Below are 57,671 nucleotides of genomic sequence, written 5' to 3'. Positions count from 1 at the left end.
CTGCCATTGAACAAGGTGAGCTGCTCCCCGGCAAACGGCTGCCCGCCAGCCGGGTGTATGCCCAGGAACTTGGCGTGTCGCGGGCGACAGTGGAATCGGCCTACGGTGAGCTTGTCGCCCAGGGTTGGCTGGAGCGCCAGGGGCAGAAGGGCACTTTCGTCAGCGCCGGTGTCGTTCGTGGGCCAACCGCGCCAGAACCGACGTGGTTTGGTGGCGAACAGCCAGAGCCGCAGCCCTTCCAGATGGGCTTGCCCGCCTTAGATCTTTTTCCTCGGGCAGTCTGGGCGCGGGTGATGGGGCGACGCTTAAGGACGCAAACGCGTTTTGATCTCGCGCTCGGCGATGTGTGCGGTGAAATGAACTTACGCAACGCCATCGTGGAGTATCTGCGTTTTTCCCGCAGCATTGACTGCATGCCTGAGCAGGTTTTTGTGACCACGGGCTATGCGGCTTCGATGACGCTCATCCTGCAAACACTCAGCCAACCCGGCGACCAAATCTGGCTGGAAGATCCTGGCTTTCCCTTGATTCGCCCGTTGATCAGCAGCCAACGACTGGAACTGTGCCCTGTGCCGGTGGACGATGATGGCATGCAGATTGAAGAGGGAATGCGGCTTGCGCCTGATGCTCGTTTTGCCTTGCTCACGCCAGCACATCAAAGCCCGCTGGGCGTGGCGCTCTCCCTGCCTCGTCGCCACCAATTGTTAGACTGGGCGGCTCATCGGGAAGCGTGGATCATTGAGGATGATTACGACAGTGAATTTCGCTATCAGGGCAAACCGCTCCCGCCGATCAAAAGTCTGGATGCGCCGCAGCGCGTGATTTACGCCGGAACGTTTAGCAAATCGCTGTTCCCGGCGCTGCGCTGTGCCTGGCTGGTGGTTCCCGCGCCGCGGGTGGCGCAATTCCGGCAGCAGGCCTCGTATGCCGCCTGCGGGGTGCCGCTGCTCTGGCAACAAACGTTGGCCGATTTCATCCACGAAGGGCATTTCTGGCGGCATCTCAAGAAAATGCGTCAACACTATGCACAGCGTCGGCAATGGCTGGAGCAGGCGCTGGCCGCGCACGGTTTTCAGGTGGTGCCGCAGCAGGGCGGAATTCAACTGGTGATGTCGGTGGAGGGTGACGACCGGGAACTGGCTGTACGTGGCCGCCGGGCCGGGCTTGCGGTGCAAGCGCTGAGCGACTGGCGAATCAACAGCGAGGGAGCCAATGGATTGCTGATGAGCTTTACCAATATCTCCAGTCCGGCCATGGCGCAACAGCAGGCCAAAATGCTTCAACTGGCCATCAAATAAATATCGAGCTATCAAGCGGCCTGTAGCGCCGCCCGGCAATCAAGCAAATAAAAGCCCCGGCAGGTCAGAAACCTGTCGGGGCAGACGCGTATTTATTATCAGCATGACAGCGTCATTATCGGCGCAAACTCAATAATGCGCCAATAAAGATCCCAACGGCTGCCGCAGCGCCCACGCTGTGCCAGGGTTTGTCCCGCACGAAACTGTCCGCGTAACCTACCGCATCGCGAGCGGCTTGCTGAACGCGAGTGCGGCCATACATTCTGGCTCGGGTTTCGCGAAGCAGGGACTGCGCTTTACGCCGCGCGGCATCCGCTTCGTCTTTGGCATCGCTGCCCCAGGATTTCAACACGTCTTCCAGCGAGTCGGCCAGTTGACTGACATCGTTCTGAATATCCTGAACGCCTTCATCCACCTCGTTACGATTGGGTCTGTTAAACATGGGTTCCTCCCCTGAGTGACGGTGAAATTAAGTTTAGGACAAATTGAAGTGAATCACGCCTTATTCGCCCGTTTATGGATTTTTCTGAAAGCGATGCTATTGCTGAATACTGTAAGGTGGCGTGGCTGTTGAGGACAACGAGGATAAAATATGTATTTACGACCTGATGAGGTGGCGCGCGTTCTTGAAAAAGTCGGCTTTACGATGGACGAAGTGACGCAAAAAATTTACGGTTACCGCCGTGGCGATAATTATGTTTATGTGAATCGCGAAGCCAGGATGGGCAGAACCTCGCTTATCATTCATCCAGCCCTGAAAGAGCGCAGTTATTTGCTGGCCGATCCGGCTTCTGAAATCAAAACCTGCGATCATTATCAGCAGTTTCCGCTTTATTTAGGCGGGGATGCGCAAGAGCATTATGGCATTCCGCACGGCTTCAGCTCGCGCATTGCTCTTGAGCGTTTTTTGACGGGATTATTTGGCGAAGGGAAATAAGCGAACGACTGGCACGCGGCCAGTCGTGTCAGGCTGAGCGTCAGGCATACTGGCTGACGCGAAACAGACGACGGCAGTAATCAAGGAAATCGCCGTACACGGCGCCCACCATCAACGTCTGATTAATGATTATTTTGTGGTGGGTAATCATGCGATAAAACTGACTGGTTATACGCCAGGGTAATGCCATGACGAAATCTATTTTAAATAACATTAAAATGAAGCGGTGTTTCTTGCTCTGCGGGTGGAAAAAACGGTCTGGATATAATAAACTTAATCTCGAAGCGCCATTTTAATTCGTTGCAAAGGATATTTTAAAATATATGCCTGGTATGTTACAGAAATTTAATAATATTCGTACATTGCGCACCATGTCGCGTGAATTCTCCATTGACGTTCTTGAAGAGATGCTGGAAAAATTCAGGGTTGTGACGGAAGAAAAACGCTCTGAAGAAGCCAGCCTGCAAGAAACCATGGCTGAGAAGCGTGAAAAAATTAATGCCTGGCTTAAAATGATGCAGGTTGATGGCATTTCTCCTGACGAGCTTCTTGGTGAGTCTGCGCCAGCAAAATCCAACAGAAAACGTGCCGTTCGTCCGGCAAAATACCGCTACACCGACCTGGACGGTGAACAGAAAACCTGGACAGGCCAGGGGCGTACACCAAAGCCGATTGCGAAAGCACTGGCCGAAGGCAAATCATTGGATGATTTCCTGATCTAATAAAAAACGGTGAGTGATTATTCCTCACCGTTTTTTATTAGCACACACCAAAAAGTGTTTCTCAGGATAAAGCATCGTGCAAAAATCCGTAAAAGGTAAAAGAGGGTAAACCTGATAGAGGAAAATGGCAGCGCAGGTGACAATGGCTATGCTTAGCATTAATACTTTTTATCAATTGCCTGGTTGCATGGAGTTTGTATGGGTTTCTGGCGTATTGTCTTTACTATTCTGATCCCGCCGCTTGGGGTTTTACTGGGTAAAGGGTTCGGTTGGGCTTTTATCATCAATATTGTGCTGACGTTGCTCGGTTATATTCCGGGCTTGATCCACGCGTTCTGGGTTCAAACCCGAGATTAATGTGTAAAAAGGGTCGCCTCGGCGACTCTTTTAACGAATAACCGACTTTAAACAACGAAGCACGGCGCGTGGGCTTCCTCGGCTTCTGTATAACAGCGTTGGGCTCACCAGATTGATTCGAATCCCACGTGGCAACTCACAATCACGAAACCGGCCAATGCGGTGTTAACTGCTGTGGCTTCCACCCACATAAGTGCGGAAATAAAAAGAGATGATAAAGAAGATCTTAGTCGAGGGCGCCTGAATACGACAACCGGGGCAATAACCTATAGCTGAGAGCGGGCAGGGTACCGTTGCGCCGGTCTGTAAAACGCGGCATATTGCGTTCGAATCGGTGAAAAGGACGTCTGGCACGATGAGAATTACCCTGTTTTGCGCTGTGCTGCTGGCACTGTTCCTGGCTGCCAGTCTCTTTTATTTTCAGTCTGTTGTGGCCTGGTTACTGCTGATTAATATCCTTACGTGGCTGGTTTATGGTTTCGACAAACACGCGGCACGCAAAAGCTGGCAGCGTGTGCCGGAAAAAACGCTGCTGCTGTTAGGCGTGGTGGGCGGTTGGGTGGGCGCTTTAGTGGCGCAGGAAGTGTTTCGGCATAAAACGCAGAAACAGCCGTTCCGCACCTGGTTTATGCTCAGCGTTATTCTCAACGTGGCGGTGCTGGTGGGGGTAGGATACTGGCGCGTCAGTGGTTAATTACAGGGAGCGGCAATACCGCTCCCTTTTTAGATCAGGCTTTCGGGAAGATCCAAAGATGGTTTTCCGGTAACGCCAGATGGCAATGCTGCGGATCGCGAACCTCTGCGCCGTACGCTCGAATCACAAAATCATCGCCCGACGTGCGGAACAGGTATTCCCAACGATCGCCGAGATACATGCTGGTCAGCAGCGGCAGTTCAAGCTGATTTTCGCCTGGCCCTTCAACCAGCGTCACGCGTTCCACACGAATAACCGCCGTGCCTTCCTGACCGCTTTGCACGCCTTCCGCTGCTTTGCCCCACAGTGACCAACCGCTGCCTTCAATGCGCGCTTTGCCGTCTCTCACTTCCGTAATTTTGCCGTGCAGACGGTTGTTGCTGCCCATGAACTCGGCGGTGAACAACGTTTTTGGCGAGCCGTACATTTCCTGCGGTGTGCCCTGTTGCTCAATTTTGCCGTTGTTGAGCAGCAAAATGCGGTCGGAAATCGCCATCGCTTCGTTCTGATCGTGCGTCACCATCAGCGCCGATAACCCTAGCTTGATGATCAGCTCGCGCAGGAACACGCGGGCTTCTTCACGCAGCTTGGCGTCAAGGTTCGACAACGGCTCATCCAGCAAAATCACCGGCGGGTTATAAACCAGCGCCCGGCCAATCGCCACACGCTGTTGCTGCCCACCGGAAAGCTGGTGCGGATGGCGTTTGCCCAGATGCCCCAATCCCAGCTGATCCAGCACATCCTGTACGCGCTGGGTAATTTCTTTCGCAGGCACTTTGCGCAGCTTCAGCGGATAGGCCACGTTTTCAAACACGGTTTTGTGCGGCCACAGGGCGTAGGACTGAAACACCAGCCCGAGGTTACGTTCTTCGGCAGGCACTTCACTGCGCGGCGTGCCGTCGTACACTTTGTTCTTACCGATGACAATCGACCCTTGCGTCGGTTTTTCCAGCCCGGCTACGGCGCGCAGCAGCGTGGTCTTGCCGCTGCCCGAGGGCCCCAGCAGCGACACCACTTCACCGCGCTTCAGGTTCATGGACACGCCCTTTAACACCGGATTGTCGCCGTAGGTTAAATGCAGGTTATCGACCGTTAATTCAATCATTTAATTTGACTCCAAAACGAAGGGCAATACCCAGACCTACTACCACCAGCAGGATATTAATAAAGGAGAGCGCCGCCACGATATCAATCGCGCCTGCCGCCCACAGGGAAACCAGCATCGAGCCGATGGTTTCCGTACCCGGCGAAAGCAGGTACACGCCTGTTGAATATTCACGTTCGAAAATCAGGAACATCAGCAGCCATGAGCCAATCAGGCCGTAGCGGGATAACGGAATAGTGACGTGGCGGGTAATTTGCCCGCGCGTGGCCCCGGAGGTGCGTGCTGCTTCTTCCAGTTCCGGCCCCACCTGCAACAGCGTGGAGGAAATCAGCCGCAGGCCGTAAGCCATCCACACCACGGTGTAAGCCAGCCAGACGCTGAAGATGGTGCTGCGAAGCCCGCGCAGCCAGACAATCAGGTTATCGCGCAGCCACTGTGACCACGGCATGCCAGAAAGCCAGCCGGATTTCAGGGCGTTGTCCAGCCACATCGGCAGGAACAGGAACACCCACAGGAACGCCAGTCCGGCGAGCAGGCCAGGCACCGCGCGCGGCACCAGTACGCTGTAATCAAGGAAGCGGGTGGTGTTGTCCGGTTTACGGTGCATGGCGATGCCGATAAACAGATAGCAGCCCACCGCCAGCGCGCCACCCAGCACGCCAATAGACATCGAGTTGACGATAGCGCGCAGCAGGTTTGGTTGTTGCCAGATGGTGCGGAAAGTATTGAGCGACAGCTCATCCCAAATGGACACCCCCACGCCCCAGTTAGAGATAAACGCGCGCAGCATCACGCCCAGCAGCGGAACGCCAATCGTCACGGTCAGCCAGAATGCCACCACTGCGCCCGCGACCCAGCGCCATTTACCCAGCGGTAACGCACGCGCCTGCGACGCTTTGCCTTTCATGGTGACAAAGCGGTTGGCGGTACGCATCAGGCGGCGTTGCAACATCACCAGCGGGATGGTGATACAAATCAGCACCACGGCCACGGCGGCCATCAGGTGGTAAGACGGCGTACCGAGTTTGTTGGTCAACTGGTACAGGTATGTCGCCAGCACCATGTTGCCTTCCGGATCGCCCAAAACCAGCATCAGGCCGAACACTTCCAGCCCGAGGAAAAACAGCAGCACGATGGCGTACAGAATAGAAGGGCGCACCATCGGCAGGCTGACGGCGGTCATCACCTGCAACGGCGAAGCGCCCGAGATGCGAGCGGCCTCTTCCACATCCGACCCGACGCTACGCAGCGCCGAGGAGATATAAAGATAAGCGTGCGGCACGTGCGTCAGGCCAGCAATCACCACGATGCTCGACATGTCGTAGATATTCCACGGCACGAAGCCAATCAGCGATTGCGCCCACAGCGACAGGAACCCGACCGGGCCTGCCGCCACCACGTAACCAAAGCCAAGGACCATCGGTGAAACGAAGATCGGCACGAGGATCAGCGGCTCAATCAGGCGGCGACCCGGCAGGTCGGTTCGCACCATCAAAAAGGCCAGCACGCCACCCAGTGGAATCGCGATAACCACCAGGCCGAAAGCGAGAATAAAGCCGCTCTTCAGCGCCTTATAAAAATCAGGATCGGTGAAAATAAAGCCAAAGGATTCCAGGCTCCACTCTTTGGACGGGGCAAAGAACGGCGCGGATAAAAAGCTCTGTATCACAATGAACGACAGAGGAATGTAGATAACCAGCGCGGTTAATAACACGACTATGCCGCGTGGCAGGCTTTGCCACTTTCTGCTTAATGCGTTCATAGAAAATCCCTGGTCTGGCTGGGAAACACTGATATTGCTGTTTTTGTACGCCCGGAAAGCGCGAGCGCCACCGGGCATTTATTGCCGGATGCGCTGCGCTTATCCGGCCTGCAACCATCAATACATTTTGCCGTGAAGGTTATTTGGCGGCGGCTTCACGCCACTGTTTGATGTAATCCAGACGTTTTTTCGGTTGCAGGTATTCCAGCAGGCTTTCATCGACCGGGATCGGCTTCAGCGCTTTGCCCAGCATTTTGGTCATGCCGTCGATGTCGTTTTTGCCTTCGATATCGTTACGGATGGACGGGATATCCGCCTGGTTTGCCAGGATGCTCTGGCCTTTTTCAGACAGCACATAGTCCAGCCACAGTTTGGCGGCATTGCTGTTTTGCGCCTGCTGGCTGATGAACGACACGCGAGACAGCACCAGGGTGTAATCCTTCGGATAGGAGATGCCCAGCGAAGGGTCAGTTTTGGCGCGGGCTTCAGCGTAAGAACCGAGGATGTTAAAGCCAATCAGGTTTTCGCCCGAAGACACCCTTTCCATCATGGTACCGGTGGAAGACTGCACGGCTAAACCGCCTTTGGCGACGTCAGCCAGGGTTTTGAAATAGTTCGGATCGGCTTTGGAATCCTGCACCGAGAGCATAAAGCCGAGGCCCGATTTCTCGATATCGTAGGTGGTGACTTTGCTCCTGAATTTATCGGCCTGGCTGGCGATCAGTTTTGCCAGCGCGGAGTGGGAATCCGGCACTTCATTCGCCGGGATCAGGCGTTTGTTATAGATAAACACCACCGGCTCATAGGTGGTGCCGTAGGCTTTGTTGTTCCAGATGGCCCATTTCGGCAACTGGCCTTGTTCCGGTGATTGGTATTCCTGCGCGTAGTCGGTCGCGAGCTTCAGGGCGGTGTCCATGGAGGAGCTCCAGACCACGTCGCCGCTGCCGCCGCCAGCCGCCTGTTCGCTGATAAAGCGGTTGTACAGTTCGGTGCTGTTCATGTCGTTGTATTCGACTTTGATGCCCGGGTAAGTGGCCTCGAAGCCCTGAATCAACGGCCCGGCCGCTTTGGTGTCGGTGGTGGAATAAATCACCACTTTGCCTTCTTTGGTGGCGGCATCGACCACCTTTTGGTAGTCCGCCGGATAGCCTTGCGGCAGAGCCGACAGCGCAGACACAGAGAAAAGCACAGTAGCAGTAAGCACAGAGAGACGGAGTGTTGTGTTCGACATTGCAGTTAACCTTTCAGTTACATTTTATTATTCAAAACTCAACATAGCGGATGGCGATAATCAGACAATAGGGGGCGACAGGCGACGTGACTGAAGTGTGATTGCTGGCCTTTTTTAAGCAATTAACACCATAAAAACCACGAAAATAGCGCTGTGTTTATTTGCGCAGATCCCATAAATAGAGTGTTTTTTGAACAGATGTAACGCTGTTTGGCTTAGGTCAAATAACGGCACCGATCTTTGTTAATCAGTAGAAAAATAAGGGTTTATTTAACTGTTTGATTTTAATTGATTATAATAGGGGGCAACGGATTGCATTAACAATAGCCGTGGGCCATATATAAATAGCGCAGTAACTAAATTATAATTCTTTAACATCCGGTTGATAGACGAGGTCAGAATGCGATTCATGGTCATGCTGTTAAGCTTTGTGCTCTCCACACAAGTCTGGGCGGGTGAATTTTCCAAACCTGCCGGTAAAGCTCTTTTAACGATTTCAGGTCATATCGAAAATACCAATGACGGTGGCAAAGCCGTTTTTGATCTCGCAAGTCTTGAGAAACTGGGGATGGTCAGCTTCCAGACCACTTCTCCCTGGTATAATGGCCGCACAACTTTTACGGGTATTTCGCTGCAAAAGTTGATGGATTATGTCGGGGCGAAAGGGACTGTGGTGAAGGTCACTGCGCTCAATGACTACACCACCGAAATCCCCCTCAGTGATTTCAAAAAATACAACGTTATCCTTGCGTTAAAAGTTAACGGAGAATATATGCGTGTCCGTGATAAGGGCCCGTTGTTTGTGGTTTACCCATATGACAGCCTCCCTGAACTGAATAATCAGATTTATTATTCCAGGTCAGCCTGGCAGGTCAGCAGAATGAGTATTGAGTAAGGGGTCAGACGACCAACATGAACAGAATTCTGGCTGGCATCATTTGTTTCCTTTTTATCTCTACCGGATATATCTCTTTCCTTGTGCATGAAAGGCAGCAAGAGTTACAGAAACTGACGCACTATGCCGCTTCGTGGTCAGTGGCGCAGGTGGTTTCAGAGTATTACCGGTTTGAATCGTTACTGGGGCTTTACGCTGTCGATGAGATGATGACGCTGGATGATGTGCGCATGCGCCTCGACATTATGCTCAGCCAGAGTGATTTGATGAAGCAGGGCGACCTGAGTAGTTACATTGAAAGCAGCAAAGCCCATCATGCGCTGGCTGTGCAGCTTGAGCAGACACTGGATTATCTGGACGGTCATCTTGAGAAAATGAACCGCCCACAGCTTCAGGCTTACCTCGAAACCATGCACGCGCTTGATGCACCGCTGGGGCGTTTGTCGTCCAGCGCGTTAGACAAAGACATCAACGCGATAAATGATGCCAACGTTAACATTAACACCCTGTACTATATTTACTCCGCGACGTCGGCCTTGCTGATCATCATGAGTGCGATATTGGGTGGGCTGATCTTTGTTCAAAACAGAAATATTTTGAAGGCACACCTTCAGGTAAAAAGCCTGGCTGAAGCATTGCAGGAATCGAAAGAACAACTGCAGGTCCAGAATGCCAAACTGGAGTATGACGTCTACCATGACTCCCTGACCGAAATGAATAACCGTCATTTCTTCTGGGAGAATTTAAATGAAACCATCGAGGCGGCAGTCAAAAGCAACAGCAACAGCAACAGCAACAGCAACAGCAACAGCAACAGCAACAGCAACAGCAACAGCTCTGTCAGTGTGATGTTGTTTGATTTAGACCGGTTCAAAGAGGTCAATGATACCTATGGGCATGATGTCGGTGACATGTTATTACGCCAGATATCACACCGTCTTATTTCGAGGGGCCTGACGTCCGATTCGCTTTATCGCTTAGGCGGGGATGAGTTTGCGTTTCTCTCAAGCGGCCTGACGGAAAGCAGTGCCGTGTCGCAAGCCCAAAAAATATGCGATGCGATTAATCACCCTTACACGATTAATAATACGATTATTAATATCACCACCTGCGTCGGGATTGTTATTTCAGACACAGAACGCCGCTCCGACTACCTGTATAAATTTGCCGATCTGGCGCTTTATGAAGCCAAAAAAGAAGGCGCGGGGAAGATAAAAGTCTTCCGGCAGTGGATGTTAGATAAGCTACAAGAAAGCCGAACCCTTGAGCATGACATGGCCACGGCGTTGGTGAATAAAGAATTCGTGGTTTACTACCAGCCGATTGTCGACTCTTTCAGCCAGCAAATTTACAGCTACGAAGCGCTTATTCGTTGGCTGCATCCTCTGAAGGGTCTCCTGTCGCCAGACAGCTTTATTCCTGTGGCTGAAAAAACAGGTATGATTAACGAGATGGGGAAGTCGGTGCTTGAAATCGCCTGCCGGGAAGCCGCCTGCTGGGCCGTTCCCGCTAAAATTTCAGTCAACGTTTCCCCTGTGCAGCTCAGCAGCAAAGCCTTTGCCAGCATGGTGCTGTCCATTCTGAACGACACCGGTCTTCCCGCTGATCGCCTTGAACTGGAAGTGACGGAATCCACTCTCTTTACTGAGAGCAGCATGCCGATGACTACGCTTAACAAGCTGCGGGCGATGGGGGTGAATATCTCCATTGATGATTTTGGTACCGGTTATTCTTCTCTTTCGCGCCTCAGCAGTCTTGCTTTCGATAAAATCAAAATCGATAAATCCTTTGTGCGTGCCCTGTCGACGCAGCAAGATGCCCTTAATATTATCAGGCTGATCACCGGGATGGCGAAATCCCTCAACATGAAAGCCGTGGCGGAAGGGGTTGAAACGCAGGAGCAGCTGGAAAGCCTTCAGGCACTTGGCTGTGATTTCGTACAAGGGTATTTGTTTGGAAAACCTCAGCCTTCTATCGATGCAAAAATCAAACACGGTTAAAGGGAAATCTTCTTCCTGAAATGAGGTCTTCAGGACCTCAGGTGTCGAGCTCCTTTGACATGTTCTTTAGATCATCGCACATCTCTTGCAACTCATTGAACAGTCTCGCCAAATGGAAGCCGTCGCACACGGCGTGATGCACCTGCGCGGCGAGGGGCAACAAGACTTTCCCCTCCTGAGGAGAGTATTTCCCAAACGTAAACATGGGGGCAAAAAAGTTCTGCATGTTGGCCACGTTGACATTAAAACTGGTAAAACTTACCCAAGGGATCGCAGAGACGAAAAATATATTTTCCCGGGATTCTTCTTTCGGCCAATAAGAGAGATTATCACCGTAGCGTGCAGTGTCTTCTGAATACACTTGCTGGAAGTGCTGAATATTGCCGTCGAAGTGACTCCATAAAGAAGAGAAAGTCTCCGTTTCTTTATGGAAAATAGTATAGCTTGGATGAACCTCATTCCAGGTGACCAACTCATTATTCTTGATGGCCATCCGGAATTCCGGATGACGGTTTACGATGACAGCAAGCAGGGAAATAATCGTTGGGTAAAACTTCCAGCCTACTTCCTTTATATGTTTTAGCAGTGCAGTAATATCGACCAATACCGTTTGGTTAATGGTGCTTTGAGCAAAGGACTGAAACACCTCAAAATGCTCTTTTCTGGCCCAGCGAGATAAGTCAACAGGCGTATATTCTGCAGGTGTTTTTATCATTTTTTAACCTTTGAAAGAAAATGAGCGAGCAGAGATCAGTGTAAAATTTTTTATGCATTAAGCAAACAGCCGCCAGCCACCCCGTTTTGGTAGCTGGCGCGTTATTTTGCGTCGGGCCGCTTGCGGTAAAGCCTGCGCGGATGGCCGATACTGCCGTACTGAAGTTCTGCGCCAATAAACCCCGTTTCCACGCAATATTCGAGGTAGCGCCGACAGGTGGTTTTGCTGATACCGGTTTGTTCCACCACCTGTTCCACAGACCAGCTTCTGTCCGGATCTTCCGTGAAAGCCTGCTTCACTCGTTCGAGGGTATTCGGTTCAATGCCTTTGGTTGACGGCACGGCAGACGTTTCGGCGGCGGGCAGGTTAAACAGCTTATCCAGCGCGTGCTGATCGACTACTTTCTGTTGGCGCAGGGTGTGCACCAGCAGCATAAAGCGTTCCAGAGAAGCCCGCAGGCGCTGGAAAAAGACCGGTTTAATCAGGTAGTCAAAAGCCCCGCTACGCATCGCGTGGCTGCAGGTCTGCATATCGCTGGCGGCGGTGATAAAAATCACCGAGCACTCGAAGCTTTTCAGTAGCGGGCTGTCGATTAACTCCACGCCTTGTCCGTCTGGCAGAGAGTTATCGAGCAGAATCAGCCGCGGCTGGTGGCGTTGCAGCAGCGTGCGAGCTTGTTCCAGCGTGCTCGCAATTCCCACTATGCGCAGATGGAAATTCTGTTCGATATATTCGCGATGCAGTTCGGCCAGATGCGGCTCATCTTCCACAATGACGACATCAAGCGGCTGGCTGTGAGTCATGAAGCTCTCCTGTCTCAAAAGGGATGAACACGGAAAACAGCGTGCCCTGCGGCGTGTTGTCCGTTACCTCAATGCTGCCCCCGGCATTATCGACATAGCCTGCCACCAGATAGAGACCAATACCGTGCTCTGCTCCGGCAATCTCATCGCCAGCCTGCGGTTTGCTGGTCACACCCTGTTCAAACAGGTGCGGCTTCAGGGCATCTTCCACGCCGCAGCCCTGATCGGCGATTTCGATCAGCAGCTCCTGATTACGATCGGAGATATAGAGTTCAACCGGTGCGTGGGGCAGGGGCGTTTTCAGCGTGGCATCCACGGCGTTATCCAGCAGATTACCCACCACTGACATCAGCGCTGTTTCGGTGATCCCCTGCGGAATGCGCATCAACTGGCACGCCGGATCGAATTGCAGCTCAATGCCTTTTTCCCGCGCACTGACGTATTTCCCCAGCAGCAGCCCGCACAGCGCCGGAGAGGTAAAGCGCGAGGAGACAAAATCCAGCACCTTCTGTGCGCCTTCCGACTGGGCCTGAATGTAGCGGATCGCATCGTCATAGCGCTGCATTTGCAGCAGGCCGACCAGCGTGGCCGTCCAGTTAAGCTGTTCGTGGCGCATGATGCGCAGGTTGTCGGCGTAACGTCTCACCTGGCTTAACTGGCTGCTCAAGGTGTTGATGTCGTTTTTATCGCGGAAGCTGAACACCCAGCCGTTGGCCTCATTCGGCTCAAGCGCAATCGCCACGCGGTTGACGATCATCTGCTTCTGATTAAGCACCATAATCTGGTCGTGTTGCGCCAGGCTGCTATCGGCGAAAAACGCCGGGGGAAGGTGCACCACCTGATCCAGCGGTTTGCCAATCAGCTTGTCTTCCGTCTGGGGTAAATCGAGCAGCTCGCGGGCCGCCCGATTGATCAGCAGGAGTTGCCGTTCGGCATTGACCGCAAAAACTCCTTCGTACATCGCTTCCAGCAGAGCTTTTTGTTGCCGCACCAGCAAGGCGATCTCTTTCGGCTCCAGCCAGAACATCTGCTTTTTCACGTTGCGGGTGAACATCCACGAAAAGAGAAACAGCAACAACAGCAGCGCCATGCCATAAAACGCCGCCTGCCACAGTAAACGCGCGTTAATGTTGGCGATGTAAGAGGTGAGATAGCCGACGGAAACAATGCCGATCACCCGATGCTGGGCATCGAAAATGGGCGCTTTGCTGCGCAGTGAAACGCCAATGCCGCCTTTGCGCATCGAGATAATGGTTTTGCCGCGCAGCACCTCGGCGTTGTCGCCGCCAATCATCGGCAGGTTCAGGCGCTCCGGCGTTTCGGAGTGATACAGATGCTGCTCGTTAACGTCTCCGATAACGATATAGCTGGCATCACTTTGCGCACGCAGCGGCTGGATCAGATTCGCAATGCCTTTTGTATCCCGCGCTTCGACTTTCTCCGCCAGCCCCGGCATCAGGGCTATTTCACTGGCTTGCACTCGCGCGCGTTGCCCTAAATCGTGGTGCAACTGCTTGTCGATGACGTGATAAAGCACCCCGCCCAGAATCGCCAGCAGCAGGCAGGAAAACAGCACCAGTGACAGAAAAAGCTTCACCTGGAAAGGGAGTCTGGATTTCATGCGACCTGCAACGGAGAGGGCCAGAGACATGCTCGCAGCCTAGCATGCGGGCAGAAGCGCCGGAATCGGGATGTTGCAGAGTTGTGAACTGGTTTGCGTCTTAGGAAGAGATGTCAGTTGCGCGAAGGGGGAGGCCACTTCGCGCAACAGGGGGGCTCAGGCTTTGAAACCGCTATCGCCAATTTGCGCCATCGCAGACCAGCGCAGCAGTTCGGCGGTGCCGGGTTCGCCTTCAGCCGGAGACCAGGCGGCAAAATCTTCTTCAGCAACCGGCTGATAGCCGCCGTGTTTGACTTCAAAAATCACGCCGCCTTTGTCCAAAGACAGCACCGAGTGCCAGGTGCCTGCGTCCATCTCAACCACTTTGCAGTCTTCGCCCAGCACCACGCGATGTATGACTTTGCCCTGATCATCAAAGTTCAGCACCAGGAAACGGCCACTCAGCGCAAACAGCAATTCAAAGGTGTGCGGATGACGGTGAGGACGGACGTAGGTGCCCGGCTCCATAGCAATCGCCAGACGCTGTACCGGGTCGCTTAATTCAGGGTGAAGATTACGGTGAGCGCGTAAACGGGGGGATTTGGCCGCCGCGTCGCTCTGCTGATGCATGTCACTGAGGGTGATCGTTTTCATTTGAGTTGCCTGACATTTTGCTGACGAGCACGAAGCTCCGGGGCTAAAGAGTAGCAGTAGCCCGTCACGCAGAAAAGTGGGCTACTGTAACAAGTGACTCAGGCGGCTAAAACGCAGGCGTGACCGCTGACCGCCACGTTGACCGGCGCGCCTTTCTGCCAGTGCTGCTGGCTGAGCGTTTTAACCTGCAACGCCATCGGCCAGCCGGGAGAAGTTAACGTCAGCGTCGAAAGATGGCCGGTAAAATCCACCTCGCTGATGATGGCGGTTGGCTGCTGGTGGGCCGCGGTAATCATCAGCTGTTCCGGGCGCAGCATAATGCGTCTCTCGCCCGTATGCTGAGGATTGCTCACCGAAATATCACCCAGACAGCAACGCGCCACGCCGCCGTTTACTTGCGCAGGGAAGATCAGCGCATCGCCAAGGAACAGCGCGGTTTCTTCATCCACAGGCTGGGAATAAACGTCGACAGGGGAGCCCACTTGCGTGAAACGGCCATGACGAATCACCGCAATCTGGCTGGCAAACGAGAGCGCTTCTTGCTGATCGTGAGTCACCAGAATAGAGGCCACGCCAGCCTGTTCGAGCAAATCAGCCGTGGCTTTGCGCGTGGCGGCACGAAGGCCGGTATCGAGCGCGGAGAACGGTTCATCCAGCAGCATCAATGCCGGTTTTTGAGCGAGCGCGCGAGCCAGCGCCACGCGCTGTTGTTGCCCGCCGGATATCTCGTGCGGCCAGTGCGAGGCAAGGCGAGTATCGAGCGACACCAGCTCCATCAGTTCCGCCACGCGCAGGCGATTTTCCTCTTTCGACCCTTTCAGGCCGTAAGCGATGTTGTCGCCAACTTTCATGTGCGGGAACAGCGCGCCTTCCTGCGGCACAAACCCAATTCCGCGTTCGTGGGCAGGAATAAACGTGTTCGGGTCGAACAGCACTTTATCGCCCAGTGTGATGTGCCCGCCATCCGGAATTTCAAACCCGGCAAGAATTCGCAGCAGCGTGGTTTTGCCAGAACCGGACGGCCCGACAATCGCCGTTCGACTTGCGGCTTTTACCTTCAGGTTGATGTCGTCCAGCACCGTCGTCTGGCCAAATGTCTTCGAAATACCCGATAACTCAATCATCTTACAACCCTGCCAGTTTTTGTGACTGCACGTAAAGAATGCCGGTGAGCGGCAGCGAAATAAGGATCATCAGCAGGGCATAAGGCGCTGCGGCAACATAATCAATTTCGCTGGTCAGCGCCCAGAACCCGGTCGACAGCGTGCGGGTGCCGAGCGGTGAGAGCAATAGCGTGGCGGTTAACTCATTGCAGATCCCAAGGAACACCAGCGCAGCCCCGGCAGCGGCACCCGGAGCGGCAAGGCGCAGCGTGACGCTCCATAGCGCGACGGCGGGTGTTTTCCCTAAGCTGCGAGCCACGTTTTCCAGTTCGACAGGTGCCTGAGCGATGCCCGCGCGCAGGTTAATCAATCCGCGTGGGGCGAACATCAGCAAATAGGCCAGGAACAGCGTGATTTCGGTCTGATAGATAGGGCGCGCGTAATGAATCGTGACCGTCACCAGCGCCAGCGCGACCACAATGCCGGGCAGCGAACTGGTGAAGTAATTACAGCCTTCCAGCACCCGGAACAGCGGGCGAGGATGGCGAACCGACAGCCACGCAATCGGCACGCCAGCCAGCAGCGTTAATGTCGCGCCGCTGCCCGCAAGCACCAGCGTTTGCTGGAGTGACGTCCACAGATTGGCCTGATTCCAGTTTTCGATGCCGCCAAGCCACAGCCAGCGGCAAAGCACCGCCAATGGCACCGCAAAGGCCAACAGAATAACGATGAAAACGAAGAGCTGCCCGAAGCACTGGAAAGCCGCATTCAACTGCCAGCGCGTTTGTTCGCGAGGCGCTCCAGCGCCCACTCGCGCATAGCGTGCTTTGCCTCGCGTGGCACCTTCCAGCGCCAGGATTACCAGGCAGCAAAGCGCCAGCACGCCCGCCAGCATATTGGCCGCCGGGCCGCTAAACGTGGACTGGAACTGGTCGTAAATGGCGGTGGTAAAGGTGTCGAAGCGGATCATCGCATACAGCCCGTATTCCGCCAGCAGATGCAGCGCCACAAGCAGCGCACCGCCCCAAACCGGTAAGCGTAATTGCGGCAGAACAATGCGGTAAAAGACGCGCAGCGGCGGTGTGCCTAATGAAGCGGCAACGTCTTCGAGCGTGGGATCAAGACGGCGCAGCACGGCGGCGACGGGCAGATAAATAAAGGGATAGTAAGCGAGCACGGAAAGAAAAACGCCAGCGCCCAGGCCGTGAATCGAGGGCACGGCGCTGACCCAGGCATAACTTTGCACGAACGCCGGAATGGCGAGCGGCGCAACTGCCAGCATCGACCAAAGCCGTCTGCCAGCAAGCGTTGTTCGTTCTGTCAGCCAGGCGAGCAGCACGCCGACAAACACACTCAGCGGAACGGTCACCAGCACTAACAGCAGCGTGTTGCTGAGAAGCTCAGCAACACGCGGGCGAAAGATGAGTGCTTTAACGGTCTCCCAACCGGTATCAAAGCCAATGTAAACCACAAAGGCAGGCGGGAGAAGCGCCAGCAGCGAGACCATCACTGCCAGCATCACCATCACAGGCGCGGGGCGATGTGACAGCACCGGGCGTGGCGCGAGAGATTTCTCGCTAACATTCACAACGGACATTAAGCACTCACCACAGTCAGTTCAATCAGAGCAGGCCAGCCTGAGTCATCAGGTCGATAACCTTCTTGCTGTTCAGCGTAGAAGCTTCGACTTTAGGTGCATCCAGCTCTTTCAGTGGAACCAGTTTCGGGTTGGACGCGGCGTTCACACCCACCGCATATTCAAAGGCGTCGTTGGTACGCAGAGATGCCTGGCCTGCTTTACCGGTGATCCACTTGATAAAGGCCTGAGCCTGCTGCTGGTGTTTGCTGGAAGCCAGCACGCCGCCACCAGAGATGCTGACGAATGCGCCCGGGTCCTGATGTTTAAAGTAGTAGAGTTTGGTGTTTTTGCTGTTCTCGCCGGTTTTCGCCTGGTCAACAAAACGGTAGTAGTGATAGATAACGCCGCCATCAATCTGGCCTGCGTTCACCGCTTTCATCACTGTGCTGTTGCCTTTGTAGGCCACGAAGTTGGTTTTCATCGCTTTCAGCCATTCCAGGGTGGCTTTCTCGCCTTTCAGCGCCAGCATCGCGCTGACGATAGCCTGGAAATCAGCACCGGACGGAGAAGCAGCCCAGCGGCCTTTCCACTCAGGTTTCGCCAGATCCATCAGAGAATGCGGCAATTGGGATTCAGACAGTTTCACCGGGTTGTAAACGAACACGGTGCTGCGGGCGGCAATGCCAATCCAGCGGCCATGTTCAGGACGGTAAGCCGGAGCCACCTGAGCAAGCGTGGCGGCATCCAGCGGCGCAAACAATTTGGCGTTATCGACCAGCACCATCGCCGGGGAGTTTTCGGTCAGGAACACATCGGCAGGGGACGCGCTGCCTTCCTGCACCAGTTGGTTGCCCAGCTCGCTGTCGCCGCCGTTACGCAGCGTCACTTTAATGCCGGTTTCTTTGGTGAAGCCATCCACCCACGCCTGAACCAGGTTCTCATGCTGCGCGTTGTACACCACGATACCTTCGTTGTTATCCGCCGCCTGTGCCAGAGGCGAAAGCAGCAGCGAGGAAGTCATCATCACGAGAGAGCACAAAGACGATACGCCAAATTTCATAAGTTAATCCTTCATAAAAGTGAGTCATAAACACCAGAAAGCATAACGAGGCGAATTAAAACACAATACACATCGAATGATAATGAAAGTGATTCTCATTAGAGAATAAAGAAGGGAAATCGGGGGAATGGCGCTTTTCGCGGAACAAAAAACCAGTTCAGCAGGTAGGGCAGAAGGAAAGCTTAAAAAAAGCTTAATACCGATAAAATCTTTGGTTTTTTATGGCGGTGAGTTCGCTACTGTAAGTCATCGCGGTGGTGACTTTTTGCGTTTTCCCAAAAGCGCCATAGCCATTGTCTTCATCATTTGGATGAGCTGGTGGAATGGGCCATATTTTCATAGTAAGTGATACGTTCGACTTTTGGCCCGGAACGACCGGCTTCAAATTCAGCATCAAGCCAGGTATCAACCAGCGTTAATGCCAGTTCGCTCCCAATAACGCGTGCACCGATCGTCATGATTTGCGCATTGTTACTTTTGCGAGCCCGCGAGGCAGAGTATACGTCGTGGCACTGGGCTGCGCGGATCCCCTGGACTTTATTCGCAACAATGGCCATGCCGATTCCGGTGCCGCACAGCAGAATACCGCGTTCAAACGTTCCTTTACGAATTTCGGTCGCGAGGTTAAAAGCAATATCCGGGTACATTTGATCGTTACCCGTCATGTCATGGCTAAAATCAACAACCTCAACCCCGCGGTTAAGCAGATGATCTTTGACCCGATTTTTGAGTTCGGTTGCGGCGTCATCGGCGCCAATGGCAACTTTTAACATGTTGATTTCCTGTATGGCTATTGCATCAGTACGTGTAGCTTCCCCTCGACCATGTTCTGTATCGGGAGCCGTTGTGTGGCTATTTTTTGTTTCTAATGATCATTTGGTGATCATATGTTCATTCATTATTAGCGGCAATTCAGGAAATTAAAAAGGGTGGCTTTCAGATTTTACGGACGAACTGGTGAGGTTATGAGAGCGATCACACTTCCTCTCGCCGATTGTTTAGTGCGCTCAATTGAACTGATAGTGTTCATTTGTTTGTGGTGCGGGTTATTATCGAAGGCGCGTCATAGCAACGGCAGAAACAAAGAGGCGATGTGGAGAGGGCACCATGTCTGAAAAGGTAATCGTTGGTATTAGTCATAAAACCTATTTTGGTTATCACCAGATGCTGAACTGGTGTCGGGATGTGGCCGATATGCTGCGACAGCCGGGTGTGTGTAACGCAGGGATAGAGCTTTTTACCTTCCCTGAAATGCCAACAATTCCGTTGGCGTTGCAGATCTTTAACGGTACCGCGATGGCAACCGGCGCACAGAATGTGTGTGCTGAACCTGCGGGGGCATGGACGGGAGAGACCAGCGCCAGTCTTCTACAGGAGATGGGATGTCGCTATGTCGAGATTGGGCATGCGGAACGGCGCCGCCATTTCAGTGAAACCGTTCCGATCGTTAATCAAAAAATGGATATGGCCTTTGCCTGCGAGCTGACCCCTGTGATATGCATCGGGGAAGCTGACCGTATGAGTGCGAAAGCGGCTGCAGAATTTGCCATCGCCCAGGCACGGGAACTGCTGGAGCACCGCAAAGCACACCTGCTACCCGCGCTGATTTTTGCATGGGAGCCACAGTGGGCAATTGGTGCTGCTGAGCCGGCGAGCGATGATTATATTCGATATGTTTGCCGTACGTTGCGTGAAGCATTACGCCGTGACTATGGGCCGCAGTGTCGCGTGATTTATGGCGGGAGCGCGGGACCGGGCCTGTTGACGCGCCTTTGGCCGGATGCTGACGGGGTATTTCTCGGCCGTTTTGCGCACCGTCCCGCGGCTGTTTCAGATATTCTGCAGGAGGCGCGCAGCATTACCGGCTGTGGGCATCATCAGACGTAACATTCACCGGACAACGTCGGCGGAAATGCGAAATAACCGTTTCTGATATACTGACCGCCACTTTACTGCCTTACCTTTTTCGTTTTACCGCCGGAGATGAATACTGAATGGAAAAATCTACTGCATCGCAGGATTACGAGCTGCTTACCGAAATTGCGGTTGCCTATTATTGCGATGAAGTGACTCAGGAGGAAATTGCGAACAAGTTTGGTTTTTCACGCATCAAAGTGGGTCGATTGCTAAAACGGGCGAGAGAAAAGGGCATTGTTGAGATCAACGTACGTTATCACCCCGTGTTCAGCACCCAGCTGGAAAAGCAACTGACAGAGCGTTTTCCTGTGAGCCGGGCGCTCATTGCGCTCGACTATGCGGATGAAGAAGAACAACGTCGGCAAGTGGCTTCTCTCGTCTCAGGCCATCTGAATAACGTGCTGAAAGATAATGTGGTGGTGGCGGTAGGACAAGGGCGTAATGTGGCCGCCGTGGTTGAACATTCGGGCGCCATTCAGGCCCGTGACTGCCGTTTTATCTGTGGTATTGGCGGAACGCACCGCCCGGGTGATGTGATTAACGCCGATCATATCAGTCGTCTGCTGGCGAAAAAGTTTGGCGGGAGCAGTGAGTCACTGTATGCCCCGGCTTACGTCGAGAACAGGCAACTGAAAGAGCTGCTACTGCAAAATAGCACCATTAAAGAAACCCTGGACCGTGCCCGAAAAGCGGATATCGCGTTGGTGGGAATTGGCGATATGAATGAGGAAAGCTATATGGTGAAACTGGGATGGTTTACGCCACATGAAATCAGTAACGCCAGTTTGCATCAGGGCGTCATTGGCGATATCGCGGGATATGACTTTTACAATGCTCGCGGTGAGCACGTGAATACCGTTATGGATAATCGTGTCATTGGGCTGAGCATTGAGGAATTACGACAGATACCCTGTGTCATTGCGATTGCTTCTGAAAATACCAAAGCGATGGCTATCATGGGGGCACTGCGTACGGGCGTGATTGATATTATTGCCACCAGCGCCCGAAATATCCGTACGGTATTGAGTATGAGCCAGTAATGCTGGCGAGTTTATCATTCTGACTGGCCCAGCAGGGCGTGAGCGGTGAGTTCATCAGTGATGAGGCCATTGAGCAATCCACTGGCTAACACTGCCCGCAGAGCTTCGACTTTTGTCGGGCCTCCTGCCAGCGCCACAATATTATCCCGGCGCCGGGTATCTAAAGAGATAGCCATCGTTCTTGCCGTTAACCCATTATCAATGTGCTGACCATGGGTGTTAAAGAAATGGCCCAATATCTCACCAACCGCGCCAGACGCCGAAATAGCGTTGATTTCGTGTATGCCGATCATACCTGCTTCCACGAGCTGTGCTGCTGGTTCAACAGTACCGATTCCGACTAGCTTCACTGCGCTGCTGGCGGCCATTTCAAATACCTGACTCACCCCATGCTGGGATAACAAAACATCCCGATCCTTCACGGTATTTGCAAAGAAGGGGACCGGCATTATATAAGCCTGTGCCCCGGTTTTTTGCGCAATGCGGTGCATTACATCGTGCGGGTTGAGGGCATAGTTGCGCGTCAGGCAGCCCAACAGAGAAACAAAACGAACCCGGTGTGCATCGATATGCCGCAACTGGTGGACCGCGGCGGACAGTGTGCGTCCGTGACCCATGCCGATAGTCATGTCGGGATTGTTAATCAGCAGCGTGCGTAAATAATCCGCGCCAGCCATACCCAGCGCTCGTACCGGTAGTCCCTCTTCGGCGGTATCCGGGGCGACACGGCAGAAAGACAGGCCGTATCGTGTTAGCAAACGTGATTCCAGCTCAACGCAGGCAATAATCTCGCCTTCAATACTCACTTTGACTGCACCTTCCGACACGGCACGGGCAATAAGACGGTGGGTCTTTACCGATGACAATCCTAACCGTTTTGCCACCTCGGCCTGCGTAAGGCCGCCAACGTAATGCAGCCACGCCGCGCGCAGGCCAAGAGAGTCTTCGCTATCCATTAAAGTAGGGTGTTTCATGATTTCGTTTTTCGGTAGTGAGCGTTGATGGATTGGCAGGGTTGCCGGTGTGGCCTGCTGGCCCTTTTTGACAACATGTTCTGTGTAGAAATCAACAAATTTGGCCACCGACTGAATGTGATGTTAAAGAAACTGAATCAAACCACTGGCTGGACAGCGGTGTCACTGTGCCAGTTTGCTTTGATAAAGGCGATGTTTAAAGAGGGTATCATGCGTTCCTGCAATCCAGCCCGTTCCCGGTGATTAGGTTCAGATATTCAGGTCCCGAATCCCGGTATCAATATGAGGAGCCCAAAAGGCGACGCTTTCGGCAATTTCAGCGATAGCGTGGCTGTCCGTCGGTTCGCGTTCTTTGAAGCTGAGTTCAAGACAGATTTCATTATCTTTTGCCCCGCCGCGCGCGAATGCGCTAAGCAGAGGCTCGGGCTGGATCCGACCCTTGCTATTGTACTGTGCCGTAAAGGGCCGGTGTCCGCCTTTATCCTGCATGCTTTGCTTTATGTGAATAATGGGCGAGTAACGGGGAACCGCTTCAGCCCATGCGTAAGGATCGTAATCCCGTGGGTCATCAGAGGTCACATCGCCGTGATCGATATCGGCCATCATCCACAAAGGGATCGCCATTGATGTCGCGCTGAGCCTGTTTTGCAGAGCCAGACAGGCCGGGATAGTTTCCCCAAATTCGCGTCCGATACTCATAGGCTCCCAGAACACATATTTCAGGCCCGCAGACTTTGCATGCTCTGCCACTTCCGCCCAACAGTCGATCGCAATGGCGATCAGCGCTTCCCGGCGTTGAGGATCGTTGTGATCCTGTTGGGTGAAAATAGCGAACTGCGAACCGATCGCATCACCGCCCAGTTCAGCGGTGATATCGGCAAACGTTTTAAACCAGTCTATATAGTAGCGCCGCACGGAGGCATCCGGATGCCCGAAATGGTTCAGGCGCCCATACGGCCCGGTCATGCCTGAGGTTATTCGTACCCCGGTCGCCTGTTGCGCTTTTTTCATTCGTCTCACCATCTGTGCGATGGTAGAGGCGGGCCAGCTGGGGTTGATGAATTCATGCGTAAGCTGGATATCCCGAATGCGAATTTGGTGGGCAACGGTATGAATCAGCTCTTCCGGGGTGGCAATACGGTTAACCAACGGATTTGTATTCAGCGACAGAGAAAGTGTCATTATTGCCTCCTTAACTGGCTTTTGCACAACGCGGGGCGCCATAGGTTGTTGTAAACCAGTCGGCAAATGCCTGTTGCTGTATTTCGGTCAGGTGCAGGCCATGTTTGGTCCGTCGCCATAAAATATCGTCTGCCTGCCTGGCCCATTCCTTCTCCACCAGATAGCGTACTTCGGCTTCATACAATAATCCGCCAAAGTGAAGGCCGAGATCTTCCACGCGCTTCGCTTCCCCCAACACCCTGGGCAGACGTGCACCGTACAAGCGGGCGTAATGTTTGCACAGGCGCTGAGGCAACCAGCGGTAATTGCTTTTCAGCGTTTGCAGGAAGCTTTCGAAATCGGCATCCGCTATTTCGCCGCCGGGCAGTACGGCATCGCGAGTCCAGTCGGGGCCCATTTGTGGGAAGAAAGGCCCCAATTTTTGCAGGGCATGTTCGGCCAGCTTGCGAAAGGTGGTGATTTTCCCGCCGAATACATGCAGCAACGGGAGGGGCTGTTGTTCATCAAGCTCAAACACATAGTCACGCGTGACCGCCGAAGGGTTTCCTTTGCCATCATCGAACAGCGGCCGCACGCCCGAAAAACGGGCGATCACATCGCTGGCGCACAGTTGAATTTTGAAATAGCGATTCACGGCATCCAGCAGATACTGTTGTTCGCTATCGTCGGCCGTCACGGCGTCGGCATCACCTTCCCACGGAATATCGGTTGTGCCGATCAGGGCTTTGTCACCTTCATAAGGGTTAATAAAGATGACGCGCTTATCATTATTCTGCATCAGGTAGGCCTGCTGGCCTTCCCAGAATTTTGGCACAATGAGGTGTGAGCCTTTCACCAGGCGTACGTTTCGGCTGCTGCGGGTTTGGGTGACCTGATGGATGATATCCAGCACCCATGGACCTGTGGCATTGACCAGCGCTTTGGCCCGGAAGGTTTGCTGTTCACCGGTTTGCGTATTTTGCACGGTAATGACCCAGGCTTCAGGCGTACAGTTGGCTGAAACACAGCGGGTCCGGGTGAGTATGGTCGCCCCGCGCTCGGCGGCATCCAGTGCGTTCAGCGTGACAAGCCGGGCGTCGTCGACCCAACAGTCTGAATACTCAAACCCTTTTTGGTATGAATTGAGAATCGGGGCGCCTTCCGGATCCCGGTGTAAATCCAGCGTTCGGGTGCCGGGCAGCTTTTTCAGACCGCCAAGATGGTCATACAAAAACAGCCCCAGCCGAACTAACCACGCCGGGCGGTCGCCAGGACTGTGAGGAAGGACAAAACGCATTGGCCAGATGATATGCGGCGCTGCGTTCAGTAACACTTCGCGTTCGATAAGTGCTTCACGCACCAGGCGGAATTCATAATATTCCAGATAGCGTAAGCCGCCGTGAACCAGCTTGCCTGAGCGAGACGAGGTCCCCTGCGCCAGGTCGTCTTTTTCACACATCACCACGGATAAACCGCGGCCTGCGGCGTCACGAGCAATACCCGCGCCGTTGATGCCTCCACCAATGACAAACAGATCCAGAATTTTTTCGCTCATGATGACTCCATTAAGCAGGTTAGCCGTCTGCGCAAGGATGTTTTAACGCATTCCAGGCAGACGGAAGTTCGTTACGTAGCTGCTGATAACAGCCAAATAAATGCTGATAATGTTCAGTTAGCGCGGGCGAAGGGACTTCCTGTTTATCCAGAAGTGGCGTTACCCATGTTTTGACACAGTGCTCCATTGAGGGATAGGCGCCGATGGCCACTGCGGCCATCATGGCTGCCCCGGCAGCACCCGCTTCCTCGCGCCTGCTGCTGCGTACTGGCACACCAATGCAGGCCGACAGAATCTGGCGCAGTTGTGAAGAACGGGTCGCGCCGCCGGTGAGGCGTAACTCACCGGGCAATCTGTCACCCATTGCCTGATAGCAATCCCGGGCGGCGAAGCCGATGCCTTCAATCACCGCACGCACCAGATCGGCAAAACCGTGGCTATAGCTCAGGCCGACAAAGCTGGCCCTGGCGTTAGCATTCACGAAGGGGCCGCGTTCTCCGGCTTCCGAAATATAGGGGTGGTAAAGCAAGGTGCCTGGTTTAGCCTGGCTAAGCCAGCGATCGATGTGTTGTACGAGCCTGGCGTGGCTGACTTCGCCATTGAAGCTGTTAAGGAGTTCGCTGGCGATGTGCAGGAGCCAGTCCAGATTCAGGGTTGATGCCATATTGGTTTGAACTTGCGTGACGTAATCAGGCCAGGGCAGGGGGATCACATAGCCTGTTTGCTGCGGATTCAACCACACCTTGTCCGTAGAGACGGCATGGAGATGGACACCCGTTGACCCGACAATCGAACAGGCCGTATTCGCTTCACCCGTATGTACTCCGGCCCCGAGAGCGGTCATGACCATATCAACGAACCCCAGACTGACGGGGGTGCCTGCGCGTAATCCTGTCAGCGCGGCGGCCTCTGCGGTTAATGGATGCGTTATTTGGCTTCCGTCGACGATCTCCGGCAGGAGATGCCGGCGATGTTCCAGACCCAGAGCGGCAATCACCTGGTCGTCATAGCGCCGATGGCGGAAATTTCCAAAAGTGAAGCTGGCTTCAGAGGGGTCTGTTGCGCGGACACCTGTTAAGTTCAGATACAGCCAGTCTTTGCAATGGAGGGCGACTTCGCTGCTGTCCAGCAACTCAGGATAAAAACAGTCCATGTGAGCCATCTGCGAGCCCTGCTGGCAGGTGTTTAACCCGGTGCCGGTGGCTTCAAAGCGAGCACGCGCGAGCGGCGAGCGAGAAAGCTTCTCTACCGTTGGCGCGGCACGAGCATCCAGCCAAATCCAGGCATCCTCTACTGGCTGATTCCCGGCACCCACCAGCCAGGTTCCATCACCCTGAGCGGTAACGGCTACTGCGACAATACGAGCGGCCAGGTTATCGACATGTTCAGCCAGTTTACGAATGGCCGCGACGGCATCTTGCCAGGTCTGGTTCATTGATTGCTGCGCCACGCCGCCTTCGCTTCGCGAATAATTGTTGCGTGCTGATGCGCAGCCCAGTTGCTCACCTTCAGGATCAAACGCTACGGCTTTGACGACTGAAGTGCCGGAGTCCAGTCCAAGAATGATGTCACGGTTATCCATCAATACCTCTGCTATCAGGTTGAGCGTCGTCGTTGAGTAATGCTTTTAATGTTAATCGCGTGTGATTTTTTGTGACAAGTAACGTTATTATTCATTTATCACAGAGATAACATAACATGTGAATTATTTTTCTTTATGGAGAGTAAATTTCATTTTGGAAGGCGAGGTTGATCACGAATTTGGCCTGTTTTTGGCCTGTCTACTGGAGAAGTAAAGGCCATTTAACAGGAGATGGTGTGAGATCCGGGTGGTATATAAATGTTAGATCCAGATCGCGCTATCAAGAAAAAAAGCAGATTCAAGATTGACAATTTAGCAACGGGAACACAATTCTCATCACATGCAGTTATCGTATTTATAACATCAGGGCGGAGAAATACCGTCTGTGCTAATTGTCTGTGAGGTCAACATTATGTCTGGGGTTTCCGCACTATCAGCTCATCACTCGCGCCGCCGTGTAAAACGTTATACGGCAATGGGTATCGCTGTTATGGCGGTGCTCATTGCGATGGTTGTGGATACACAGGTTGTCCACATCGGTTCTGTGCAGGATAAACAGGAACAAGGTTTTTCCGCCGCCTCATACGGCGACAAAACCTTCCCTGAGATTAAAAACAGTATTGAGTCCCGCGCTGTTGATGCTGTTCTTCTGGCTGAAGCGTTAAAAATGAATCAGGCCGAGGCGATAAAAAAATATGGCGTTGGTACCACGCTGCCGGTTATTCCCGTCCGGTTTCAGGGAAACGTCGGGGAGGGGAAATCTGGAATATTTAACATTAGCGTGAATGGTTTCCCTGAGGACATAAAGCTGCGCCTGCAAACGGGGCCGATATTAACAGGGACCGAATTACGTGATTCTACAGGGAAGATTCAATTCGGCGACTTCACCAACCAGATTGACTATCAGAATGCTGGCGCGGCGCTTAACCGGGCATTAAAAACCGTGTTGCTGGATAAGCTGGACAGGGAAACGCTCTCAGGAAAACGCGTAGAGGTTGTTGGCGTATTTCGTTTATTGACCCCAGGTAACTGGCTGGTGACACCGATCAGTCTGGAGGTTAAATGAATCTGTCTGCATTACATCCGGCTTTAACGAAAGGTGAAATCATTCTTTCTGCGAGGAATGTGAGCAAGGTGTATGGCTCAACACATGCCCTGAAAGGGGTGAATTTTGATGTTCGCCGCGGCGAAGTGACAACTTTGTTTGGTGAAAATGGTGCGGGCAAATCGACGCTGATGAAAATTCTTTCCGGCGTGATTACCCCCAGCAGCGGTGAGATTGTCCTCAATAATGAGGTAAAAATTTTCAACTCTGCAACGGATGCACGAGATAACGGTATTTCCATCATCCACCAGGAGCTGAATCTCGCACCGAACATGAATGTGCGCGACAACATTTTTATCGGCCGGGAAATAATGAAGCCGGGTGGTGTGGATTACGCCGAAGAAAAACGTATCACCGAGCTCCTGATGCGGTCGCTGGAAGAGGATATTGATCCGCTAACACCGGTCGAGAATCTTCGACTGGGCCAGCAGCAGATAGTGGAAATTGCCCGCGCACTGTCGGTGAATTCTCAGATCCTCATCATGGATGAGCCCACCTCCGCACTGAGCGCTGCCGAGGTTAAGGTGTTATTTCAGGTGATCCGCGACCTGACCTGCCAGGGCGTCGCCATTGTTTATATCTCACACCACCTCGAAGAAGCGCTGGAGATAACCGACCGGGCGGTTGTGTTACGCGATGGCGTGATGACCGCCTATGCGCGTCGCGATGAAATCGACCTTGACTGGATTGTTCACCACATGGTGGGCGACCATTTTGATCTCGGCTCGCCGCCGAATGACTATCCATTCGGTGCTTCAGCGCTTTCGGTAAAAGACCTGACCGTGAAAGGAAAGGCGGGGATTCGGCTCGTGGATAACCTGTCTCTGGATGTCCGCAGCGGTGAAATTGTGTGTATTTATGGCCTGATGGGCGCGGGCAGAACGGAGTTGATGGAGTGTGTCGCCGGACGACTATCACAGTCATCCGGCACAGTCCTTCTGGAGGACAATGAGGTATCCGGCCTCTCAATCTCCCAGCGTATCGCCAGTGGATTAGCGTTAGTACCCGAGGATCGTCAGCGGGATGGTTTAGTTCAGACGATGTCCGTGGGTGAAAATCTGACCCTTGCCAGCATCAACGCGTGTGTTCGGGGATTGATGCTGTCGAGGCGAAAGGAAAAACAGCGTATTGATGACAGCATCCGTAATGTGACGGTGAAAACGGCAGGCGGTGAGGCGGCTATTCGCTCGCTCTCCGGTGGTAATCAACAAAAAGTGGTGATTGGGAAGATACTGGCGACCAATCCGAAAGTGATTTTATTGGATGAACCCAGTCGGGGAATCGATATTGGGGCGAAAGCGGAAGTGTTCCGTTTGTTGACTGATAGCGCCAGAAAAGGCCTGGCGGTTATCTATTCCACTTCCGAAGTGGGCGAGTGTTTGAGTATTGCTCACCGTATCGTGGTGATGAGAAAAGGCCGTATTTCAGCCGTGTTTGATTCCAGCGTCACGAAAGAACGCATCATGGCTGCCTCCGGCGAGTCAGTGGTGGCACAACAATGAAAATGGGAGCTAAAACCATGACAGACAGAACCCAGTCGCTGACCGTGTTGCCAGTGGAGACCAAAACACGTGCCAGAAAAGGTCCTGGCCTGGCGCATCTTCTGCTTGAAGGACGCGCTTTTATCGCATTACTGGTGATTATCGCCATGTTTTCGTTCCTGTCGCCAAATTACTTCAGCGGAGCCAATTTCCTGACAATGGCTTCCCATGTCGCGATTTTTGGTCTGCCCGCAATTGGAATGCTGCTGGTGATTTTGAACGGCGGCATCGATCTTTCCGTTGGTTCAACGCTGGGTCTGGCCGGGGTCTGCGCCGGTTTTATGATGCAAGGCATTAATCTTGACGCGCTGGGCGTGGTGCTCTATCTCCCGGTCTGGGCGGTGGCGATCCTGACGTTGGCCGTTGGCGCGCTGATAGGCCTGGTGAACGGCATCCTGATTGCCTGGTGCCGGGTACCTGCGTTTGTGGCCACCCTTGGGTCCTTATACGTGGCGCGCGGTATTGCTCTGCTCATGACGAATGGCCTGACCTACAACAAATTATCGGGCAGCGCAGCATTAGGCAACACCGGTTTCGACTGGCTGGGATTTAACCGTATTTTTACTATCCCGATTGGCGTGCTGATTCTGGGCGTTGTTGCGCTGGCCTGTGGTTTCTTACTGAGCAGAACCGCGTTTGGTCGTTGGTTGTACGCGTCTGGTGGTAATGAGCGGGCCGCTGAATTGTCAGGTGTACCGGTAAAACGCGTCAAAATCAGCGTTTATGTCCTGTCGGGAGTCTGTGCCGCGATGGCGGGACTGGTGCTCACCTCGCAGCTGACTTCAGCAGGACCGACCGCCGGAACCACATACGAATTGACCGCGATCGCCGCCGTCGTCATTGGTGGTGCGGCATTAACGGGGGGGCGTGGCAACGTTCGTGGAACGTTACTCGGTGCGTTTGTTATCGGTTTCCTCTCTGACGGTCTGGTCATTATCGGGGTTTCAGCCTACTGGCAGACCGTATTCACGGGTGCCGTGATTGTTCTGGCGGTTCTGCTCAACACCTTGCAGTACGGTCGCCGGGGGCGTTAATGCGTTTTTAACCGGAGCGGAGTCCGGGTTGTATCCGTTCTACATATTGTCCGACATCTGTACCTTACAAATAACGGAGCAACAACACTATGTATAAGAACAGCAGACGTTTCATCCTGGCCGCTACGGCCGCGGCGATCGCTATTTTCGCCACACCAACATGGGCGAACGGGTTGATGACTATCATTATCAACGACCCTTCGAACCCTTACTGGCTGACCGAAGGCCAGATAGCACAAAAAACGGCTGAAAAAATGGGATACACGGCGAAGGTCAGCGCACATAAAGGCGATACCAACACAGAGAGCCTGCTTATCGATACTGCGATTACCAATAAATCGAAAGCGATTATTCTTGACCCCGCTAATGCTGATGGTTCTGTTGGTTCGGTGAAAAAAGCTATCGCCGCGAATATTCCCGTCTTTATTATTAATGCTGAACTGAATCAGAGCGGTTTGGCTAAGGCGCAGCTGGTGTCGAATAACGCGCAAGGCGCGGCGTTAGGCGCGCAGCAATGGGTACAACAGGTGGGAGATAGCGGTGACTATGTGGAACTGAAAGGACCACCGTCTGACAACAATGCCGCGACCCGGGCAAATGGTTTTGAAACCGTGCTGAGCCAGTACCCGGGTCTTAAAAAAACGGGGTCGGAAGTCGCAAACTGGGACCGTACTCAGGGTTACAACAAGATGCAATCCCTGTTACAGGCAAACCCGAAAGTGAAGGGGGTTATCAGCGGCAATGATGAAATGGCGTTAGGGGCTATTGCCGCACTGAAAGAAGCCGGAAAGCTGAAGCAGGTGACCGTCGGTGGGTTTGATGGCTCGCCAGATGCGGTAGACGCAGTAAAAGAGGGGGCGCTGGCCTATACCGTCATGCAGCCCGTAGCGACATTTACGGCCAAAGCCGTAGAGCAAGCAGATACCTTCCTGAAAACAGGCAAAACAGGCGCGGCATCTGAGAAGCAGTTGTTTGACTGCGTATTAATAACCAAAGATAACGCTGCAAAAATAAAGTCACCATTTGTGTTGTCTGAATAATATTATCAGCCGAAAATCAATAAATTGGTTTTCCTTGTTTTTTGTTCTACTACCCATGACAACACGGTATTCGTTAGAGGTTTGTCATCCGTCTGCAGGGGGCATTTATGCCCCCTCAGATTGCTGACAAAGAAGGAAAAAGCGTGGTTTTTCCTTCTTTGTGGTGAGCAGCCGAAAATCAATGAATTGATTTTCCTTATTTTTTTGTTCTACTACCCATGACAAAACGGTATTCGTTAGAGGTTTGTCATCCGTCTGCAGGGGGCATTTATGCCCCCTTTTTAATGATTTGCTATCTGCGCACTTCGGCGTTGTAATTGGCAGTATCAGGGCTTCTTTTCACTCTTTACGGACGCATAATGACGCAAACGACTCAGGATCACTCTCTCAATGTATTCATGGCGGAAATGCTGCCAGGTGACAGCCGCCAGGCGCGACAGCTGGCGCGTCGGCAACTGATTGTTGAAGCGGTCATGGCTGAAGGCGCGATTCGTATCGAGGAGATCACTGAGCGGTATGGTATTAGCTTAATGACGGCCCACCGGGACATTGATGAGCTCGCTGAGCGCGGGCTGTTGCATAAATCTCGGGGCGTGGTTTCTGCAACATCAACCAGTCTGGTGGAGTCCAGCGACGTTTATCGCGCTACCCGACAGCTGGAAGAGAAGCAGGCCATCGCTGAAGTTGCGATGAGTTATCTTGAGCCCGGACAGGCCATCTTTCTTGACGATTCTACAACGGTGTTTCAGATGGTGCGCTTATTGCCTGCCAGAGCGCCGCTGACGGTAATCACCAATTCGTTGACGCTCATGAGCGAGCTAAAGAATATCCGTGATGTAACCTTGCTCGGATTGGGTGGGCAGTATCACAGCTGGTGTAACGCTTTTATGGGGCATATGACGCGGGATGAAATCGCCGGCCTTCGTGCAAATACGTTTTTTGTCAGTATGTCCGCCATTATGGATGATATTGTTTTTCACCAGTCAGCGGAGACGGTTGAAACAAAGCGGGCCATGTTTAATTGTGCAGAAAAGCGCATTTTGCTGATGGATCACACCAAATTTGAGCGCCGTGCGCTCTATCGATTTGCCCGGTTAAGCGAGTTTGATGTCGTGATTGTGAATCAGGGGACACCCGTTTCAATCCTGCGCAGGATGAAAGATCTCGGTGTGAATGTCGTTGTCGCCGGAATGAAAGTAAAAACGGAATAGTGCCGCGGCTAGTGTGCCGATCGTTTTTCCGGTACGGGATAACGGTTTTTGGCGAGCGCGATTTTTGTCTTTGGTGCCGGGCGTTCGCTACTGATGCTGAAAGCATCTGGCGATGCGGTTGATGCATATCGGCCTGAAGGTACATGTGATCGGCGATGTGGTAATTGTCGGTTCGGCGATAACACATTCAACTGACCCGGCGAATTTCTGAGGTATTATTGCAACATGATGACTCTGAGGACGCAGGGTCATCTCTGCGCCTGATCTCCGATACGGTAGATGGCGTTCCGGAACATCCGTTATGGTATGAGGACTGACGAAAAAAGTAGTTAAAATGCATGACTGTCCAGTTGATTTTGATCAAAAAACAAGCTTTTGAGGTTGTGGTCTTATAAGTGCTGGATGGTTCATATCATGTGCCGGAGGGAGCATGAGAGATGGATTGGGGCGAGATTTCTGGCTCTACAGATGCGCTCAGATTGCGACAGCATTGGGTTACAGTGCATCATCGATTGCTGCTGTCTGGTGGATTCTGGGTGAATACCAGAAGATGATCTATGTGTCATATCTTATTGTCCCTCCATTGATTATTTCTGCGCTGGCCCAGCCGTTGATCGCACCTGCCGGCGATCGATACAATAAGAAATTGTTAATACTGTCCGGTCTTGTTCTTCAGTTTATAAGCTATATTACCGTTGCTTTTGTTTTCATGTCCGGTGGAATGAAATTGTCGGCACTGATTGCATTTGAGCTTCTGTCGGCCTCAGGACGAATTCTGTTTAATGCGGGATCAATAGGCATTCTTCCTCACCTCATCTCTGAAAACAGGATCACTGAGGGTATGAACATTACCCATCGTGTTACCTCCACGATGTCCATTATCGGTGGTGTCTCCGGTGGCGCAATGGTGACTTTATTGGGTGTCGCTAATTCTTTTCTGTTTCTGGCATTCTGTATCAGTATTGCCTGCGTATTCTGTATGTGCATGCGCTGTCATTCTCAGAATGACCAGGATAAGCCTCGTCGAGTCCCATGGCTGGATGATATCAAGGAGGGGCTTATCTACACGATGAATAACAGGGTGATTTCTGGTTTTTTCGTCTATAGCCTTATTATTGGCCTTGCCTTTGCACCAATGATGGTGGCTTTCCCCTGGCTGATAAAAGAAATTAAAGGGTTGTCTCCTTTCTATGTCGGTTTGCTTGCGACCAGTATGGGGGGTGGGGTGATAACCGGATCGTTTATCTTCCCTTATTTGCACGCGCGATTTGATAATAAGTCTCTGGTTTATATCTCTTCATCCCTTTTTTTTCTGTCACTGTTGCTTATAAGTTTGTGCCATCATGTCATCGTGCTTTTTATCGGACAATTTATCATAGGATTATCACGGAACTGGATTAACGTGGTTATCGATTCTCAGTTGCTGATTAATTTACCCGGGCATTTAAGAACGCGTGTACTTTCTAATCTGTCATTTTTCGCCATGATCAATATGCCAGTGGCAATGTTGTTATTTAGCTATCTGATGGATCTGCTGGGGGTATATAATATCTTCCTTATGCTGTCGGCAGTATGCTTTATTGCGATGCTGGTCATTGTCTCTAACCGGGAAATCAGACGGTTTTTGTCCGCTGAGCCCGAAGAAGCCGCAGAAATGTTGATGAGTAAATGAGGAAGAAAAACTTCACCTCGTAAGGCGATGCCGTCATATGGATGTTTATTGTCTTTATACCTTTGACGTTAACTATTATCCGGCAAAACACCGTGCGTTTGCTTAAAGGCTTTTGCTGGCGTAGCGTTACTCCAGCCAAAGTTGGCTGAAATCCGGCCATCCTAGCGTATTTAAATCCCGCCAGGTAAATGACTTCTCGGTCGCAAATTCCATCCAGTGATGTAACAGAGGAATGATATATCGCTGATGGGTTATTTCATGGAAAAAGTCGGCAATGGTTGAGAATGCCTGTTCATCGTCGCTGTTAAGAATGACGGGCAGTAACGCGTTCAGGTTTTGTCGCTGGGCTTCAGGTAATCGCGTAAACAGTGTGGTAGAAGCCAGCCATTCAAGAAACGCCGGAACCGAAAGCGTATCGAGCATAAAGTTGCTGAGCCAGATATCCGCCGGGGGGCGCGGTTGGGGATTAAAGCTGTCAAATGCGTCGATCCGTATCTCGGCGCGAATATGCCAGCGTTCAAGCAGGCTGCGGATCGCCCCGGCAAGCTCCACCAGTTCCGGCTGCTGAAAGGTACTGATGATAACGGGTTGACGCAGGTTAAACGGTGCGGTGATAGCGCCGAAATCCACCTGGCGGTGATTCCACTGTGGCAGCATGCCCTGAGCAACAGAGAGGATGCGTGCGTATTCGTCGGGAAGCTGCGTCTGGCTGAGAAGTTCGATAGGTTGCAGCAGGTAATTGATAAACCGTCTTCCGACATCATCCGCAAATACCCCTTCGCTATCGAGTAGAACAAAGCAGCATCCCTGCTCGAGGCTACGCTCATTGAGCGGGCGGTCATCCTGCGCTTCCTCACCCCGCAGCAGGGGAATAAAGCTCATGCTGATATGCTCTGGTGCCCAGGTGAAAATGGTGATTTCATCAAGCCCAGGACGGGCCTGATGCCAGTGTACATTGCGCCGCAAAACCATAAAGTTATCGCTGTGTTCCTGAAGGTGAAAAGCGCCAGTACAGCGGAGGTGACCGTGGTGATAATCGAACAGCATCGTCGGCTGGGTGGCAAGCAGACAGTCGAGCCGTCTGACCGGGTGATACGTTTCAACCACCAGATGCCAGGGGGCGTCAGCGGTAATCGATTTAAGAGGACTGAAAAGCGGGGCGAACTGCGGACTCTGGCTGGCAGCGAGCAGGCAGCGCTGAACGGCACTGGCATTCAGCTCGCTGCCATCTGTAAAGCGCGCGGTGGATTTGAGCCAGAACTCCCAGCGGGTAAAGTCATCGTTGTGGATCCAGTAGTGGGCGATATCGGGGACGATCCTGCTCTGAACGGCATCATAGCGCGTCAACCCGCTCAGGCACTGGTGCAGGAGGTGGCGTTCGGTCCGGCGCTGGGGGACGAGTGGGTTAAGGGGATCCAGATTACGGTAGTAGGGGATGCGTACCCGCGTTTCGCTGCTTGTATCCTGTACCCCAAAGCGCCAGAGGCTCAGGCGATCCAGTAGATACTTGTCGTTACCGATAAACCTCAGCACGTTGCCGTAATCCTGCTTTTGCAGCAGCTTATTGACGTTCTGGCTGAACAGCTTTTCCGGTGAGGTTAATAAGTGGAGCCGTGAGCGTTTACCGCGTCCGCGCTGTGGCCGCCAGTCGAGCCATTTTTCCTGATGCATCTTTTTAAGGGCAATACGGCAATTACGCACCGAACAGCCGAAGAGTGCAGCAATGTCCTGCATTTGTAATTCGTGCGTCTGACCTGCGCCGTAGCGGGCATACAGCCTGCGAAAATGCGCCTCGAAAATACTCATGATATTCCCTCCCATCGAACGCGATTTCCTGTTTTATCCCTTTATGACAGCCCCTGGCGTGATTACCTTCATAAATTTTCCGGTTTTAAGCGAAAACAGGAAATAACTTTCGTCTTCGGTTGCTGTTTTTTTCATCACCGCGGATTCGGATACTTAACGTGTTCGGAGCAGAACCTGCTGTCGTGCGAATCCCTGTCATAAAGACGCGCTCAGGAGATCGAGATGAAAAGATTCAACCTTCTGCAAATATTACAAAGCATCGGGCGATCGTTAATGATCCCCATTGCCATGTTGCCTGCCGCCGGTATTTTGTTGGCTTTCGGTGTGAGCTTTCAGGATCCCAATATTGTCGCCAGCCTGCCGTTTTTGGGCGCTGATTGGTTGATTCATGTGCTGAAGCTGATGGCGGAAGCGGGTAGCGCGATTTTCGCTAACCTGCCGCTGCTGTTTGCTGTGGGGGTCGCTATTGGACTCAGTGACGATCAGGGGATTGCCGGGCTGTCGGCGATCGCCGGTTTTCTGATAATGAACGTCGCCATCGGCCAGTTTCTGGGGATCACGCCCGAGTCGGTGGCGCAGGTACGTGACTACACGATGGTGCTGGGTATTCCTTCGCTCCAGACCGGCGTATTCGGCGGCATTATTATCGGGATTATTGCCGCCTGGCTTTATAAACGGTATTACCGCATCCAGCTCCCGTCATGGCTGGAGTTCTTTTCCGGCAAGCGCTTCGTGCCGATAGTCACCTCTTTCGCCGCGCTGTTTGTCGGTCTGGTGATGGCGGTGGTCTGGCCGCCAGTCCAGCATTTGATTAATGGCCTGTCGACTACTATGACGGTGCAGGGGCCGGGCGTGTCTGCCTTTCTGTTCGGTTTTGTTGAGCGGTTGCTGATCCCGTTTGGCCTTAACCATGTCTGGTGGCCGACGTTCTGGCTACAGTTTGGCGAGTACGTGAACAAAGCCGGACAGGTGGTGCACGGCGACCAGCTCATCTTCTTTGCCCAGTTGAAAGACCAGGTGCCGATTACCGCTGGAACCTTTATGGCCGGGCTGACACCCATCAAGATGTTCTGCATTCCCGCGATTGCGCTGGCGATTTATCGTAGCGCCAGCCCGGAAAACAAAGCGCGGGTGAAGGGCATTATGCTTTCCGGCGCGATCACCTCCGTTGTTTGCGGCATCACCGAGCCGATTGAGTTCTCTTTCCTGTTTGTTGCGCCCCTATTGTATGGCATTCACGCCATCTTAGCGGGGCTGGTGTTCCTGCTGATGGAGTGGTTCAGCGTGCACATCGGGCTCTCTTTCTCCGGTGGGCTTATCGACTATCTCTTCTTTGGCGTCCTGCCGCGCGCGCCTCACTGGTACATGGTTTTTCCGGTTGGGCTAGTGATGGGGATGGTTTACTACTTTCTGTTTACCTTTGCCATCCGTCGCTGGAATTTGCTAACGCCGGGGCGTGAAGTCGAAGAAAAAATCGTGGCGCAGGAAAGCGAACAGGACACTCTGGTGAGCGGCATCATTCTGGCCTACGGCGGGCTGGAGAACATCACCAGCATTGAAGCTTGCATGTCACGTCTGCGCATTGACGTTACGGATAAGTCACTGGTGGACAAGGCTCTGCTGAAACAACTTGGCGCGGCAGGGGTTGTCGAGGTCGGGAACAACATCCAGAGCGTCTTTGGCATGAAATCCGATCGACTGAAAGAGGCGATCCGCGCAGCTAACGCGTATACACAGGAGGCAAAATGAAACAGCTACACCCTAGCGGCTTGCCGCTGTATCTCGATGATGACGGCGTGATGGCGCTGAAACCCCCGCTGAATTATCTGGGATTTGGTCGCAAAAGTGCCGGACAAATGGCTGTCGTCTTGCCGGAGTTCACCGAGGCGCTGCATGATGAACCCGCTTACGATGTGTATCGTGGGCTTAGCTTTCCGGAAGATCAGGAACGGCTTACTGCCGATCAGTACCAGTATGACATCACCATCATCATGCCAGGGACGATTGGCAAGGAGCGTAAGAAAACCAGCGGTCATTACCACGGCTATAACGACACGCGGCGCAACACCCATCCAGAAGTGTATGAAGTGATTAAGGGGACGGCGGCTTATATCCTGCAAAAGTCGCCGGATTTTGCCGCCGCACCAAAAGAGCTGGTTGTGGACGATCTCATCGTGGTAGTCGTAAAGGAGGGGCAAAGTATTATCGTGCCGCCCAATTACGGCCACTGCTCCATCAATATCGGCGACGGAGCGCTGGTGTTCAGCAACCTGGCATATAAACCCTGCGCGGTTCACTACGATACGGTGCAGTTTTACCACGGTATGGCCTGTTACATCGTGGAAGAGAACGGGCAGCTCTGCGTGCGGAAGAATCACTACTACCCGGATATTCCGCAAATCAAATTCGCCACGGTCAAAGAAAATCCGCATCTTGGTATCACCTTTGATACGCCGCTTTACCAACGTTATCGCGCTGCGCCGGAACGTTTTCACTTTCTGGGGCATGTCGATAACTATGTTCAGGAAATCATGGCGATGCTCCAGTATCAGGATGATTTATTCCCGCTTTGCCAGGAGGGGATATGATGGAAACGCAATCTGTTGCAGGCATCGCTTGTACCGACCTGCATCAGGCGATGGCACGTATTGATTGTGCCGCACTGGATCGTCTGGAGCAGGCCATCGCTGAAGCGAACGCGATATTTGTTTTTGGTGCCGGGCGTTCGCTGTTAATGCTGAAAGCCTTTGCGATGCGCCTGATGCATATCGGCCTGAAGGTGCATGTTGTCGGCGATGTAGTGGCGCCTGCGCTGCAAAAAGGAGACTTGCTACTTCTGGCCAGCGCATCGGGAGAGACTTCTTCGCTGGTGAATGTGGCAACGAAAGCGAAGCAACTGGGTGGCAGAATCGCTTTGCTGACCATTTTCCCTGACTCCACGTTGGGGAATCTGGCGGATGTGGTGGTCAGGATCCCGGCCTATACCGACAAACTGCCGGATGGACCCGATAACGTGAAAGGCATTCTGCCCGGTGGCAGCCTGTTTGAAGAGGCGGTCATGGTGCTGGGGGACGCCATGATTGTGAATCTGGCACAGTCGACGGGATATCGCTTAAGCAAAGGTTTTGCGCTACACGCCAACCTCGAATAGTCATTCGACACAAGGAAACCAACATGAAATTACAGCTTGCCCTGGACGAGTTAACCCTGCCTGAAGCGCTGGTATTTATTGATAAGGTGGTTGACGACGTTGATATTATTGAAGTGGGAACACCTTTTCTTATTCGGGAAGGCGTGAAGGCGATTAAAGCCATTAAAGAAAAATATCCACATAAGGAAGTGCTGGCGGATGCGAAAATTATGGATGGCGGCTATTTTGAGTCGCAACTGCTTTTTGACGCTGGGGCAGACTATGTCACGGTGCTAGGCGTGACGGACGTGCTGACGATTCAGTCCTGCATCCGCGCGGCAAAAGAGGTCGGAAAGCAGGTGGTGGTGGATATGATCTGTGTCGACGATCTGCCCGCACGGGTCCACCTGCTGGAAGAGGTGGGCGTGGATATGCTGGCGGTACACACCGGCACTGACCAGCAGGCTGCGGGGCGGAAGCCTATTGATGATTTAGTCACGATGCTGAAAGCGCGCCGGAAAGCCCGGATTGCCGTCGCGGGCGGCATCAGCAGCCTGACGGTGCAGGAGTATGCGCTGTTAGGCCCGGACGTGGTGATTGTGGGGTCAGCGATAACGCATTCAGCGAATCCAGCAGAGGAAGCGAAGAGGATTTCACAGGTTTTGTTGCAGCATCATTGAGGTAACGGCGCAGGGGGACTCTGCGCCTGACTTCCTGATTACCGTTGTACATATAAATTTTTCCATTGGTACGTGGCCCAAAAGTGTAGGCCAACACGCCCTGAACCGGTTGAACGGCCCGAACTTGTGTATGAGCTTTAATTTCAGTAACACTACCAGGACAAATTGACGGCACAAAAAAGCCCACGCAATGGACTGCACCCCAAAAGTTGGACACCCAACTGAGTAAGGTGCAGTCCACGTTTGACTAAGGGTGAAGTCGTCGCTATTGATGGCAAGACACTTCGGGGCTCCTACAACCGCGATGATCGCCGCAGCACCATTCACATGATCAGTGCCTATGCCTGTGCCAATCAACTCGTTCTTTGGCAAATGAAAACAGACGCCAAAAGCAACGAAATCACCGCCATTCCAGCGCTTATCCAGATGCTTGACCTGCGTGGTTCACCCACTGCGAGTAAACAGGCTGGTAAATTACCCTGAACTTTTACTTTGCCCGGTAATGCCCTATGTTGTTATTCAATTCAACAAATGTTCAATTTATTCAAAAATACTTTCTGGGGAGATTAACTGTTTTGTGCAACAGGTCACAGCTATATTACTATACTTGATTTATTTTCACGACGTTATTTATGACGGAGTTAATTGCATTATGCTCAGTATATCATTCATCAAAATAATAGTTTCCATTTTGTTGTCTGCGGACCGCAAAATGAAATTGATGCTTGATGGTTTATGCTGGTTTAATTCCATTAATTGTCTTACCGAAAACGACCTTCCTGAATCAGACTGTATGGATATGCAAATAGCAAAGGGATGGTCCCTGCTATGGGAATGCGCCAGTCAGTCCCTGTGTACCGGTATTCGTCAACGCTTCTGCCAGAAAACACCTTTTTGCCAACATTTTCAGCACTCACTGTTATGTCGCCGTAAACGTGACGAGCTCCTTTTTTGTTTCCGTAACACCAGTTTGCATCAGCTGCTAGTTTGCCGCCACGCCAGTGGGGCAGATGCTGATAATCAGACTGGTCACTCTGTTGTTTCTCAACAAAGCACAATGCGCGTTTTCGCCATTGTGCTTTTTTTATGGTCTGAATTTAAAAGGAATCAATATGTACATTGTTTGTGTTGCAGCGTGTCCAACCGGTGTCGCTCATACCTATATGGCTGCTGAGTCGCTGGAGATAACGGGTAAGCATCGTGGTCACGAAGTGAAGGTGGAAACTCAGGGAAGTTTAGGGGCTGAAAACGAAATTACTGCGGACGATCTGGCGCGTGCAGATGCAGCCATTATTGCTGCGGATGTGGCCATCAGTGGTAAAGAGCGCTTTGAGGGCATGATTAAGCTCGAATGCAGCGTTTCAGACCCCATTAAGTTTGGTGATGCCGTGTTTGAAGCGGTAGAGAAAGAGGTGGCAAATGGCTAAATTCCAGGGCGGGGGAAAGCAATCTGCTGGTGTAGAAGTCAAAAACGCCATTATGACCGGGGTATCGTGGATGCTGCCGTTTGTGATTGCCGGGGCGGTTCTGATGGGGATAGCCCGTATTGGAGCATCAATCTATGGCATTGATAATATTTGGGATGCCAGCTATGAGCAGGCCAGTACGGTCATACAGGTGCTACATAAATTTGATGGCTTTGGTGGGCTGGCGCTGTCGTTAATGCTACCGATTGTGTCTGGATACATCAGTTTCGCACTGGCGAATAAACCTGGGCTAGCTCCTGGCATGGTTGGTGGCTTGCTGGCAAGTAACCTGGGAACCGGTTTTCTGGGGGCTCTGGCCGCAGGTTTTGTTGCCGGATACATCGTTCGGGCTCTTAATCGTTATATCAAACTGCCGCGAGCACTGGCTTCAGCGGGGCCCATTTTTATTTTACCTGTCGGCGGTACGTTACTGACGTGTGTCTGTATGGCCTTTTTGATTGGCTCCCCTTTAGCAGCCCTTAATCATGGAATGGAAAACTGGTTGTTGTCGATGTCAGGGACAAACAAGATTGTGTTGGCTGCGGTCATTGGTGGCATGGTGGGATTTGATCTCGGAGGCCCGATTAACAAAGCCGCTGTGACCACCGCAATGGCATTACTGGCATCGGGGATTTACGACCCCAACACTGCTGCTCAGGTGGCGATTATTGTGCCGCCTATTGGTTTGGGCGTCGCGACTTTACTGTGGTCATCACATTTTCCGGAGTCTCTGCGCGAAGCAGGAAAAGCCTCGACATTAATGGGGCTGATTGGGGTATCTGAGGGGGCGATCCCCTTTGCATTATCAAACCCACGTATCATTATCGTGAATGTCATTGGGTCTGCCGTGGCTGCGGCGATGGCCGTGGGATTAGGGGCTGTAAATCATGCGCCTATTTCAGGGTTTTATGGCTGGCTGGCTGTAGATCAATGGCCCGTTTACGTACTGTCAATTGCCTGCGGGGCGGCCATTATTGCCTGTGGATCTCTTTTAATTTTCCATCAAACCACTGGACAATCGGCGATAAAAAAAGAAGTTAAGGCTCCGGAGTTTAAAGCCGGTCGCTAAAAAGATGTACCGCGGGTACATCTGAATGAATGAGTCCTGTGTTTAGCGTAGATAAATATCTGCGCGGGATACGCTCGTATAAAAACAGAAGCAGGAACAGAAAGATGAAAACGGTTCATTTAATTCAGCATACGCACTGGGATCGTGAGTGGTATTTCACGGAAAACGACTCTCAAGTGTTGCTTTATTACTTTATGGAAGATCTTCTTCATCGCCTTGAAGCCGATACATCATTAGGCCCATTTATTCTCGATGGGCAGACAGTCGTGCTGGAGGATTATTTTCAGTTCGCTCCGCAGAATCGTGAACGTGTACAAGCTTTGGTAGCAGCCGGTCGACTATTAATTGGCCCATGGTATACACAAACCGATTTTTTGGTGGTGGGTGCAGAGTCGATTACGCGCAATTTGTTACTGGGGCAACTGGACTGTGAGCGGTTAGGGTCTCGTATGGCCGTTGGCTACGTACCTGATTCATTTGGTCAGAGTGCCCAGCTACCGATGTTCCTGAAGCAATTTGCTATCGACCATGCGGTTGTCTGGCGAGGCTGGAGTGAGTATGACACTCCGTTTACTGAATTTCGCTGGCGTAGCCTGGACGGCAGTTGCGTCACAACAGCCATACTGCCACAGGGGTATGGCTGTGCTAAAGGGTTACAGACAGATCCGCATCAGGCATGGCCAGGACTCTCTGAGGTACTGGAGAAACAAGCCGCTTTCAGCCGCAGTACACAACTGATACTGCCAAATGGTAATGACCAGTCACCTTTCGAGTATGGCGTACCAGCGATGCTGGATGCCCTGAACACGCAACAAACAGTGTATCGCTTTGTTCGCAGTGATTTCTCTCGCTATTTCGAGGCGCTTGAAAGCACCCCGCTCGATACTTTCGAAGGTGAATTGCTGAGCCCGAAATACATGCGAGTCCATAGAGGTATTTTCTCAACTCGCATGGACATCAAGCAGGCAAATGCCCGGCTGGAGAATTTTGTTAGTCGCCAACTGGAGCCGTTGCTGAGTGTTAGCTGGTCACTGGGATTACCGTATCCTCAGCAGGTGGTGGAAAATATCTGGCGTGAAGCCATGAAGTCACATGCACACGACAGTATAGGGGGATGTAACTCTGATCGGGTGAATGCGATTGTTAAAGACCGCCTGCTCTCGGGGCAGGAAAAGGCCAGCCAGCTTTATGAGCTGAATATGCAGATGCTGGCAAACGGACTATCCGCACAGCAGGATGGCAAGAAAATCATCATTTTCAATGCACTGCCTTCTCCACGGGATGGGTTGGTGGCTTTAACGTTGTATTTGCCGGGTGAGGATTTCAGCATTGTCGATGAGCAAGGACACTCCTGCCGCTGGCAGATCCTGCAGGAAACGTCGCAGGACATGTCTGTCATTGTGCAGGAACTTTCCAACAGTCCTTATCCTGTTTTTTACCGTAAATGCCAGATTTTACTGGAGGTTTCAGCGCTACCTGCCAGTGGTTATAGCACCTTATACCTTCAGGAAGGGGTGCCTTCCTGCTTTGCCCGCTCTTCTTCATTGACTCATGCCCTGGAAAATCAATGGCTTCGGCTGACGCTGGAAGGTGATCAGGTTGTGCTCTTTGATAAACGTAGTGGTAAGCGCTGGGATAACCTGATTCTGCTGGTTGATGGGGGAGATGCTGGTGATACCTACAACTATTCACCACCCGAAGACGACTGGCGTGTAACCAGTGAAGGTTCACTACAGAAAGCTGAGTGGCAGCACGGCGCATTAGCCAGCACGCTACTGCTGAACTGGTCGATTGCAGCACCACTAACCCTGCAAGATCGGCGGCAGCGATGCTGTAACGGACTGCTGGATATCAGCATGGCTATCACGCTGACCCACCAGAGCCCAGTGCTTGACATGAAAGTGACGGTCAATAACACCTTGCAGGATCACCGTTTGCAGCTCCATATCCCCAGCGAAGTGTGTGCGGATATCCATTTTGCCGACCAGCCATTTGGGTTGATCCGTCGCGAAAATCGCCCCTCCACGCTGGATGTCTGGCAACAAGAAAACTGGGGAGAGTCACCAGCCTCTCTTTGGCCGATGCAAAGTCTTGTCATGATGCATGACGGCAGGCAAGGGATGTGTGTGGTGACTGATGGGTTACGCGAATATGAAATTCCGGATGACCGCCCCTCAATTATGGCTGTTACGCTTCTGCGTAGCGTTGGCTGGCTGGGGCGTGCTGGTATGCCCTGGAGACCTGGTCGGGCATCAGGTATGGCTCTGCCTTCTCCGGATTCGCAAATCCCTGGTGAGTTCCATGCCAGTCTCGCCCTGGTTCCGATGCATGATGCAGAGAGTCCTGAATTCTGGCGTAGCGTTGAGAGATGGCGAACCCCGCTGGTGGGCTGGCTGGATTCGGGATGGGCTCGCTTCAAAACCAATCCACATAATCTCGCGTTTCCATCGACATACAGTCTTCTGCGCTGGGATACCCCCTTGCATTTCAGCACGCTGAAAAAGGCGCAACAAGGAGAGGCTCTGATCCTCCGGGGCTGGAATCCAGGTTCACGAGAGCTGATAAGCCCTGCCCCTGAAGCAAACGCAATACTCAGTGAAGTCGCTTTGTCAGAGATGCAGTCAGTGACATCTCACAACACAGTACCTGCATGTGCACCAGTCTCCTGGCGGATCACACCAACAATCAAAGGATAACGTCGTGTTAAAAGTTCATTTCACTTGCCCGCTTGAAAATGGCCTGCATGCCCGGCCAGCCAGCGCGCTTGAACAACGTGTCAGTCAGTTTTGTTCGCGCGTTCAGATTGCCAATCTGCGCAACCAGCATCAGGCTGACGCGCGCAGCATTCTGGCGATGATTGGTGCTGACATTTTGTATCAGGATCCCTGCGAGTTAATTATTGAAGGCGAGGATGAAGCCTCTGCTCATCGGTGCCTGTCCCGGTTTATCACTGAGGAGTTGACCGGTTGTGATGAACCTGTTGAGCATGATCAGAACCAGGGGGCACAACCATTACCCGTGTTTCTGGCTCAGACAATGGCCGGGATCCTTCGTGGTAAAGGCGTCAGCGTGGGGATGGTGCAAGGCTATGCGATACATCTGGGGGTGCCAGACCTTCATCGGCTGGCTGGAGAAGAAGCCAAGGCAACTTCTGTGACTCAACGCCAGGCATTGGAGGCCGCGTGGCATCAGGTACATATTCAGCTTAACGACGAGTTGAAGCATGCTCATGGGGAATCTGCCAGCGTGTTACAGGCACACATAAAACTGCTGGGTGATGCTTTGCTGGAAAAGTCGCTATTGGCTGAGCGGCCAACACGTAATGCACTGGAAGCGCTGGCTCAGACACTGGATGAACTAAGTGCGCCTTTACGGGAAAGCCGCAGTATTTATTTACAGCAGCGGGTTCTGGATTTGCAGGATTTAGGGCTGCGCCTGGCAGCGAACCTGACTTCAAAACCTCTGATGCCGAAAACCGTACTACAACGGGACAGTATCGTGATAAGTCCTGTTCCGATCACTCCTGGGCAGTTTCTGGCACTCCGTGGCCCACATCTGAAAGGTGTGATCATGGGAGCGGGCGGGGAAACGTCCCATACGGTCATTCTGGCCCGATCATTCGGTATTCCTTTGCTGAGTGTTGAGGCTGCGCAAACCGGGCGCATTCGCAGCGATGAGTCGCTGCTACTGGATACGCGCTATGGTGTTGTTGTCATGTCTCCGGATGAACAGGCGCAGCGCTGGTATCAGCTGGAACAAGCAAAACAGCAACGCCTCGAACAACGCCTTCAGCCATTAACGCGGCGTCCAGGGCGTACGCAGGACGGTGAACCTGTCACTGTGCTGGCAAATATCGCACTTGCGGCGGAAGCTGAATCCGCTTTTGCAGCGGGAGCCGAAGGTATTGGTTTGTTCCGCACTGAAATGCTGTTCTGTGAGCGGTCTGCTCCACCTGATGAGGAAGAACAATACCAGGCGTACCGCCATGTTCTTGAGCAGGCTAAGGGGCGTAAAGTTGTGATCCGTACCCTGGATATCGGGGGGGACAAACCTTGTGATTACATGGAGATGCCACAGGAAGAGAATCCTTTTCTGGGCTGGCGTGGTATTCGCCTCTATCCGGCATTTATGGACATTGTCAGCTCGCAGATGCGTGCTCTGCTCCGTGCCAGTGCTGCCGGGCCGCTACACATCATGGCCCCGATGGTGACAACGCTTGAGGAAGTGAAGTGGCTACGCGAGCAATTCCAGAAAACAGAAGCCGACCTGCATGAAGAAGGGTACCCCACTGGAGTGTGGTCATTAGGGATCATGGCTGAAGTTCCCTCTGTGCTGTATCTGCTGGCGAAGGCTGCCGCATACATTGATTTCGTTTCTGTGGGCAGCAACGATCTGACGCAATATTTCCTGGCCTGTGATCGTGGCAACACGCAGGTGCGGCATTTGTACAATTACTTCGATCCCGCATTTTTGCAGTTACTGCGAGAGATGACCGCTCAGGCGAACAGGGCTGGCATTGACATCAGTTTATGTGGGGAGATGGGAGGAGATACGGCTGCGCTACCGCTTTTGTTAGGCATGGGGTTACGCCATATCAGCATGTCAGTCAGTCGGATCGCGCCGTTGAAAGCGCGTTTAGCGACAGCAACCATCGCGGCTTGTGAGGAGGTTTTATGCCAGGCTCTGGAGTGCGAGAGCGCTCAGGCGGTCGCAGAACAACTTCAGTCACAGGTGGCTGATATCTCTAAACCTGTTTTTGATCCTGCGCTTATTTTACTGAATTACACGGTAGTCAGTAAGGCTGAGGCCATTAAAGTCATCACCGATAACCTTGAGATTGAACAGCGAACCCTTTCTGGTTCAGAGGTGGAAACCGCTATCTGGCAACGAGAAGAAATATTCTCTACAGCACTCGGGTTCGCCATTGCGCTTCCGCATTGTAAATCCTCTGCTGTCACCAGTAGCAGTGTCTCGGTGATGCGCTTAACGGAGCCGCTGGCCTGGAGTGATGACGTCGACGTGTCACTGGTCATTATGCTGACGGTCAGCGAACAGGAGAAGGGTGACCATATGAAAATATTCTCCAGACTGGCTCGAAAATTAATGCATGCAGATTTCCGTCAGCAGTTAATGGACAGCAAAGCCCCTCAAAATGTTGCTGAGCTACTCGAACAGGAAATGGCGGGGTAATCATGATGCAACAAATTCCCTACTGATTACCCAGCGTTAAGAGGAAATGATTATCTTCATAATCATAATGTTTCATGGCCTGGGAATAAAACAGGGTTCCCTATGCTGGAATCGGTTATGTCTCCTGTAATGATGGCTCTTACATAAAAGACGGAAAAACATATCGGGATGCCTGAGAGATGCGTTATCGCGTCGGTTTTGCAAATAATTTCTAATTCATTCAGTTGAATGCTGGAGGGTGTGATTTATGAACAAAAAAATGTGTTCGTGTCTGGTGCTGGGTCTAATGCTATCAGGGAAATTAGCCGCTGCTTCGGATTATCAATATAGTGTTGCGTTTATGCCTGATATCCATTTTCATGATGTCTACGGGCATTTTTCCGACGGTGCATTTGATGGACTGAAAAACAGTAAAAGTGGTCAGCCAGCCATGATCCGCACAATGTACGCACAGTTAACCTCGACCCGACTTTTTAATGAGAATTATTTTGCATTACGCGCCGCACTTGATGATGCGGGCAAAAAAGGCATTAAACTTATCGCTTTGCCTGGTGATTTCAGTGACGACGGTCAGCCCGTTCATTTAAGAGGGTTGGTAAAGATACTGCACGAGTATGAGCAGAAGTACGGCATGCGTTTTTTTGCGACGCCAGGGAATCACGATCCCAACCGGCCATTTGATCTGCCGGGCGGAGAGGAAGACTTTCTGGGGGCAGGGGGTAAAACTCAACGCATTTTTAGCTACGGGGCAAAGGAATGTACAGGATATAAAGGCAAAACAACGGTTATTCAAACCGATGCAGAATTACCGACAATATGCAGTGAGGAAATGGTGAGTAGTGGTTATCAGCATGTTATGGATGCCATGAAATCCTTTGGTATTCATCCATTGCCTGATGATGTCTACTGGGAAACACCCTATTCTGACTATCATTCTAAGGGATATAGTTACGCCGAAGCCCTCAGATTCAGTGATTTCAGTCAACGACAATATGAAATTTGTACTCAGGGTACAGGAGGGAAATATAAACAACCAGGGTATGGGCCATGCTTTAATGTTGCAGACAGCAGTTATCTTGTTGAACCTGTTGCTGGACTCTGGCTGATGGCGGTAGATGCAAATGTCTATATTCCTTCTGCAAAGGCTGATATCACAAACCCAACCTACGCGAAGAATTTTGAAGGTTCAGGAGATGCCGGGTACAACAACATGCTGACGCATAAACAGCAGACTGTTGCCTGGATGGCGTCGGTTGCAAAACGTGCCAAAGCTCAAAATAAAACACTTGTGACGTTTAGCCACTTTCCGATGGTTGAGTTTGATAATGGTGCAGCAAACGATATAGAAACCCTCTTTGGTGAAGGGAAATTCCAGTTAGCCCGGGCACCTAAAGAAGATACCAGCCATGCACTGGCAAAAACGGGTATAGGTGTTCATGTCGGTGGCCATATGCATTTCAATGACACCGGCGTACGACGCTATAAAGATGGGAGCTTATTGTTTAACATTCAGGCGCCATCAATGGCAGCGTATGTGCCTGCTTATAAGATATTGAATTTCAAAAACCAGCATGAAATTGATGTCCAGACCGTCGTTATTGATTCTGTCCCACGGTTTAATGAATTGTTCGAGCATTATCAGCAGGAGTGGGACCATCTGAATGCCATTCATTCCCCACATATCTGGAATAATAATATCCTCAAAGCCGGAAGTTATTACGACTTTACCAACTGGCACATTACCGAGTTAACTCGTCTGCGTTTCATTCCTGAAGAGTGGCCATGTGAAATCCGGCAGATGGTGTTTAGTCTGAATGGCAAGGAAATGCTGATATTAAGTCAGCTTGAGGGATCTATGCCTTACAGTGATGTTCTCCGTGCTCCTTTGAGCGCCAGCCATGCCATTTGTGCCAAAGGTACGAATCTGGAGACGGTTGATATCACGCAGCGCTATCTTAAAAAGAATGCAGATGCATGGAAAACAGCCAGCAAAAAAGCCGAAACACTGGCAATGAATGCAGGTTTTCAGCTGGATGACTTCGCGCGATGGAATGGATTTGATCTCGCCGTAGACTTCTATCGCTTGCGCAATGCAGATGAACTTGCACTGCGTGATATTTCGGGATCTCGCTTGAACCAATATCGCCTGTTGACCGGGAGTCTTGCCGCAACACTACCACCGACAGTGATTAAGATTAATTCCGGGAGTTCATTTGAAACCATATTCAAATTACGCTTTGGCAGTATTTTTAGCGTTATTGACAAATATCTGAAAGGGACGCCAAGCCGTAACTTCCACATCAATACGAAAACCGGAGAAATTTCACCTGTTATCCAGAATGTGACCCCGATATAGTTATTTAACCTGCGCAGGGCTCTGTTCTTATATAGAGCCCTGCTTGCTGTGTAAGTATCCAGAAAAAAGACCCTTTAAATTTCGAGATTGGTTCTAAAAGTTGCTTGCCGGGCTGGAAGTGCAAAGTTGTTTGGTGGGGATGTGCGTTGGCAGGGCAGATATTTCCCCTGCCAACGTTAAGCTAATTAAACGGGAGACGCTACATACCGTGTGCCAAAACTCGTCCATTTCGACAAGAAAGCATACAGGATCGCAATCAGCCAGCAGGACAAATTAAAGAGAACAAACGGCAGGTAATCGACAGTCGCGACGCCGAGGGTTTTCGCCATAAACATGCCGGAGATTGTCCAAGGGAACAGGCCTTCGAGCAGCGTTGCGCCGGATTCCATGGCGCGAGACATATTCACCCGATGCAGTTTCTGTTTCTCATAACACGGCTCATACATGCTTTTGACGATAAAAAAGCTGATCACCGCGTTGCCCGTACAGGCAACCAGCAGCGAACTGGTGAACATCGTCGCGAGAATGGTGCGAGTGACAGTATTGAGTTTTTGCACCAGCCGCCGGAGGATCACCGCCAGCGCCCTGGAAACATCCAGCGCGGAAGCAAACAGAAACGCGCACAGCATCACCACAATCGGCCCGACCATCGAATACATGCCGCCACGGTTCAACAGCACATCGATGTTCTTCGCGGTGGAAGCATCCATGCTCAACGACGCCAGCTCCGGCAGCATGCTGGAGTTAAATCCATTGATTGCTGCGCCAACAATATCTGCCATTGCGATAGCCTGAAAAACCACGGCCAGCGCAATGCCGAAAGCGGCTGAGGCAATCAGAACTATTACGGAATCCCATTTCTTCATCGCGCCGATAAACACCAAAAGCGCGGGGGAGAGCAGCAACGGGTTGAGCCAGAACAGCGTGTTAAGCGACGACTTCATCACTGCAATCGCCGCCATTTGTGCGCTGGTGCCGCCGCTCAGATGATTCCCCAACAGGTAAAAGCCAACGCAGGCGCAGAAGAACGCCGGAACAGAGGTATAAAGCATATTGCGGATGCTCTGGTACAAATCCGCACCCGCGGCAATGGCGGCCATGTTGGTGGTATCGGACAGCGGCGAAAGCTTATCGCCAAAGTACGCCCCGGAAATCACGGCCCCGGCGGTTATCGGCAATGAGACTTCCATCGCCGAAGCCACGGCCATCAACGCTACGCCAATGGTGCCTGCCGTTCCCCATGAGGTGCCGGTAAACGTCGAGATGCAGACCGTCACCAAAAACGCGGTGAGGTAGAGATAGGCCGGATTGATCACCGCCAGGCCGTAATACACCATCATCGGAATGGTGCCGGAGACCATCCAGCAGCCAATCAGCATGCCAATCGACAACAGCAGTAAAATGGCGGGAACGGCGTCTTTGATTTTCACGACCAGGGCTGTTATCACCTCGCTCCAGCTGCCGCCGTACCAGACGGCATAAAAGCTGGTGACAAGGGTGATGCAGATTAAGGTGAATTCGACCGGGTAGTTCAGCAGGCCAATGCCGACGGCAAAGACCAGAAAGATAACGATCAGCAAGCCGACCGCAGAGGCGAACGAAGGCTGTTTCTGCGTGTTCATCCTTAACTCCTCACTTTCCATGAAGGGCGGCAAAAGCCGTGTCCAGATCGGCAATCAGCTGCGTTGGGCTTTCCTGACCGATTGAGAGACGAATCAGGCCCGGCGAGATGTTATCCGCTGCCAGTGCGGGTTCGTTGTAACCCCGATTCGGCGAAATAATCAGGCTCTCGTAGCCGCCCCAACTGCAGCCGACTTTGAACAAGCGGCAGCTGTCGATAAAACGCTTTACCTCTGCAAAGTGCCCGTCGCGAATTTCAAAGGAGAACAATCCAGAGAAGCCGTGCATTTGCTTACGGATAATCGCCTGCTGCGCGGCATCTGCCATGTACGGATGGCGGATGTTTTCTACTTCCGGGCGAGTTTTCAGGTTCTCAATCACCTGCAACACATTCTCCTGATGGCGCTGCATGCGCACAGGCAAAGTGCGTAAGCCGCGCAGCAGCAGCCAGGCGACAAACGGCGACAGCACCGCACCGAGCAGCTGGTGGGAGAAATCGCGGATCTCCGCCATGCGCTCACGAGAGGTGATCACCGCCCCGGCAATCAAATCGCTGTGCCCGCCGAGATATTTGGTGCAGGAATGAATTACGATATCGAAGCCCAGCGTCAGCGGCTTTTGAAACAGCGGCGTGGCCCAGGTGTTATCGATAACCGTGGTAATACCGTGCGCCTTCGCAAGCTGGGCGATAGTCGCCAGATCGACAATGTTCATTGTCATGGTGCCGGGTGATTCAGCGTAAATCACACGCGTGGACGGACGTATCTGGCGGGCAATTGCCTCCGGTGTGCCATCCAGCACCACGTCGTACTGTATGCCGAATTTCTTCGCCATCTGTTTGATCAGCGCCATCGCCGGGCCGTAGACGTTATTGACCAGAATAATGTGATCGCCGCTGTTGAGGTTTGCCATCAACACCGCGCTGATAGCCCCCATGCCGGAAGCAAAACAGCGGCACGCTTCGCCACGTTCCAGTTTTGCCAGCTTGTCTTCCACCATTTGTACTGTGGGGTTCAGGCCGCGGGAGTAGATGAAGCGTTCAGCCTCGTGCTGCATGTCGTCGCAGTAGGTTTGATAGTCTTTCTGTACAAACAGGCTGGTCTGGATTATCGGGGCGCTGACCGCGCCAAAGTAGAGTTCATGCGGCTCGTCCTGCCCGGAGCAGGCGACAGCATCGGCAGCAGTAAAATCATCGTTTTGCAGGAACAGAGTATTGCGGTCCATTCGACATATCCTTGTGAAATAAAAGACAAAGCGAGACCCGGCACGCACGGTGAATCCGCACATGAGGGGCTATGTGTAGAGAAAAAAGCTAACGAGCAGGGCGCAACGGTCTGGTGATAATGGCTAAGGAAAGTGGGAGCAGTTTTCCCGGAAGTGGGGCAACGAAATGAGGTGGAACCAGTGTGAATCAGCGTGCATAAACAACTCCAGAGTGGGTGTTGTGGGAATGCGTCTGTCACTCACAGCGCGGGGCAAAAAGCCCCGGAGTCACGGTATTCAGGAAGCTGGATGAAGCATTTCTCTCGGTAAACGGGTGTCGTGGCTGCCGCTATATCTATCAGGCCAGATAACCGCCGGATGCACATTAAGTGCGTTGGCAATCAACCACTCACCTTTCGGCCACGGACGATTCAACGCATTCGCCAGCGTCGACGACGCCAGTCCCGCTTCGCGCGAAACCCGCGCCAGACTTGTGCCGCGCTTGCGTAGCCCGGCTATTATGTCGGCTGGATGCCAGTTTTGGTTGGTCATTTGGAACTCCTCCTTAGTAGTAGAACGACCAATTATCCTGTTTTGGGATAAATATGTGAATAGCCGATATTCGATTTTGGGATAAATTCGGAATTCATAAATGTCATCGATCTATTCGGAAGACTATCAGCTAGTTATAAGGACGTTGCGCAGCGCACGTCTGGAGAAAGGCATGACCCAAGCCGCCCTCGCGCAGGCGCTGGGTAAACCTCAATCATTCATCGCAAAAGTAGAAAACGGTGAGCGCCGCCTGGATGTGATTGAGTTTATTCATTTCGCCAGATTGCTTTCGTTTGATCCTACTGAGCTTATTCATGAGATCATGGAGAAGCAGGGGGGAATGAGGTGAAGGTCTGCCCTGTAAATGGACTCGATTTAGCCCAAGCAATTTTTGAGATCCCGGACTACCGGCTGACATCTTTAACGGCTCGTCCGGCTTCAGCATGCTCAATCATGGTGATGATCTGATGCTTAGTGATATGGGCTTTACCTATAACGCTGTCTTTCGTTAGTAAATTGTATATGCCGGACGAGATCGAAATATCAATCGCAACATCAAATAGGGTCCTTACAAAATGGCTGGGTACTGCCTAAGATAATGGGATTATTATTAGCAATGTTGGGGAGATGGTGAAGGCAGCTAAACTTTTTGTAATTAATAAACTTTTACCCTTGCAATAAAGCTGGACGTACTTACAAATAAAGCATGTGAGATAAATATTAAATTCGGTAATCACAAGTCTAACAAAACAATTCCCGACTCATTTTATTGAGTCGAGAATGAATTCATTATATGTGACTGAACATTATACCAGTTGCTGAATTTCTATAATTATTAAGCCGTTCATCACGCTCTCTAAACTTGGTTCTAATATCTTTGATATTTGGAAATCCCCACATCCCCATACCAGCACCGATTGTTCCTAACGCAACATTGCCTGTGTAAGCGGCAGCTATTGATATCACTCCGCTTACTATACAAGGTGTAACATCTAAACCAAATATCCTTAGCTTTTCTTTTCTTGCGTTTTCTATAAACCGTTGATGTTTGGCAAACTCACCATCAATATTATCAATGACTTTCTGCATCGTCTTATTGTACTGGTTGGGAGATGAGCCAATTAACTCTCCAACGCCAAACGAAAGAGTTTCTCGTACTTCATGTAAAAGGCCATTTCTTCTTAATTGTATAATTTTATCTATCGGTATATTTCCGAGCCAAGAAAACTCCTCTTGATGCCCTTTTGAGAGTGCATGAACCATATGGAGATCCCTAACTTGATCAGTACTTGTCTCGTAGTTAGATGATTCATATTCCAATAACCAAGTATAATAAAGCCATGAGGTTTGCGCATTTATGAAAGGAGTTGATCCCAACTGGTTAGCATTATCTTTAGCTGAAAGCGCTTGCGGCATTCTACCGATGCAAGTAGCATATATCTCCATTCCAGGATGATTCTCAAACCACGAAAGAGATACTCGAAGTCGGTCGGACATTAATCTTTTTAGCTGATTTTCGGGACCACTTTCCCATTCAGTATCAAAAATAAGTCTATCTGGTCTTTTTAATTCCGACATGACTTTATCAATGCTATCTAAATGCTTACAAAAATCTTGTAATTCATCTTTGTCTGAAAATTTCCTATCAAAAAGATAGCCTGCGTGCGCTAAAGTATAAGGCTCGCTTCGCCTCAATAAATCATTGGTTTTCTCAGATGTATAATCTCTTTCATCCGGTAGTATCAAAACTATATTAGGTTCAATTTCCTCCAAAGCAATATCTTTATAAGTCATACAAGTCAGCACATGCTTAAAAAAGAGTCTACAAAATTCGCTCTTGGTTGCATGATTATGAAGACGACCGACCCTTAGAATAGGGCATGGAAGAATTATTGTATCAACGTATAATCCTGCGATGGATACAGAATTTTTTGAATATGAGGGGAAGAGATCACCAGAGAAGTTTGCCTTTAGTTGGGTACCATCTTGTAGGTGAATAATTCCTATTTCTGCCGCAGTTGACCAAAACTCTAAAATCTCCTTATAAAACTCCTCAAAGCATCCATCAAGTTCATCAACACACTCATCTTTTTTGCATAAAAAATCTGCTACTTGGTACGGTAAAGCACCTTTTTTAGATATCAGTTGATAGTATTCCCCAAAATTGTCAAAAAGAATTCTAAAGTATGCCTCTTGGAGCCCGTGTATTGAAAATTTGTCCTTAATTTGATTGCGTTCCGCAAAGTGGCGTACAGCAACGCCCATTGCTCTTATTCGACCATCCACTGTTTGAGGCTCAACTTTCCCATCAGGCCTTAATTTAATTTTTCTGAGGCTCTCAGCTAAACCATTAGCAAGATGAGCGGCAATCTTTAACGTACCTGCTTCTAGCTCCCTCTTTATTAGAAATACACGATCAGTTAAGGCATTGACATAATCTTCATCATGATCGTTTTGCATAATAAATACCTTCTTTTTGAATGGTTTGAATATCTATAATAATACGCCTACAGATCCTATGTGCAAATATATTGCTATTAATACTAGCGATCAACCTGCGCACTTTATGTAACGGTTTTCATCCAGGCGCATAAGACCAGCAATTCCCCACCAAAACAGGTAGGTACAGCCAAGGCGATCACAATGCGATTTCATGCGGAAAAGCCATGCACTCTGGCATCGATTACATTCTTGAGGTGAACTGGCTGGGTATCGTTCACCTGTGTTCAATCCTAAGCGTTCGACAGCAGAATGCTGTGATGTATAATCGAATAATAGTTAAAATTTTATCTCAAAGGAGTGCGTTTTGTTTAAAGAAGAAGTAGTCATTAGCAAACATGCATGTGTGATGGAGTGTCCTTATTGTTTGAGTCGAGTAAGAACTGAGGCATTGATCTGTAAATCATGCCATGCAAAAATCACGGTGGCACGTTCTTTCAGCCTTCTTCGTTTCCTTGCCGCATTTTTGGTTTCTTTATTTGTACTTACTTTCGTAGTTAACTTTATAAACTTGCCATTCCTTAAATACATTTTTGGCATTGATACTAGTTTATTTAAATCGATTTTTATTTTCTTTCTATCAGTCGCAATAGCTGTAATTCATGTAAGAAGAAAAAATGAATGGATGAAAGACCCTAATGTTGTGAAGTTTGTTTTTCATCGATAATAAGTCTATAGAGTATTTACAGTTCAGATCATCACAGATCTTTTTTTTGCGCTAACATCGCATTGAATAGGAATCAAAATAGCCAGCGTAAAATTTAAACTCTTACACTGGCACAGTTCCTTAGTGCAACTAGTTGTCCTCTTCCCAAACCTGCTGCATGATTTCCATCACTCGCTTTTTTTTCTCATCAAGTTTGATCTGTTCAACTAAACACCGTTTGAAGAACTTTCGTTTATGCGGATTGCTCTCTTTGGCAAGATAGGTTGCAGATTGTGGTAAAACTCGACTTCCGAATGTCCAGTGTTGCCTGGCTAATCTTGTGTTTTTTTTAAGATGCCTAAAAGGTTCGGATTAAATTAGCTGGCTTAAGACTTCGCGGGACAAATTGAGGGCTCAATAAATATCCTCCGGCATAGCCGGAGGTTTTTCATATGCGCCTATAAGGCTCTGTCACCAGCAGCGCCCTAACAGGCGCATCACGATCTGACATTTGCATCTATGGATTACTTACGGCCCGTAAACGGGCTACCCGGATAGGGGATCGACAACTGCTCACCCATTTTATCCTCTTCCAGTTGGTGCTTTATGTATTCCTGTATCCTGGTCGTATTTTTTCCAACCGTATCAACGTAATACCCTCGGCACCAAAACTCCCTGTTACGGTATTTGAACTTCAAATCCCCAAATTGCTCATAAAGCATCAGGCTACTCTTGCCCTTCAGGTACCCCATAAAAGCCGATACACTCATTTTCGGCGGGATCTCCAGAAGCATGTGGATGTGATCCACACAACATTCCGCTTCAAGAATATTCACGTTTTTCCATTCGCACAGCTTTCTTAAGATACTGCCTATCGCTTTGCGTTTTTCACCGTAGAACACCTGTCTTCGGTACTTCGGCGCAAAAACTATGTGATATTTACAGTTCCATCGGGTGTGCGCTAAGCTCTTTTCGTCCCTCATTGGGACCCCCTTTTGATTTCTTGTTGAATGTTTGCAGTTGCCAGACCGCAACCTGTTTTAACAAATCAAAAGGGGTTTTTAGAACCGACTCAAAGCTGAAAGCTTTACTGAACCCCCAGCCTAG

Annotated in this window: 50 protein-coding genes and 4 pseudogenes (1 of these 54 running past the window's edge); 29 read left to right on the top strand and 25 right to left on the bottom strand. The window is 51.5% G+C overall.

What is annotated here, in order from left to right; genetic code table 11:
* A protein-coding gene (locus ACLW56_RS11280) for a PLP-dependent aminotransferase family protein (RefSeq protein ID WP_330983872.1) crosses the window boundary here: on the top strand, positions 1 to 1,298 show its 3' portion. 55 nt of this gene lie to the left of the window's left edge; 1,298 of the gene's 1,353 nt are visible here — the last part of the coding sequence; its start codon lies off the left edge, out of view; it ends in the stop codon at positions 1,296 to 1,298.
* 115 nt (positions 1,299 to 1,413) lie between these two features.
* Here the strand turns inward: ACLW56_RS11280 and ACLW56_RS11275 are convergent, their stop codons facing one another.
* On the bottom strand, positions 1,414 to 1,740 hold the full coding sequence (locus ACLW56_RS11275) for a DUF883 domain-containing protein (RefSeq protein ID WP_330983871.1): 327 nt from the start codon (positions 1,738 to 1,740) through the stop codon (positions 1,414 to 1,416).
* A 150-nt stretch (positions 1,741 to 1,890) separates the two neighbouring features.
* Here ACLW56_RS11275 and ACLW56_RS11270 point away from each other — a divergent pair, with 150 nt between their 5' ends.
* On the top strand, positions 1,891 to 2,235 hold the full coding sequence (locus ACLW56_RS11270) for a DUF2002 family protein (RefSeq protein ID WP_330983870.1): 345 nt from the start codon (positions 1,891 to 1,893) through the stop codon (positions 2,233 to 2,235).
* A gap of 40 nt (positions 2,236 to 2,275) precedes the next feature.
* Here the strand turns inward: ACLW56_RS11270 and alaE are convergent, their stop codons facing one another.
* Positions 2,276 to 2,425 carry an L-alanine exporter AlaE gene (alaE, locus tag ACLW56_RS11265; RefSeq protein ID WP_330983869.1) on the bottom strand — a complete coding sequence of 50 codons (150 nt, stop codon included), beginning with the start codon at positions 2,423 to 2,425 and terminating at the stop codon, positions 2,276 to 2,278.
* A gap of 133 nt (positions 2,426 to 2,558) precedes the next feature.
* On the opposite strand from alaE, the gene stpA reads away from it, so the two are divergent.
* Positions 2,559 to 2,957, top strand: a complete 399-nt coding sequence (gene stpA / locus ACLW56_RS11260; protein ID WP_330983868.1) for a DNA-binding protein StpA — start codon at positions 2,559 to 2,561, stop codon at positions 2,955 to 2,957.
* Between the two features lie 198 nt (positions 2,958 to 3,155).
* Positions 3,156 to 3,314, top strand: coding sequence for a YqaE/Pmp3 family membrane protein (locus ACLW56_RS11255; protein ID WP_312627877.1), 159 nt, complete (start codon positions 3,156 to 3,158; stop codon positions 3,312 to 3,314).
* An 81-nt stretch (positions 3,315 to 3,395) separates the two neighbouring features.
* On the opposite strand, the pseudogene ACLW56_RS11250 reads toward ACLW56_RS11255, so the two are convergent.
* A pseudogene (locus tag ACLW56_RS11250) lies at positions 3,396 to 3,499 on the bottom strand (short chain dehydrogenase); the annotation flags it as partial.
* Between the two features lie 170 nt (positions 3,500 to 3,669).
* On the opposite strand from ACLW56_RS11250, the gene ACLW56_RS11245 reads away from it, so the two are divergent.
* A complete protein-coding gene (locus ACLW56_RS11245; RefSeq protein ID WP_330983867.1) occupies positions 3,670 to 4,008 on the top strand; it encodes a DUF1294 domain-containing protein in 339 nt (112 codons plus the stop codon).
* A gap of 34 nt (positions 4,009 to 4,042) precedes the next feature.
* On the opposite strand, the gene ACLW56_RS11240 is transcribed toward ACLW56_RS11245, so the two are convergent.
* From ACLW56_RS11240 to ACLW56_RS11230, 3 genes are all read right to left on the bottom strand, one after another.
* On the bottom strand, positions 4,043 to 5,113 hold the full coding sequence (locus ACLW56_RS11240) for an ABC transporter ATP-binding protein (protein ID WP_330983866.1): 1,071 nt from the start codon (positions 5,111 to 5,113) through the stop codon (positions 4,043 to 4,045).
* On the bottom strand, positions 5,106 to 6,875 hold the full coding sequence (locus ACLW56_RS11235) for an iron ABC transporter permease (protein WP_330983865.1): 1,770 nt from the start codon (positions 6,873 to 6,875) through the stop codon (positions 5,106 to 5,108). Before ACLW56_RS11235 ends, ACLW56_RS11240 begins: the two co-directional genes overlap by 8 nt.
* Positions 6,876 to 7,014: 139 nt before the next feature.
* The gene (locus tag ACLW56_RS11230; protein WP_330983864.1) at positions 7,015 to 8,106 is read right to left on the bottom strand and encodes an ABC transporter substrate-binding protein; all 1,092 of its coding nucleotides are present in this window, start codon (positions 8,104 to 8,106) and stop codon (positions 7,015 to 7,017) included.
* A 400-nt stretch (positions 8,107 to 8,506) separates the two neighbouring features.
* On the opposite strand from ACLW56_RS11230, the gene ACLW56_RS11225 reads away from it, so the two are divergent.
* Both ACLW56_RS11225 and ACLW56_RS11220 read left to right on the top strand, forming a co-directional pair.
* Positions 8,507 to 9,001, top strand: a complete 495-nt coding sequence (locus ACLW56_RS11225) for a molybdopterin-dependent oxidoreductase (RefSeq protein ID WP_330983863.1) — start codon at positions 8,507 to 8,509, stop codon at positions 8,999 to 9,001.
* 17 nt (positions 9,002 to 9,018) lie between these two features.
* Positions 9,019 to 11,001 (top strand): putative bifunctional diguanylate cyclase/phosphodiesterase, encoded by a 1,983-nt coding sequence (locus tag ACLW56_RS11220; protein ID WP_330983862.1) that lies wholly within the window; start codon positions 9,019 to 9,021, stop codon positions 10,999 to 11,001.
* A gap of 37 nt (positions 11,002 to 11,038) precedes the next feature.
* Here the strand turns inward: ACLW56_RS11220 and catA are convergent, their stop codons facing one another.
* The 8 genes from catA to rpiB all read right to left on the bottom strand — a co-directional run bounded on the left by catA (position 11,039) and on the right by rpiB (position 19,288).
* Positions 11,039 to 11,716 (bottom strand): type A chloramphenicol O-acetyltransferase, encoded by a 678-nt coding sequence (gene catA / locus ACLW56_RS11215; protein ID WP_330983861.1) that lies wholly within the window; start codon positions 11,714 to 11,716, stop codon positions 11,039 to 11,041.
* A 101-nt stretch (positions 11,717 to 11,817) separates the two neighbouring features.
* Positions 11,818 to 12,519, bottom strand: coding sequence for a response regulator (locus tag ACLW56_RS11210; protein ID WP_330983860.1), 702 nt, complete (start codon positions 12,517 to 12,519; stop codon positions 11,818 to 11,820).
* The gene (locus tag ACLW56_RS11205; protein WP_330983859.1) at positions 12,497 to 14,140 is read right to left on the bottom strand and encodes a sensor histidine kinase; all 1,644 of its coding nucleotides are present in this window, start codon (positions 14,138 to 14,140) and stop codon (positions 12,497 to 12,499) included. The genes ACLW56_RS11210 and ACLW56_RS11205 overlap by 23 nt, the downstream gene beginning before the upstream one ends.
* Before the next feature lie 156 nt (positions 14,141 to 14,296).
* A complete protein-coding gene (locus ACLW56_RS11200) occupies positions 14,297 to 14,773 on the bottom strand; it encodes a WbuC family cupin fold metalloprotein (RefSeq protein WP_330983858.1) in 477 nt (158 codons plus the stop codon).
* 98 nt (positions 14,774 to 14,871) lie between these two features.
* Positions 14,872 to 15,897 (bottom strand): ABC transporter ATP-binding protein, encoded by a 1,026-nt coding sequence (locus tag ACLW56_RS11195; protein ID WP_330983857.1) that lies wholly within the window; start codon positions 15,895 to 15,897, stop codon positions 14,872 to 14,874.
* Between the two features lies 1 nt (position 15,898).
* Complete coding sequence (locus ACLW56_RS11190) at positions 15,899 to 17,473, bottom strand: iron ABC transporter permease (protein WP_330983856.1); 1,575 nt, start codon at positions 17,471 to 17,473, stop codon at positions 15,899 to 15,901.
* A 25-nt stretch (positions 17,474 to 17,498) separates the two neighbouring features.
* On the bottom strand, positions 17,499 to 18,515 hold the full coding sequence (locus ACLW56_RS11185) for an iron ABC transporter substrate-binding protein (protein WP_330983855.1): 1,017 nt from the start codon (positions 18,513 to 18,515) through the stop codon (positions 17,499 to 17,501).
* A 302-nt stretch (positions 18,516 to 18,817) separates the two neighbouring features.
* Positions 18,818 to 19,288 (bottom strand): ribose 5-phosphate isomerase B, encoded by a 471-nt coding sequence (gene rpiB, locus ACLW56_RS11180; protein WP_330983854.1) that lies wholly within the window; start codon positions 19,286 to 19,288, stop codon positions 18,818 to 18,820.
* A 334-nt stretch (positions 19,289 to 19,622) separates the two neighbouring features.
* Here rpiB and ACLW56_RS11175 point away from each other — a divergent pair, with 334 nt between their 5' ends.
* Together ACLW56_RS11175 and ACLW56_RS11170 are read left to right on the top strand one after the other, a co-directional pair.
* Positions 19,623 to 20,402, top strand: coding sequence for a triose-phosphate isomerase family protein (locus tag ACLW56_RS11175; RefSeq protein WP_330983853.1), 780 nt, complete (start codon positions 19,623 to 19,625; stop codon positions 20,400 to 20,402).
* Positions 20,403 to 20,509: 107 nt separating this feature from the next.
* A complete protein-coding gene (locus ACLW56_RS11170; RefSeq protein WP_330983852.1) occupies positions 20,510 to 21,472 on the top strand; it encodes a sugar-binding transcriptional regulator in 963 nt (320 codons plus the stop codon).
* Between the two features lie 14 nt (positions 21,473 to 21,486).
* On the opposite strand, the gene ACLW56_RS11165 is transcribed toward ACLW56_RS11170, so the two are convergent.
* Positions 21,487 to 22,446, bottom strand: coding sequence for a sugar-binding transcriptional regulator (locus ACLW56_RS11165; RefSeq protein WP_330983851.1), 960 nt, complete (start codon positions 22,444 to 22,446; stop codon positions 21,487 to 21,489).
* Positions 22,447 to 22,566: 120 nt separating this feature from the next.
* On the opposite strand from ACLW56_RS11165, the gene ACLW56_RS11160 reads away from it, so the two are divergent.
* Positions 22,567 to 22,689, top strand: coding sequence for a hypothetical protein (locus ACLW56_RS11160; protein ID WP_330983850.1), 123 nt, complete (start codon positions 22,567 to 22,569; stop codon positions 22,687 to 22,689).
* A gap of 6 nt (positions 22,690 to 22,695) precedes the next feature.
* Here ACLW56_RS11160 and ACLW56_RS11155 read toward each other — a convergent pair whose 3' ends face one another.
* From ACLW56_RS11155 to ACLW56_RS11145, 3 genes are read right to left on the bottom strand one after another with little or no spacing between them, the layout of a single operon-like run.
* Positions 22,696 to 23,628 carry a sugar phosphate isomerase/epimerase family protein gene (locus ACLW56_RS11155; protein ID WP_330983849.1) on the bottom strand — a complete coding sequence of 311 codons (933 nt, stop codon included), beginning with the start codon at positions 23,626 to 23,628 and terminating at the stop codon, positions 22,696 to 22,698.
* A 10-nt stretch (positions 23,629 to 23,638) separates the two neighbouring features.
* Positions 23,639 to 25,162 carry a glycerol-3-phosphate dehydrogenase gene (locus ACLW56_RS11150; protein WP_330983848.1) on the bottom strand — a complete coding sequence of 508 codons (1,524 nt, stop codon included), beginning with the start codon at positions 25,160 to 25,162 and terminating at the stop codon, positions 23,639 to 23,641.
* 19 nt (positions 25,163 to 25,181) lie between these two features.
* Positions 25,182 to 26,744, bottom strand: a complete 1,563-nt coding sequence (locus ACLW56_RS11145) for an FGGY-family carbohydrate kinase (RefSeq protein WP_330983847.1) — start codon at positions 26,742 to 26,744, stop codon at positions 25,182 to 25,184.
* Between the two features lie 412 nt (positions 26,745 to 27,156).
* Between ACLW56_RS11145 and ACLW56_RS11140 the strand changes: the two genes are divergently transcribed.
* The 7 genes and pseudogenes from ACLW56_RS11140 (at position 27,157) to ACLW56_RS11110 (ending at position 34,347) form a co-directional block, all read left to right on the top strand.
* Positions 27,157 to 27,810 carry a DUF2291 domain-containing protein gene (locus tag ACLW56_RS11140; protein ID WP_330983846.1) on the top strand — a complete coding sequence of 218 codons (654 nt, stop codon included), beginning with the start codon at positions 27,157 to 27,159 and terminating at the stop codon, positions 27,808 to 27,810.
* On the top strand, positions 27,807 to 29,351 hold the full coding sequence (locus ACLW56_RS11135; RefSeq protein ID WP_330983845.1) for a sugar ABC transporter ATP-binding protein: 1,545 nt from the start codon (positions 27,807 to 27,809) through the stop codon (positions 29,349 to 29,351). The genes ACLW56_RS11140 and ACLW56_RS11135 overlap by 4 nt, the downstream gene beginning before the upstream one ends.
* Before the next feature lie 17 nt (positions 29,352 to 29,368).
* Positions 29,369 to 30,424, top strand: a complete 1,056-nt coding sequence (locus tag ACLW56_RS11130; protein ID WP_330983844.1) for an ABC transporter permease — start codon at positions 29,369 to 29,371, stop codon at positions 30,422 to 30,424.
* An 89-nt stretch (positions 30,425 to 30,513) separates the two neighbouring features.
* Positions 30,514 to 31,464 carry a D-ribose ABC transporter substrate-binding protein gene (locus ACLW56_RS11125; RefSeq protein WP_330983843.1) on the top strand — a complete coding sequence of 317 codons (951 nt, stop codon included), beginning with the start codon at positions 30,514 to 30,516 and terminating at the stop codon, positions 31,462 to 31,464.
* Between the two features lie 359 nt (positions 31,465 to 31,823).
* Positions 31,824 to 32,675, top strand: a complete 852-nt coding sequence (locus ACLW56_RS11120) for a DeoR/GlpR family DNA-binding transcription regulator (protein WP_330983842.1) — start codon at positions 31,824 to 31,826, stop codon at positions 32,673 to 32,675.
* 51 nt (positions 32,676 to 32,726) lie between these two features.
* Positions 32,727 to 32,838: pseudogene (locus ACLW56_RS11115) on the top strand (6-phospho-3-hexuloisomerase); the annotation flags it as partial.
* A 267-nt stretch (positions 32,839 to 33,105) separates the two neighbouring features.
* Positions 33,106 to 34,347, top strand: a complete 1,242-nt coding sequence (locus ACLW56_RS11110; protein WP_330983841.1) for an MFS transporter — start codon at positions 33,106 to 33,108, stop codon at positions 34,345 to 34,347.
* Between the two features lie 126 nt (positions 34,348 to 34,473).
* On the opposite strand, the gene ACLW56_RS11105 is transcribed toward ACLW56_RS11110, so the two are convergent.
* Positions 34,474 to 36,153, bottom strand: a complete 1,680-nt coding sequence (locus tag ACLW56_RS11105) for an SgrR family transcriptional regulator (RefSeq protein ID WP_330983840.1) — start codon at positions 36,151 to 36,153, stop codon at positions 34,474 to 34,476.
* A 222-nt stretch (positions 36,154 to 36,375) separates the two neighbouring features.
* Here ACLW56_RS11105 and ptsG point away from each other — a divergent pair, with 222 nt between their 5' ends.
* From ptsG to ACLW56_RS11055, 10 genes and pseudogenes are all read left to right on the top strand, one after another.
* Entirely contained in the window at positions 36,376 to 37,902 is a 1,527-nt protein-coding gene (ptsG, locus tag ACLW56_RS11100) for a glucose-specific PTS transporter subunit IIBC (RefSeq protein WP_330983839.1), read from the top strand.
* Positions 37,899 to 38,741 (top strand): glucose-6-phosphate isomerase family protein, encoded by an 843-nt coding sequence (locus tag ACLW56_RS11095; RefSeq protein ID WP_330983838.1) that lies wholly within the window; start codon positions 37,899 to 37,901, stop codon positions 38,739 to 38,741. The genes ptsG and ACLW56_RS11095 overlap by 4 nt, the downstream gene beginning before the upstream one ends.
* On the top strand, positions 38,741 to 39,304 hold the full coding sequence (gene hxlB / locus ACLW56_RS11090; protein WP_330983937.1) for a 6-phospho-3-hexuloisomerase: 564 nt from the start codon (positions 38,741 to 38,743) through the stop codon (positions 39,302 to 39,304). The genes ACLW56_RS11095 and hxlB overlap by 1 nt, the downstream gene beginning before the upstream one ends.
* A 23-nt stretch (positions 39,305 to 39,327) precedes the next feature.
* Positions 39,328 to 39,963 (top strand): 3-hexulose-6-phosphate synthase, encoded by a 636-nt coding sequence (gene hxlA, locus ACLW56_RS11085; protein WP_330983837.1) that lies wholly within the window; start codon positions 39,328 to 39,330, stop codon positions 39,961 to 39,963.
* A 246-nt stretch (positions 39,964 to 40,209) separates the two neighbouring features.
* Positions 40,210 to 40,410 (top strand): annotated as a pseudogene (locus tag ACLW56_RS11080) (ISAs1 family transposase); the annotation flags it as partial.
* Between the two features lie 665 nt (positions 40,411 to 41,075).
* Positions 41,076 to 41,390, top strand: a complete 315-nt coding sequence (locus tag ACLW56_RS11075; RefSeq protein ID WP_330983836.1) for a PTS fructose transporter subunit IIB — start codon at positions 41,076 to 41,078, stop codon at positions 41,388 to 41,390.
* Positions 41,383 to 42,498 carry a PTS fructose transporter subunit IIC gene (locus tag ACLW56_RS11070; protein WP_330983835.1) on the top strand — a complete coding sequence of 372 codons (1,116 nt, stop codon included), beginning with the start codon at positions 41,383 to 41,385 and terminating at the stop codon, positions 42,496 to 42,498. Before ACLW56_RS11075 ends, ACLW56_RS11070 begins: the two co-directional genes overlap by 8 nt.
* Before the next feature lie 104 nt (positions 42,499 to 42,602).
* The gene (locus ACLW56_RS11065; RefSeq protein WP_330983834.1) at positions 42,603 to 45,194 is read left to right on the top strand and encodes a glycoside hydrolase family 38 C-terminal domain-containing protein; all 2,592 of its coding nucleotides are present in this window, start codon (positions 42,603 to 42,605) and stop codon (positions 45,192 to 45,194) included.
* Between the two features lie 4 nt (positions 45,195 to 45,198).
* Positions 45,199 to 47,688 (top strand): phosphoenolpyruvate--protein phosphotransferase, encoded by a 2,490-nt coding sequence (ptsP, locus tag ACLW56_RS11060; protein WP_330983833.1) that lies wholly within the window; start codon positions 45,199 to 45,201, stop codon positions 47,686 to 47,688.
* A gap of 247 nt (positions 47,689 to 47,935) precedes the next feature.
* Positions 47,936 to 50,044, top strand: a complete 2,109-nt coding sequence (locus ACLW56_RS11055; protein ID WP_330983832.1) for a metallophosphoesterase — start codon at positions 47,936 to 47,938, stop codon at positions 50,042 to 50,044.
* A 185-nt stretch (positions 50,045 to 50,229) separates the two neighbouring features.
* On the opposite strand, the gene nhaC is transcribed toward ACLW56_RS11055, so the two are convergent.
* The 3 genes from nhaC to ACLW56_RS11040 form a co-directional block, all read right to left on the bottom strand.
* A complete protein-coding gene (gene nhaC, locus ACLW56_RS11050) occupies positions 50,230 to 51,666 on the bottom strand; it encodes a Na+/H+ antiporter NhaC (RefSeq protein ID WP_330983831.1) in 1,437 nt (478 codons plus the stop codon).
* Positions 51,667 to 51,676: 10 nt separating this feature from the next.
* Entirely contained in the window at positions 51,677 to 52,888 is a 1,212-nt protein-coding gene (locus tag ACLW56_RS11045; protein ID WP_330983830.1) for an aminotransferase class I/II-fold pyridoxal phosphate-dependent enzyme, read from the bottom strand.
* 276 nt (positions 52,889 to 53,164) lie between these two features.
* A complete protein-coding gene (locus tag ACLW56_RS11040) occupies positions 53,165 to 53,419 on the bottom strand; it encodes a helix-turn-helix transcriptional regulator (protein ID WP_330983829.1) in 255 nt (84 codons plus the stop codon).
* A 100-nt stretch (positions 53,420 to 53,519) separates the two neighbouring features.
* Here ACLW56_RS11040 and ACLW56_RS11035 point away from each other — a divergent pair, with 100 nt between their 5' ends.
* Positions 53,520 to 53,768: a helix-turn-helix transcriptional regulator gene (locus ACLW56_RS11035; RefSeq protein WP_330983828.1), complete on the top strand. Its 249-nt coding sequence runs from the start codon at positions 53,520 to 53,522 to the stop codon at positions 53,766 to 53,768.
* A 440-nt stretch (positions 53,769 to 54,208) separates the two neighbouring features.
* On the opposite strand, the gene ACLW56_RS11030 is transcribed toward ACLW56_RS11035, so the two are convergent.
* Positions 54,209 to 55,879 (bottom strand): hypothetical protein, encoded by a 1,671-nt coding sequence (locus tag ACLW56_RS11030; protein WP_330983827.1) that lies wholly within the window; start codon positions 55,877 to 55,879, stop codon positions 54,209 to 54,211.
* Between the two features lie 346 nt (positions 55,880 to 56,225).
* Here ACLW56_RS11030 and ACLW56_RS11025 point away from each other — a divergent pair, with 346 nt between their 5' ends.
* On the top strand, positions 56,226 to 56,585 hold the full coding sequence (locus tag ACLW56_RS11025; protein WP_330983826.1) for a hypothetical protein: 360 nt from the start codon (positions 56,226 to 56,228) through the stop codon (positions 56,583 to 56,585).
* 129 nt (positions 56,586 to 56,714) lie between these two features.
* On the opposite strand, the pseudogene ACLW56_RS11020 reads toward ACLW56_RS11025, so the two are convergent.
* Positions 56,715 to 56,901 (bottom strand): annotated as a pseudogene (locus ACLW56_RS11020) (DinI-like family protein).
* A gap of 187 nt (positions 56,902 to 57,088) precedes the next feature.
* Complete coding sequence (gene tnpA, locus ACLW56_RS11015) at positions 57,089 to 57,547, bottom strand: IS200/IS605 family transposase (RefSeq protein WP_330981770.1); 459 nt, start codon at positions 57,545 to 57,547, stop codon at positions 57,089 to 57,091.
* Positions 57,548 to 57,671 lie beyond the last annotated feature (124 nt).

It is taken from the genome of Pantoea sp. sgz302252, from assembly GCF_047713085.1.
GTDB lineage: Bacteria > Pseudomonadota > Gammaproteobacteria > Enterobacterales > Enterobacteriaceae > Scandinavium.
Note: the sequence above shows the minus strand (reverse complement) of the source record. Positions and strands in the feature narration are given on the sequence as shown.

Coding starts and splice junctions, on each gene's coding strand:
- ACLW56_RS11275 (WP_330983871.1), bottom strand. CDS start 1,740: ATGTTTAACAGACCCAATCGTAACGAGGTGGATGAAGGCGTTCAGGAT.
- ACLW56_RS11270 (WP_330983870.1), top strand. CDS start 1,891: ATGTATTTACGACCTGATGAGGTGGCGCGCGTTCTTGAAAAAGTCGGC.
- alaE (WP_330983869.1), bottom strand. CDS start 2,425: ATGGCATTACCCTGGCGTATAACCAGTCAGTTTTATCGCATGATTACC.
- stpA (WP_330983868.1), top strand. CDS start 2,559: ATGCCTGGTATGTTACAGAAATTTAATAATATTCGTACATTGCGCACC.
- ACLW56_RS11255 (WP_312627877.1), top strand. CDS start 3,156: ATGGGTTTCTGGCGTATTGTCTTTACTATTCTGATCCCGCCGCTTGGG.
- ACLW56_RS11245 (WP_330983867.1), top strand. CDS start 3,670: ATGAGAATTACCCTGTTTTGCGCTGTGCTGCTGGCACTGTTCCTGGCT.
- ACLW56_RS11240 (WP_330983866.1), bottom strand. CDS start 5,113: ATGATTGAATTAACGGTCGATAACCTGCATTTAACCTACGGCGACAAT.
- ACLW56_RS11235 (WP_330983865.1), bottom strand. CDS start 6,875: ATGAACGCATTAAGCAGAAAGTGGCAAAGCCTGCCACGCGGCATAGTC.
- ACLW56_RS11230 (WP_330983864.1), bottom strand. CDS start 8,106: ATGTCGAACACAACACTCCGTCTCTCTGTGCTTACTGCTACTGTGCTT.
- ACLW56_RS11225 (WP_330983863.1), top strand. CDS start 8,507: ATGCGATTCATGGTCATGCTGTTAAGCTTTGTGCTCTCCACACAAGTC.
- ACLW56_RS11220 (WP_330983862.1), top strand. CDS start 9,019: ATGAACAGAATTCTGGCTGGCATCATTTGTTTCCTTTTTATCTCTACC.
- catA (WP_330983861.1), bottom strand. CDS start 11,716: ATGATAAAAACACCTGCAGAATATACGCCTGTTGACTTATCTCGCTGG.
- ACLW56_RS11210 (WP_330983860.1), bottom strand. CDS start 12,519: ATGACTCACAGCCAGCCGCTTGATGTCGTCATTGTGGAAGATGAGCCG.
- ACLW56_RS11205 (WP_330983859.1), bottom strand. CDS start 14,140: ATGAAATCCAGACTCCCTTTCCAGGTGAAGCTTTTTCTGTCACTGGTG.
- ACLW56_RS11200 (WP_330983858.1), bottom strand. CDS start 14,773: ATGAAAACGATCACCCTCAGTGACATGCATCAGCAGAGCGACGCGGCG.
- ACLW56_RS11195 (WP_330983857.1), bottom strand. CDS start 15,897: ATGATTGAGTTATCGGGTATTTCGAAGACATTTGGCCAGACGACGGTG.
- ACLW56_RS11190 (WP_330983856.1), bottom strand. CDS start 17,473: ATGTCCGTTGTGAATGTTAGCGAGAAATCTCTCGCGCCACGCCCGGTG.
- ACLW56_RS11185 (WP_330983855.1), bottom strand. CDS start 18,515: ATGAAATTTGGCGTATCGTCTTTGTGCTCTCTCGTGATGATGACTTCC.
- rpiB (WP_330983854.1), bottom strand. CDS start 19,288: ATGTTAAAAGTTGCCATTGGCGCCGATGACGCCGCAACCGAACTCAAA.
- ACLW56_RS11175 (WP_330983853.1), top strand. CDS start 19,623: ATGTCTGAAAAGGTAATCGTTGGTATTAGTCATAAAACCTATTTTGGT.
- ACLW56_RS11170 (WP_330983852.1), top strand. CDS start 20,510: ATGGAAAAATCTACTGCATCGCAGGATTACGAGCTGCTTACCGAAATT.
- ACLW56_RS11165 (WP_330983851.1), bottom strand. CDS start 22,446: ATGAAACACCCTACTTTAATGGATAGCGAAGACTCTCTTGGCCTGCGC.
- ACLW56_RS11160 (WP_330983850.1), top strand. CDS start 22,567: ATGTTAAAGAAACTGAATCAAACCACTGGCTGGACAGCGGTGTCACTG.
- ACLW56_RS11155 (WP_330983849.1), bottom strand. CDS start 23,628: ATGACACTTTCTCTGTCGCTGAATACAAATCCGTTGGTTAACCGTATT.
- ACLW56_RS11150 (WP_330983848.1), bottom strand. CDS start 25,162: ATGAGCGAAAAAATTCTGGATCTGTTTGTCATTGGTGGAGGCATCAAC.
- ACLW56_RS11145 (WP_330983847.1), bottom strand. CDS start 26,744: ATGGATAACCGTGACATCATTCTTGGACTGGACTCCGGCACTTCAGTC.
- ACLW56_RS11140 (WP_330983846.1), top strand. CDS start 27,157: ATGTCTGGGGTTTCCGCACTATCAGCTCATCACTCGCGCCGCCGTGTA.
- ACLW56_RS11135 (WP_330983845.1), top strand. CDS start 27,807: ATGAATCTGTCTGCATTACATCCGGCTTTAACGAAAGGTGAAATCATT.
- ACLW56_RS11130 (WP_330983844.1), top strand. CDS start 29,369: ATGACAGACAGAACCCAGTCGCTGACCGTGTTGCCAGTGGAGACCAAA.
- ACLW56_RS11125 (WP_330983843.1), top strand. CDS start 30,514: ATGTATAAGAACAGCAGACGTTTCATCCTGGCCGCTACGGCCGCGGCG.
- ACLW56_RS11120 (WP_330983842.1), top strand. CDS start 31,824: ATGACGCAAACGACTCAGGATCACTCTCTCAATGTATTCATGGCGGAA.
- ACLW56_RS11110 (WP_330983841.1), top strand. CDS start 33,106: ATGAGAGATGGATTGGGGCGAGATTTCTGGCTCTACAGATGCGCTCAG.
- ACLW56_RS11105 (WP_330983840.1), bottom strand. CDS start 36,153: ATGAGTATTTTCGAGGCGCATTTTCGCAGGCTGTATGCCCGCTACGGC.
- ptsG (WP_330983839.1), top strand. CDS start 36,376: ATGAAAAGATTCAACCTTCTGCAAATATTACAAAGCATCGGGCGATCG.
- ACLW56_RS11095 (WP_330983838.1), top strand. CDS start 37,899: ATGAAACAGCTACACCCTAGCGGCTTGCCGCTGTATCTCGATGATGAC.
- hxlB (WP_330983937.1), top strand. CDS start 38,741: ATGGAAACGCAATCTGTTGCAGGCATCGCTTGTACCGACCTGCATCAG.
- hxlA (WP_330983837.1), top strand. CDS start 39,328: ATGAAATTACAGCTTGCCCTGGACGAGTTAACCCTGCCTGAAGCGCTG.
- ACLW56_RS11075 (WP_330983836.1), top strand. CDS start 41,076: ATGTACATTGTTTGTGTTGCAGCGTGTCCAACCGGTGTCGCTCATACC.
- ACLW56_RS11070 (WP_330983835.1), top strand. CDS start 41,383: ATGGCTAAATTCCAGGGCGGGGGAAAGCAATCTGCTGGTGTAGAAGTC.
- ACLW56_RS11065 (WP_330983834.1), top strand. CDS start 42,603: ATGAAAACGGTTCATTTAATTCAGCATACGCACTGGGATCGTGAGTGG.
- ACLW56_RS11055 (WP_330983832.1), top strand. CDS start 47,936: ATGAACAAAAAAATGTGTTCGTGTCTGGTGCTGGGTCTAATGCTATCA.
- nhaC (WP_330983831.1), bottom strand. CDS start 51,666: ATGAACACGCAGAAACAGCCTTCGTTCGCCTCTGCGGTCGGCTTGCTG.
- ACLW56_RS11045 (WP_330983830.1), bottom strand. CDS start 52,888: ATGGACCGCAATACTCTGTTCCTGCAAAACGATGATTTTACTGCTGCC.
- ACLW56_RS11040 (WP_330983829.1), bottom strand. CDS start 53,419: ATGACCAACCAAAACTGGCATCCAGCCGACATAATAGCCGGGCTACGC.
- ACLW56_RS11035 (WP_330983828.1), top strand. CDS start 53,520: ATGTCATCGATCTATTCGGAAGACTATCAGCTAGTTATAAGGACGTTG.
- ACLW56_RS11030 (WP_330983827.1), bottom strand. CDS start 55,879: ATGCAAAACGATCATGATGAAGATTATGTCAATGCCTTAACTGATCGT.
- tnpA (WP_330981770.1), bottom strand. CDS start 57,547: ATGAGGGACGAAAAGAGCTTAGCGCACACCCGATGGAACTGTAAATAT.